Source organism: Klebsiella sp. C360 (genome assembly GCF_048822415.1).
Taxonomy (GTDB): Bacteria; Pseudomonadota; Gammaproteobacteria; order Enterobacterales; family Enterobacteriaceae; genus Klebsiella; species Klebsiella quasipneumoniae.
Genome location: NZ_JBMEZZ010000014.1, coordinates 1 through 57671, shown reverse-complemented (window position 1 = coordinate 57671; position 57671 = coordinate 1). Strand labels below are relative to the sequence as shown.

At 58.3% G+C, this 57671-nt stretch carries 52 protein-coding genes and 1 riboswitch (1 of these 53 running past the window's edge); of the genes, 24 read left to right on the top strand and 28 right to left on the bottom strand.

From position 1 onward, the window contains the following. The 3 genes from ACOI7D_RS24225 to ACOI7D_RS24215 all read left to right on the top strand — a co-directional run. On the top strand, positions 1-23 hold the end of the coding sequence (locus tag ACOI7D_RS24225; RefSeq protein WP_048296389.1) for a glycoside hydrolase family 32 protein. Its footprint begins 1666 nt before the window's first position; 23 of the gene's 1689 nt are visible here — the last part of the coding sequence; the start codon falls outside the window, past its left edge; it ends in the stop codon at positions 21-23. A gap of 59 nt (positions 24-82) precedes the next feature. Continuing rightward, a complete protein-coding gene (locus tag ACOI7D_RS24220) occupies positions 83-1444 on the top strand; it encodes a NosD domain-containing protein (protein WP_109546773.1) in 1362 nt (453 codons plus the stop codon). A 157-nt stretch (positions 1445-1601) separates the two neighbouring features. Next, positions 1602-2981: a carbohydrate porin gene (locus tag ACOI7D_RS24215; RefSeq protein WP_032429039.1), complete on the top strand. Its 1380-nt coding sequence runs from the start codon at positions 1602-1604 to the stop codon at positions 2979-2981. A 47-nt stretch (positions 2982-3028) separates the two neighbouring features. On the opposite strand, the gene rhaM is transcribed toward ACOI7D_RS24215, so the two are convergent. From rhaM to rhaB, 9 genes are all read right to left on the bottom strand, one after another. Next, complete coding sequence (gene rhaM / locus ACOI7D_RS24210; RefSeq protein WP_023291515.1) at positions 3029-3343, bottom strand: L-rhamnose mutarotase; 315 nt, start codon at positions 3341-3343, stop codon at positions 3029-3031. Next, positions 3340-4488, bottom strand: coding sequence for a lactaldehyde reductase (fucO, locus tag ACOI7D_RS24205; RefSeq protein ID WP_050534182.1), 1149 nt, complete (start codon positions 4486-4488; stop codon positions 3340-3342). Before fucO ends, rhaM begins: the two co-directional genes overlap by 4 nt. Before the next feature lie 160 nt (positions 4489-4648). After that, positions 4649-5653 carry an ABC transporter permease gene (locus ACOI7D_RS24200; RefSeq protein ID WP_048296390.1) on the bottom strand — a complete coding sequence of 335 codons (1005 nt, stop codon included), beginning with the start codon at positions 5651-5653 and terminating at the stop codon, positions 4649-4651. After that, positions 5650-6657 carry an ABC transporter permease gene (locus tag ACOI7D_RS24195; protein WP_162543103.1) on the bottom strand — a complete coding sequence of 336 codons (1008 nt, stop codon included), beginning with the start codon at positions 6655-6657 and terminating at the stop codon, positions 5650-5652. The genes ACOI7D_RS24200 and ACOI7D_RS24195 overlap by 4 nt, the downstream gene beginning before the upstream one ends. Then, entirely contained in the window at positions 6654-8165 is a 1512-nt protein-coding gene (locus ACOI7D_RS24190; protein WP_109546772.1) for a sugar ABC transporter ATP-binding protein, read from the bottom strand. The genes ACOI7D_RS24195 and ACOI7D_RS24190 overlap by 4 nt, the downstream gene beginning before the upstream one ends. A 113-nt stretch (positions 8166-8278) precedes the next feature. Further along, positions 8279-9265, bottom strand: coding sequence for a rhamnose ABC transporter substrate-binding protein (gene rhaS, locus ACOI7D_RS24185; RefSeq protein WP_087824561.1), 987 nt, complete (start codon positions 9263-9265; stop codon positions 8279-8281). Positions 9266-9346: 81 nt separating this feature from the next. Then, positions 9347-10177, bottom strand: a complete 831-nt coding sequence (gene rhaD, locus ACOI7D_RS24180) for a rhamnulose-1-phosphate aldolase (protein WP_050534179.1) — start codon at positions 10175-10177, stop codon at positions 9347-9349. 149 nt (positions 10178-10326) lie between these two features. Beyond that, a complete protein-coding gene (locus ACOI7D_RS24175) occupies positions 10327-11586 on the bottom strand; it encodes an L-rhamnose isomerase (RefSeq protein ID WP_087849055.1) in 1260 nt (419 codons plus the stop codon). Beyond that, on the bottom strand, positions 11583-13049 hold the full coding sequence (rhaB, locus tag ACOI7D_RS24170; protein ID WP_109546771.1) for a rhamnulokinase: 1467 nt from the start codon (positions 13047-13049) through the stop codon (positions 11583-11585). The genes ACOI7D_RS24175 and rhaB overlap by 4 nt, the downstream gene beginning before the upstream one ends. A gap of 310 nt (positions 13050-13359) precedes the next feature. On the opposite strand from rhaB, the gene rhaS (ACOI7D_RS24165) reads away from it, so the two are divergent. Beyond that, complete coding sequence (gene rhaS, locus ACOI7D_RS24165; protein ID WP_004203665.1) at positions 13360-14196, top strand: HTH-type transcriptional activator RhaS; 837 nt, start codon at positions 13360-13362, stop codon at positions 14194-14196. A gap of 73 nt (positions 14197-14269) precedes the next feature. Continuing rightward, positions 14270-15115 carry an HTH-type transcriptional activator RhaR gene (rhaR, locus tag ACOI7D_RS24160; RefSeq protein ID WP_004203666.1) on the top strand — a complete coding sequence of 282 codons (846 nt, stop codon included), beginning with the start codon at positions 14270-14272 and terminating at the stop codon, positions 15113-15115. Between the two features lie 32 nt (positions 15116-15147). Here the strand turns inward: rhaR and rhaT are convergent, their stop codons facing one another. After that, the gene (gene rhaT, locus ACOI7D_RS24155; RefSeq protein WP_023291524.1) at positions 15148-16182 is read right to left on the bottom strand and encodes an L-rhamnose/proton symporter RhaT; all 1035 of its coding nucleotides are present in this window, start codon (positions 16180-16182) and stop codon (positions 15148-15150) included. A gap of 289 nt (positions 16183-16471) precedes the next feature. Between rhaT and sodA the strand changes: the two genes are divergently transcribed. Beyond that, the gene (gene sodA, locus ACOI7D_RS24150) at positions 16472-17092 is read left to right on the top strand and encodes a superoxide dismutase [Mn] (RefSeq protein WP_004203668.1); all 621 of its coding nucleotides are present in this window, start codon (positions 16472-16474) and stop codon (positions 17090-17092) included. A gap of 72 nt (positions 17093-17164) precedes the next feature. Continuing rightward, positions 17165-17839 carry a 6-hydroxyaminopurine reductase gene (gene yiiM, locus ACOI7D_RS24145; protein WP_109546770.1) on the top strand — a complete coding sequence of 225 codons (675 nt, stop codon included), beginning with the start codon at positions 17165-17167 and terminating at the stop codon, positions 17837-17839. 92 nt (positions 17840-17931) lie between these two features. Here the strand turns inward: yiiM and cpxA are convergent, their stop codons facing one another. Both cpxA and cpxR read right to left on the bottom strand, forming a co-directional pair. Continuing rightward, positions 17932-19305, bottom strand: a complete 1374-nt coding sequence (gene cpxA, locus ACOI7D_RS24140; RefSeq protein WP_008807874.1) for an envelope stress sensor histidine kinase CpxA — start codon at positions 19303-19305, stop codon at positions 17932-17934. Continuing rightward, positions 19302-20000, bottom strand: a complete 699-nt coding sequence (gene cpxR, locus ACOI7D_RS24135) for an envelope stress response regulator transcription factor CpxR (protein ID WP_004203671.1) — start codon at positions 19998-20000, stop codon at positions 19302-19304. Before cpxR ends, cpxA begins: the two co-directional genes overlap by 4 nt. A 149-nt stretch (positions 20001-20149) precedes the next feature. Between cpxR and cpxP the strand changes: the two genes are divergently transcribed. From cpxP to pfkA, 3 genes are all read left to right on the top strand, one after another. After that, the gene (gene cpxP / locus ACOI7D_RS24130) at positions 20150-20653 is read left to right on the top strand and encodes a cell-envelope stress modulator CpxP (protein WP_049013705.1); all 504 of its coding nucleotides are present in this window, start codon (positions 20150-20152) and stop codon (positions 20651-20653) included. A 158-nt stretch (positions 20654-20811) separates the two neighbouring features. After that, entirely contained in the window at positions 20812-21714 is a 903-nt protein-coding gene (gene fieF / locus ACOI7D_RS24125; protein ID WP_008807873.1) for a CDF family cation-efflux transporter FieF, read from the top strand. Between the two features lie 196 nt (positions 21715-21910). Then, positions 21911-22873 (top strand): 6-phosphofructokinase, encoded by a 963-nt coding sequence (gene pfkA, locus ACOI7D_RS24120; protein ID WP_002882911.1) that lies wholly within the window; start codon positions 21911-21913, stop codon positions 22871-22873. Between the two features lie 61 nt (positions 22874-22934). On the opposite strand, the gene rraA is transcribed toward pfkA, so the two are convergent. The 7 genes from rraA to priA all read right to left on the bottom strand — a co-directional run bounded on the left by rraA (position 22935) and on the right by priA (position 30902). After that, entirely contained in the window at positions 22935-23420 is a 486-nt protein-coding gene (rraA, locus tag ACOI7D_RS24115) for a ribonuclease E activity regulator RraA (RefSeq protein WP_002882913.1), read from the bottom strand. A gap of 92 nt (positions 23421-23512) precedes the next feature. Next, positions 23513-24433, bottom strand: coding sequence for a 1,4-dihydroxy-2-naphthoate polyprenyltransferase (gene menA / locus ACOI7D_RS24110; protein ID WP_004203673.1), 921 nt, complete (start codon positions 24431-24433; stop codon positions 23513-23515). A 69-nt stretch (positions 24434-24502) separates the two neighbouring features. Beyond that, positions 24503-25837, bottom strand: a complete 1335-nt coding sequence (hslU, locus tag ACOI7D_RS24105; RefSeq protein ID WP_002882917.1) for an HslU--HslV peptidase ATPase subunit — start codon at positions 25835-25837, stop codon at positions 24503-24505. A 9-nt stretch (positions 25838-25846) separates the two neighbouring features. Then, positions 25847-26377: an ATP-dependent protease subunit HslV gene (gene hslV, locus ACOI7D_RS24100; RefSeq protein WP_002882918.1), complete on the bottom strand. Its 531-nt coding sequence runs from the start codon at positions 26375-26377 to the stop codon at positions 25847-25849. 91 nt (positions 26378-26468) lie between these two features. Beyond that, positions 26469-27434, bottom strand: a complete 966-nt coding sequence (gene ftsN / locus ACOI7D_RS24095) for a cell division protein FtsN (RefSeq protein WP_071997579.1) — start codon at positions 27432-27434, stop codon at positions 26469-26471. 93 nt (positions 27435-27527) lie between these two features. Continuing rightward, the gene (gene cytR, locus ACOI7D_RS24090) at positions 27528-28556 is read right to left on the bottom strand and encodes a DNA-binding transcriptional regulator CytR (protein WP_004203676.1); all 1029 of its coding nucleotides are present in this window, start codon (positions 28554-28556) and stop codon (positions 27528-27530) included. A 150-nt stretch (positions 28557-28706) separates the two neighbouring features. Continuing rightward, positions 28707-30902, bottom strand: a complete 2196-nt coding sequence (gene priA, locus ACOI7D_RS24085) for a primosomal protein N' (RefSeq protein ID WP_044520924.1) — start codon at positions 30900-30902, stop codon at positions 28707-28709. 252 nt (positions 30903-31154) lie between these two features. Between priA and rpmE the strand changes: the two genes are divergently transcribed. Beyond that, positions 31155-31367, top strand: a complete 213-nt coding sequence (rpmE, locus tag ACOI7D_RS24080; RefSeq protein ID WP_002882922.1) for a 50S ribosomal protein L31 — start codon at positions 31155-31157, stop codon at positions 31365-31367. 101 nt (positions 31368-31468) lie between these two features. On the opposite strand, the gene metJ is transcribed toward rpmE, so the two are convergent. Further along, a complete protein-coding gene (gene metJ, locus ACOI7D_RS24075; RefSeq protein ID WP_002882924.1) occupies positions 31469-31786 on the bottom strand; it encodes a met regulon transcriptional regulator MetJ in 318 nt (105 codons plus the stop codon). Positions 31787-32053: 267 nt separating this feature from the next. On the opposite strand from metJ, the gene metB reads away from it, so the two are divergent. Continuing rightward, the gene (metB, locus tag ACOI7D_RS24070) at positions 32054-33214 is read left to right on the top strand and encodes a cystathionine gamma-synthase (RefSeq protein WP_004203678.1); all 1161 of its coding nucleotides are present in this window, start codon (positions 32054-32056) and stop codon (positions 33212-33214) included. Positions 33215-33216: 2 nt separating this feature from the next. Further along, the gene (locus tag ACOI7D_RS24065) at positions 33217-35649 is read left to right on the top strand and encodes a bifunctional aspartate kinase/homoserine dehydrogenase II (protein WP_023291529.1); all 2433 of its coding nucleotides are present in this window, start codon (positions 33217-33219) and stop codon (positions 35647-35649) included. A gap of 38 nt (positions 35650-35687) precedes the next feature. On the opposite strand, the gene ACOI7D_RS24060 is transcribed toward ACOI7D_RS24065, so the two are convergent. After that, on the bottom strand, positions 35688-36059 hold the full coding sequence (locus ACOI7D_RS24060; protein ID WP_023291530.1) for a carboxymuconolactone decarboxylase family protein: 372 nt from the start codon (positions 36057-36059) through the stop codon (positions 35688-35690). Positions 36060-36150: 91 nt separating this feature from the next. Between ACOI7D_RS24060 and ACOI7D_RS24055 the strand changes: the two genes are divergently transcribed. Together ACOI7D_RS24055 and metF are read left to right on the top strand one after the other, a co-directional pair. Continuing rightward, positions 36151-37092 carry a LysR family transcriptional regulator gene (locus ACOI7D_RS24055; protein WP_109546769.1) on the top strand — a complete coding sequence of 314 codons (942 nt, stop codon included), beginning with the start codon at positions 36151-36153 and terminating at the stop codon, positions 37090-37092. A gap of 194 nt (positions 37093-37286) precedes the next feature. Continuing rightward, a complete protein-coding gene (gene metF / locus ACOI7D_RS24050; RefSeq protein ID WP_109546767.1) occupies positions 37287-38174 on the top strand; it encodes a methylenetetrahydrofolate reductase in 888 nt (295 codons plus the stop codon). 94 nt (positions 38175-38268) lie between these two features. On the opposite strand, the gene gldA is transcribed toward metF, so the two are convergent. The 3 genes from gldA to ACOI7D_RS24035 form a co-directional block, all read right to left on the bottom strand. Further along, a complete protein-coding gene (gldA, locus tag ACOI7D_RS24045) occupies positions 38269-39372 on the bottom strand; it encodes a bifunctional L-1,2-propanediol dehydrogenase/glycerol dehydrogenase (protein WP_032454483.1) in 1104 nt (367 codons plus the stop codon). A gap of 54 nt (positions 39373-39426) precedes the next feature. Next, complete coding sequence (fsa, locus tag ACOI7D_RS24040) at positions 39427-40089, bottom strand: fructose-6-phosphate aldolase (RefSeq protein ID WP_004203684.1); 663 nt, start codon at positions 40087-40089, stop codon at positions 39427-39429. Positions 40090-40294: 205 nt separating this feature from the next. After that, a complete protein-coding gene (locus ACOI7D_RS24035) occupies positions 40295-41236 on the bottom strand; it encodes an AraC family transcriptional regulator (protein WP_224256479.1) in 942 nt (313 codons plus the stop codon). Between the two features lie 69 nt (positions 41237-41305). Here ACOI7D_RS24035 and zinT point away from each other — a divergent pair, with 69 nt between their 5' ends. Then, positions 41306-41956 (top strand): metal-binding protein ZinT, encoded by a 651-nt coding sequence (zinT, locus tag ACOI7D_RS24030; RefSeq protein ID WP_023291535.1) that lies wholly within the window; start codon positions 41306-41308, stop codon positions 41954-41956. Positions 41957-42003: 47 nt separating this feature from the next. Here zinT and ppc read toward each other — a convergent pair whose 3' ends face one another. Beyond that, positions 42004-44655 carry a phosphoenolpyruvate carboxylase gene (gene ppc, locus ACOI7D_RS24025; protein ID WP_023291536.1) on the bottom strand — a complete coding sequence of 884 codons (2652 nt, stop codon included), beginning with the start codon at positions 44653-44655 and terminating at the stop codon, positions 42004-42006. A 258-nt stretch (positions 44656-44913) separates the two neighbouring features. Continuing rightward, positions 44914-46065, bottom strand: a complete 1152-nt coding sequence (gene argE / locus ACOI7D_RS24020; protein WP_023291537.1) for an acetylornithine deacetylase — start codon at positions 46063-46065, stop codon at positions 44914-44916. Between the two features lie 113 nt (positions 46066-46178). Here argE and argC point away from each other — a divergent pair, with 113 nt between their 5' ends. The 4 genes from argC (at position 46179) to oxyR (ending at position 50617) form a co-directional block, all read left to right on the top strand. Next, positions 46179-47183 (top strand): N-acetyl-gamma-glutamyl-phosphate reductase, encoded by a 1005-nt coding sequence (gene argC / locus ACOI7D_RS24015; protein WP_025710967.1) that lies wholly within the window; start codon positions 46179-46181, stop codon positions 47181-47183. 6 nt (positions 47184-47189) lie between these two features. After that, positions 47190-47966: an acetylglutamate kinase gene (argB, locus tag ACOI7D_RS24010; RefSeq protein ID WP_085955164.1), complete on the top strand. Its 777-nt coding sequence runs from the start codon at positions 47190-47192 to the stop codon at positions 47964-47966. Positions 47967-48066: 100 nt separating this feature from the next. Continuing rightward, the gene (gene argH, locus ACOI7D_RS24005; protein ID WP_044520936.1) at positions 48067-49440 is read left to right on the top strand and encodes an argininosuccinate lyase; all 1374 of its coding nucleotides are present in this window, start codon (positions 48067-48069) and stop codon (positions 49438-49440) included. A 259-nt stretch (positions 49441-49699) separates the two neighbouring features. Then, positions 49700-50617, top strand: coding sequence for a DNA-binding transcriptional regulator OxyR (oxyR, locus tag ACOI7D_RS24000; RefSeq protein ID WP_002883015.1), 918 nt, complete (start codon positions 49700-49702; stop codon positions 50615-50617). Here the strand turns inward: oxyR and sthA are convergent. Next, positions 50600-52000 carry a Si-specific NAD(P)(+) transhydrogenase gene (gene sthA / locus ACOI7D_RS23995; protein WP_002883016.1) on the bottom strand — a complete coding sequence of 467 codons (1401 nt, stop codon included), beginning with the start codon at positions 51998-52000 and terminating at the stop codon, positions 50600-50602. The two genes, oxyR and sthA, sit on opposite strands and share 18 nt — an antisense overlap. 196 nt (positions 52001-52196) lie before the next feature. On the opposite strand from sthA, the gene fabR reads away from it, so the two are divergent. Together fabR and ACOI7D_RS23985 are read left to right on the top strand one after the other, a co-directional pair. Then, positions 52197-52832: an HTH-type transcriptional repressor FabR gene (gene fabR, locus ACOI7D_RS23990; protein WP_004151856.1), complete on the top strand. Its 636-nt coding sequence runs from the start codon at positions 52197-52199 to the stop codon at positions 52830-52832. A 15-nt stretch (positions 52833-52847) separates the two neighbouring features. After that, positions 52848-53207, top strand: a complete 360-nt coding sequence (locus ACOI7D_RS23985; protein ID WP_004203691.1) for a YijD family membrane protein — start codon at positions 52848-52850, stop codon at positions 53205-53207. A 50-nt stretch (positions 53208-53257) separates the two neighbouring features. On the opposite strand, the gene trmA is transcribed toward ACOI7D_RS23985, so the two are convergent. Beyond that, a complete protein-coding gene (trmA, locus tag ACOI7D_RS23980) occupies positions 53258-54358 on the bottom strand; it encodes a tRNA (uridine(54)-C5)-methyltransferase TrmA (protein ID WP_004203692.1) in 1101 nt (366 codons plus the stop codon). A gap of 114 nt (positions 54359-54472) precedes the next feature. Further along, positions 54473-54660, top strand: a riboswitch (cobalamin riboswitch). 64 nt (positions 54661-54724) lie between these two features. Between trmA and btuB the strand changes: the two genes are divergently transcribed. Both btuB and murI read left to right on the top strand, forming a co-directional pair. After that, complete coding sequence (gene btuB, locus ACOI7D_RS23975) at positions 54725-56563, top strand: TonB-dependent vitamin B12 receptor BtuB (RefSeq protein ID WP_109546766.1); 1839 nt, start codon at positions 54725-54727, stop codon at positions 56561-56563. Continuing rightward, positions 56508-57359 (top strand): glutamate racemase, encoded by an 852-nt coding sequence (gene murI, locus ACOI7D_RS23970; RefSeq protein ID WP_044520945.1) that lies wholly within the window; start codon positions 56508-56510, stop codon positions 57357-57359. The genes btuB and murI overlap by 56 nt, the downstream gene beginning before the upstream one ends. Positions 57360-57671 lie beyond the last annotated feature (312 nt).

Here is a 57671-nt window from a genome sequence, read left to right as displayed (position 1 = left end):
GCTCGACGTATTCGCAGGAATAAGCAAAGTCAAATTTAAGCGTTGATGTTCGATTTCTTATTATCATTAGAGGCGGTTTTTCATGGTACGTAAAAATTATTATGATGTTACGCAGTGGCACGTCGGCAACCCGTATGAGGATATTGGCGAAGTCATTAACAGTATTCTCGCCGATATTAAATCGCGACAAACTGAAACCGATATTAACGACGGGGGTAAACCGGGCGCCGCGATTTATATTCCGCCCGGTGATTATCATCTGAAGACGCAGGTCTTAATTGATATCAGTTATTTAAAAATTATGGGCTCCGGGCATGGTTTTGTCTCCTCGAGCATTCGCTTTAATACGCCGGCGGACGAGTGGGCGAATTTGCACGATATATGGCCGGGCGGGAGCCGTATCCTGGTCGATCTCTGCCCGCAGCCCGGCGATGAAGAACATGCTGGCGCTGCATTTTACGTGAAACGCAGCGGGGCGCCGCGTATCAGTTCGGTGGCGTTCGAAAACTTCTGTATTGATGGTTTGCACTTTGTTGATGATGGGCTGGGAAACAACGACCCGGAAAATACCTATACGAACGGCAAAACCGGCATTTATATCGCCAGCGCGCAGGACGCTTTCCGCATTACCGGGATGGGATTTATCTATCTGGAGCATGGCCTCACCACGTACAATAGCGATGCAATGGCGATCCATAATAACTTTATCGCCGAATGCGGTAACTGTATCGAGCTGCGTGGCGCCGGGCAGGCTTCAAAAATAACCGATAACCTGATTGGCGCGGGCTATAAAGGCTATTCTATTTACGCGCAAAACTTCGGGGGGTTATTGATTTCTACCAACAATATTTTTCCCCGTGGCGCGAGCAGCGTGCACTTATCGGGCGTGGTCCGCTCTAGCATCACCAGCAATCGATTCCATTCATTTTATCCGGGAATGCTCGTTCTCGAGCACAACTGCGCGGAGAATCTGATCTCGGCAAACCATTTCTTGCGCGATCGTGAACCCTGGCCGCCGATGCAGGCCTATGACAACGGCCTGGATGACGCCTATGGCTTGCTGCATATAAACGGCAGTAATAATTCGGTTATTGCCAATCATATTTCCGAAACGATTGATGTCCAGTATCTCAAGCCGCTGGGAATAAAACCGGTCATCATCCGCCTTGTTTCCGGCAAAGGGAATTATATTGTGAATAACCATATCGTGGCGACCACGGAGACGTCAGCGGCGCAGGCGCAGCCCTCTGAAGAGGATGCCTGCTTTGCGGCGCAGGTCAGCGCTTTGCTGACGACGGCCAGGTTAAAAGAACTCGATGCGGTCGCCGTACAGGTAGAAAAAGAATCCGCGCAAAACACGATACTTGATAGCGGCAGTGACGCACAGGTGGTCATAGACAGAGCGCGTAATGCCTTCAGGGCGACACCGGTTGCTGGAAATTAATATTCACTCTGTTTGTTAATCCGTATAGCGAATGACGTTATTTAAGGAGGCAGATTACACGTTATTTCATTCATTCTTCTGCTAAATAAAAATCAAAATATAAAAGGTGAATATTTTTATTCACCTTATCCCACCTTTTACCTCTGGGAAAATAAAAATGAATAAAACAACATTATCAATAGCGCTAGGCTTGTGTTTAATGACGGGATCGGCGGTCGGAAAAAATAATCAACTGACGCTGGAACAACGAATGGAACAGCTTGAAGCGCGGCTAGCCGCCGCGGAAAGCCGGGCGACGGTAGCGGAAGGCCAGGTGCGGGATTTGCAGGCGAAGCAGAATGCCGCGATTCAGGCGGCGCAAACTCGTGTGCCGGTAAACAGCGCGGCAGCAACCGCGGAGAGTAAAAAGAATCTTAGCGTCCCGGAGCTGAAATTATCCGGCTATGGCGATCTGAAAATCTACGGCGACGTGGAATTCAACATGGACGCGGAAAGCAAACACGGTCTGCTGGCGATGACCAACGCCGATGTCGGCAGCGATCCCACCTACGATAAGTGGGATTTAAACGGCCGTATCCTGCTCGGCTTCGACGGTATCCGCAAAACGGATAACGGCTATTTTGCCGGTTTCTCTGTCCAGCCGCTGGCGGATATGACCGGCTCAATGAACCTCGACGACGCGGTTTTCTTCTTTGGTCAGGAGAACGACTGGAAGGTGAAAGTGGGGCGCTTTGAAGCGTACGATATGTTCCCGCTGAACCAGGACACCTTCGTCGAGCACTCCGGTAATACCGCCAACGACCTCTACAGCGACGGCCATGGCTATATCTATATGATGAAAGAGGGGCGCGGCCGCTCTGACGCAGGCGGCAACTTTCTGCTGAGCAAGCAGCTTGATAACTGGTATTTTGAGCTCAACACCCTGCTGGAAGACGGTACGTCGCTGTACGACAACGATGGCTACCATGGTCGAGATATGGAGCAGAAAAAGAACGTCGCCTATTTGCGTCCGGTGGTGTCATGGGCGAAAGACGAATTTTCCGTTGCCGCGGCCATGGAAGCGAACGTGGTGCAGAACGCCTACGGCTATAAAGATGCCCAGGGCAACTTTATCGATCAGTCGGGGCGCACCGGCTATGGCCTGACCATGACCTGGAACGGCCTGAAGCGCGACCCGGAGGACGGGGTGGTGGTGAATCTGAACACCGCTTATATGGACGCCAGCAACGAACAGGATTTGACCGCCGGGGTGAACGCGTTGTGGCGGCGCTTCGAGCTGGGATATATCTACGCGCATAACAAAATCAGCGATTATGCCGGGGTGATTTGCGATAACGATTGCTGGATTAAGGATGAAGGCACCTACAATATTCATACCTTCCACGCGTCGTATCAAATTCCGAACGTGATGAATATGCAGAACTTTAATATCTATCTCGGCGCCTATTACTCCATTCTGGATAGCGACAATAAGCTGAGCCAGAGCGATGACGACGATCGCTACGGCGCGCGCGTGCGCTTTAAGTACTTCTTCTAAGAGCTTGAAACGGCTGCCCCGCTCAGCACTACGGGGCAGCCGTAGTTTTACTCCAGATAAAACACCTCTTTAAGCTCCGCGCTCACCGGACTGTTGTCCGGATTGGCAGGCATCACATCACGCATATGCTGCCACCAGCGCTGGCATACCTCGGTCCCGGCGACGGCGTTCCAGCGCGCTTCAGACTCAATCTCCACCGTGGCGAACAGCAGGTGGCGTTCTTTATCGAGATAGATGGCGTAGTGGTGCGCGCCGTGGGCTTTCAGCGTAGCCTCCAGCTCCGGCCAGATGGGGTTATGACGGCGCTGGTACTCCTCGTGCGCGTCGGGGTTCACCTGCATGACAAAGGCTTTACGGATCATAATGCCTCCAGATAGAGCTCGCGGACCTCATCGCGGCTGGCGGGGCGCGGGTTACATGGCGCGCACGGGTCGGCCAGCGCTTTGTCCAGCCAGCCTTCGATATCGGCTTTGCTGACGCCAAGCTGGCTGAAGCCCTGGGGGATCCCCACGCGTTTGCTCAGCGCGCGAATGGCGTTGATGGCCTCCATGCTGGCGGCTTCATCGCTCATGCCGCGGGTATCGACACCCATCGCCTGCGCCACGCGGGCGAAGCGCGCCACGGCGTTCGGGCGGTTAAAGTTTTCGATGATCGGCAGCAGGATGGCGTTGCACACCCCGTGCGGCAGGTTGTGGGTGGCGCCAGGCTGATGGGCCAGGGCGTGTACCAGCCCGAGGCCGGCGCTGTTGAACGCCATGCCCGCCAGGTACTGGCCAAACGCCATCTGCTCGCGGGCCTGCAGATCGTGTCCATCGTCTACCGCTTTCGGCAGCCACAGGTTGATCAGGCGGATGGCCTCGAGGGCGTTGGCGTCGGTCAGGGGATGGGCGCCAACGGAGACAAAGGCCTCAATGGCGTGGGTCAGGGCGTCCATGCCGGTGGCGGCGGTAACGGCTGGCGGGATGTCGAGCATCACGCTGGCGTCGTCGACGGCGATATCCGGGATCAGGTTCGGGTCGATAATCACCTCTTTTACCTGACGCTCGCTATCGATAATCACTGCGTTGCTGGTCATCTCCGCCGCCGTGCCGGCAGTGGTGTTGATGGCCACCAGCGGCACGCCAGCGTTTTTCACTTTGCCGACGCCGGAATAGGCTGTGGAGGGGCCAGGGTTGGCGGTGAGGATTTTTATCGCCTTGGCGGTATCAATCGGGCTGCCGCCGCCGAAGGCGATCAGGTAATCGCAGCGGGCCGCCTGGTATGCCGCATAGCCTTGCTGCACCAGCGCTTCGGTAGGGTTGGGGAACACGTCGTCAAACAGCTGATATGCCATCTGCTGTTCATCCAGCGCGGAAAACAGACTGTCCAGCAGGCCCAGCTTCACCAGCTGCCCGTCGGTGACGATCAGCGCCTTGCCCCACTGTTTACCCGCTACCAGCTTGACCATATCGCCGATAGCGCCTGCGCCGTGGAGGCTGATTTTAGGTAGTGCCAACATAAAACTCATGATAATTCTCCTTAATGTTGATTTGGGTAATCCGTTTCCCTTCACCCGCTCCCGGGTCGCGGCTGGCGCCTTACCCGGGCTACAGGTTCACTGGCGTCTGCAGGCCGGTAGCCAGGACAGGTGCGTAGCACCGCCTCCGGGATTTAGGGTGAAGGGGAAATTAACATCGTCTTCGCTGCAGCATCCGCCGGGTCATAATCGGCAGGGAGATAACCACGATCAGCATCGCGCCGATAATCACCGACATCACGATGCCGGGGACGTTGAGCAGGCTCAGGCCGAAGGTCACTAGCCCCATCAGAAAGGCGGCGATGATCACCCCGGGCATGCTGCCGGAGCCGCCGAGAATATTGACGCCGCCGAGCACCGCCATGGTGACAACCGCCAGCTCCCAGCCCATCGCCAGGGTAGGGCGGGTACTGCCGAGCCGTGAGGTCAGCAGGACCGCCGCCAGTCCGGCCATCAGCCCGACTAGCGCGAACAGCGCCAGGTTATGGCGCTTCACGTTGATCCCGGAGTACCAGGCGCCGGTCGGATTATTGCCGATGGCGTAGGTCCGGCGACCAAAGTTGGTTTTATGCAGCAGGAAGGTGAAGGCGGCCGCGAGGAGGATAAACAGCGCAAACTCAAAAGAGAGCGCGCCCCACACGTACCCCTGGCCGAACCAGGCAAAGCTCTCCGGGTAGTGGTTGAGCGCCTGATCGCCCAGCAGGATATAGGTGATGCCGCGATACAGGCTCATGGTGCCGATGGTGATCACGATCGACGACAGGTTAAAACGCGTCACCAGGATACCGTTGAACAGGCCGCACAGCAGACCCACGCCCAACCCGACCAATACCAGCAGCGGCGTATCCATCCCCGCCGCCGCGCAGAAGCCCATCGCCGTTGAGCTGAGCGCCATCGTCGAGGCTACCGACAGATCGATTTCCCGGGCGATAATCAGCATCGCCATCGGCAGGACGACGATCGCCTTCTCGGTAAAGGTGAAGGTGGCGTCCGACAGGTTCCAGATATTAAGGAAATAAGGGGAAGCCAGGGCGTTGCCGATAAATACCGCCAGGGTGACCGCCAGTAAAAACCCTTCCCAGCACAGCAGGCGGCGCAGCGGCGACGGCGCGGCCGGGGCGTTTTTCATCTCTTCAGATACCATCATCTTGCTCATGATTTCACCCCCTGTTTCTGCCGGGCTAGCGCCGCGTTACGCAGGATTAACCGCCCGTGACCGCGATTGCCGCGCTCGTTAAGCAGCACCGCCATGACGATCACCGCCCCGGAAATCGCCATTTGCCAGAACGGCGAGATGCCGATCACCGGCAGGGCATTATTGATGACGCCGAGGAACAGCGCGCCGCACAGGCAGCCCAGCACCCGTCCGCATCCGCCCATGGTGCTGATACCGCCGATCACGCAGGCGGCGACCACCTGCAGTTCAAAGCCGTTCGCTACGTCGACATAGGCGACGGCGAAGCGCGAGATCCACAGATAGCCGCAGAAGCCGGCCAGCGCGCCGGAGAGACAGAAGCTGACGAACTGCATTTTCCCGGCGTTAATACCGGTGTAGTACGCCGCCGTCGCGTTGCCGCCTGCGGTGTATAAGGCCCGGCCGGTGCGGCTGTAGCGCAGGAAATAACCCACCAGCAGCAGCGCGGCGATGGCGCACCAGCTCAGCAGCGGCAATCCCAGGAGGGCGCTGCGCGGCAGACTGAGGAAATCAGCGCTCATCTGATGTGAGTTAACCCAGCCGCCGTCGGTCAGCAGAAAGATAATGCCGCGATAAATGCTCATGGTGCCCAGGGTCACCACGATGGCGGGAATGCCGAGGCGCCAGACCAGCAGGCCGTTAATCACCCCCATCAGCAGGCCCAGCAGGGTTGCCAGCGCCAGCAGCGCCACCACCGGAATACCCGGATAGTGGGCGTTAAGCAGGGCGACGATCATCCCGGTCAGCGCCAGGTTGGCGGCCATCGACAGATCGATGCCTTTGGTGAGCAGCACCATCATCTGCCCGAGGGCGAGGATGATAAGGATGGCGGTATCGTTAAACATCTCCACCAGATTGCCCGGTGAAACGAACGATGGCGCCCGGCTGCCAATGGCGCCGATCATCAAAATGATGACCACCGCCAGCAGCGCTTCGCGATGCTTCAGCCATGCGTGTCCCATCATGCTGCCTCCTGGCCAATGCCGCTGGCGGCGCTGACGATGGTTTCCGCCGTCGCTTCTCCGGCCCGGTACTCGGCGACCATCAGCCCTTCGTGCATCACGATAATCCGGTCGGCCATGCCCATCACTTCCGGCAACTCTGACGAGACCATAATCACCGCCAGCCCCTGGCTGACCAGCTCGGACATAAACTGATGCACGGCGGCTTTTGAGCCGATATCGATGCCTTTGGTCGGCTCGTCGAGGATAATCACCTCGGGATGGGTCGCCAGCCATTTGCCGATCACCACTTTCTGCTGGTTGCCGCCGGAGAGGGTCTCCACCGGCTGCCGCCAACTGAAGGCTTTAACCTGCAGGCGCGAGGCGTACTCGTCCGCCAGCCGCCATTCCCGGGCGTCGTTCAGGACGCCGTTAGGGTTGAGCTTACTGAGCTGCGGCAGACTGATGTTTTGGGCGATGGGCAGGGCGATGATCGCCCCCTGTTTCTGCCGCTCTTCCGGTACGCAGACGATGCCCGCGCGGATGGCGTCGGCGGGCTGGCGAAAGCGCATGGGGCTGCCGTTCAGCCGGATCTCGCCGGAGGAGGGATGCGTTACGCCGGAGAGCGCCTGCATCAGCTCGGTGCGTCCGGCGCCCACCAGGCCGTAAAAGCCGAGAATTTCTCCCTTGCGCAGGCTGAAGCTGATATGGGCAAACTCGGTGGGGTGACAGAGGTCTTGCACCTCCAGCACCGTTTCCCCTGGGGTACAGTCAACTTTCGGGTAGGTTTGGGTAATCGCCCGGCCCACCATCATCGCCACCATCCGCTCTTCGGTGATATCGCTCATTGCCCCGGAGCTCACGTACACGCCATCGCGCAGGATGGTGTAATAGTCGGCCAGCTCGAAAATTTCATCGAACTTATGCGAGATAAACAGGATCGCTTTGCCGTCCTGCTTCAGACGCTCAACGATCTGATAAAACTCCAGAATTTCATGTTGCGAGAGCGCGGCGGTCGGCTCATCCAGGATCACCACCTGGGCGTCGAAAGCCAGCGCCCGGGCAATCGCCACCATGTGTCGTTGGGCGATGCTGAGCGTTTTCAGCGTGGCGCGCGGGTCGATCAGAACTTCAAGCCGGGTGAGGATCTCGCCAGCCCGGCGATGCATCGCGGGCCAGTCGAGCGTTTTGAGCAGCCCCTTATACAGATACTGGCCGACGAAAATGTTTTCGCTGACCGAGAGTTCGTCAAACAGCACGGTTTCCTGGTGAATGGCGGTGATCCCCACCTTGTGCGCCGATTCCGGCGTCGGCAGATGAATGGGGATCGCTTTATAGAGGATCTCCCCCTCTTCGGGCTGATAAATACCGGTCATGACTTTGACCAGCGTGGATTTCCCCGCGCCGTTTTCGCCGATGAGGGCGGTCACTTTGCCGGGCCAGAGATCAAGCTGTACGTTCTCAAGGGCACGCACACCGGGAAAAATCTTGGTGATGCCCTTCAGCGACAGCAGTGGCGTTGATGCTGACATGATAGTTCTCCGTAAAATCGCCCCTCACCCTAACTCTCTCCCCAAAGGGGAGAGGGAACGGTCCGGCGCCCGCTGGCCGCATCGCGCAGAGGGCCGGGGTGAGGGAACAAGGGTTAGAAAATCTTCGAGAACTTATCGATGTTGCTCGCATCGTAGACAAACGGCTCGGCCATCGCGCCGTTCCCCTCGGCATCCAGCTTCACTTTGCCCAGCTTGCCCATACTGGCTTCGGTTTTGGTCGCGGTGCCTTTGACTAAATCGTCGGCCAGATAGGTGGCGGCGTAGCCCAGGTCAATCGGGTTCCAGATGGCGAAACTTTTGCTGGCGCCAGACTTGATCGCGCCGGCCATTTCCGACGGCAGCCCCAGCCCGGTGACATACACTTTGCCGATTTTGCCCTGGTCCTTCACCGCCTGCGCGGCGGCAACGATCCCCACCGATGACGGCGAAACAATGACTTTCAGGTCCGGATATGATTTCAGCAGGCCCACCGCTTCGCGGTAGCTTTTATCCGACAGATCGTCACCGTAGGCGACCGTGACAAGGTGTACGGACGGATACTGCGGCAGCACCTTTTTCATCTCCTCAATCCAGATATTCTGGTTAGTGGAGGTCGGAGTGGCGCTTAACACTGCCACATCCCCCTTCGCCACGTTCAGCGCCTTCAGCGCATCGGCGGCGAGCTTGACGTTGGTCTCGCCAATTAAGGCGTTATTGGAGGGATTAAGATGGATCTGGCGGCCTGCCGGCGCCACGCCGGAGTCCCACGAGACCACCTTGATGCCGCGCTGCATCGCTTTTTTCAGCACCGGCACCACCGCGTCCGGATCGTTAGCGGAAATGGCGATCGCATCCACCCCCTGGGCGATCAACCCGTTCAGCACGTCGATCTGCGCTTCGGCGGTAGTGGTGGTCGGGCCGGTGTAGATCACTTTGACATCACCTAACTCTTTGGCTGCCTGTTGGGCGCCAACGTTGGCGGCTTCGAAGAAGCCATTTCCCAGCGATTTCGCCACGAGGGCGATTTTGACTTCTGCTAAGGCGGAACCGGACAACGCCAGGGCGGCAACGGTGAGGATCAAGCTTGTCTTTGTTTTCATTGCTTTTACTCCACATGAGTCAGTTTTGTAGGGTTTGCAGGTGAGGCTTCGCCCCGTCTCGGTGAGCGGGGCGCGATGTTGTTATGGATAAAGATCTAACGCGGACTGCAGCGGCTGCACGTTGAAGCGTTTGCCAAGGGCGATAAGCTCTTCGCGAGTGATGGTCTGCTTCATACCGCCCATGGACAAGACTTTCACCAGCACTTCGGCGGACTTCTCGGCGGTGTCGATCAGGCCGAAGGTCTCATCCAGGGTTGGGCCGCTGCCGAAGACGCCGTGGAACGGCCACAGCACCAGCGAGTGTTTTTGCATGGTTTCCGCAGTGGCCTGGCCGATTTCATCGGTGCCTGGCACCATCCACGGCAGAATGCCGACGCCGTCCGGGAACACCACCAGACATTCGGTGCTGCCTTCCCACAGCTTGCGGGTGAACAGATCGCTGTGGTTCTCCAGGACGTAGGTCAGGGCGATCAGGTTGGTGGCATGACAGTGCATGATCACCCGGTCCTTGCCGTCGGTCAGTTTGATGCGCTCGCTGTGCGACAGGAAGTGTGCCGGCAGCTCGGAGGTCGGCACCGCATCCTCCGTCAGACCCCACAGGATATGGTATCCCGCGCCGTCGCTGTCGACTTTCACCACGCCAAGGTTAGCGGCCGGGTCCAGCTGGACATTACGGAAGAATTTGCCGGAGCCGGTGACGATAAACGGCTGGTTAGCCAGGGTTGGCATCGGCTGGCTGAGGGCGATATAGCGCGGTTTAGCGTGGAAATCCGCCACGTAAGGTTCGATATCCGCCTCATCCAGACGCAGCGTCAGGTTGCCGCCGTTGCGCTCGTCCCAGCCCTTCAGCCAGGCGTCGGAGGTGGCTTTGATCATGCCCTGGACGAACCAGGCGTCGATAATGGTCTGCATAGTCTTGTCTTTCCTGTTGATTCGGTGAGGGGTTGACCCCCTCACCCTAAATATGTGCGTGCCCCCGGATTGCGCCGTAAACGGCTTATCCAGGCTACCGGTTCGTAGCCCGGGTAAGGCGTCAGCCGCGACCCGGGGAAGCCCGTGCATTACCCGCGCTGGCTCAGAACCGCATTCTCATAAGCCCGCACGTTGTCCAGCCACTGGCTGCCCGCCGGCGTGTCGTGACGCTGGCAGTACATCTCCCAGATGGCCTGCCACGGCAGGGATTTTTGCTCTTCGAGCAGCGCCAGGCGGGCGGTGTAATCGCCGTCGTTCTCCAGCTGGCGCAGCTGATCGGTCGGTTCCAGCAGGGCGCGCAGCAGCGCTTTTTTCATATTGCGGGTACCAATCACCCAGGCCGCGATGCGGTTGATGGAGGCATCGAAGAAGTCGAGGCCGATGTGCACGCGGTCAAACAGGTTATGGCGAATGATTTCGCTGGCGATGGCCTGGGTCTCATCATCCAGCAGCACCACGTGGTCGCTGTCCCAGCGCACCGGGCGGCTGACGTGCAGTAGCAGACGCGGGATGTAGAGCATGGCGGCGGAGATCTTGTCGGAGATGACCTCCGTCGGGTGGAAGTGGCCGGCATCCAGGCACAGCGCCGTCTGGCGGCTGGTGGCGTAGCCCATATAGAACTCGTTGGAGCCGACGGTGTAGCTTTCGGCGCCGATACCGAACAGCTTGCTCTCCACAGCGTCAATGTGATGCGCCGGGTCGAATTTTTCGCTGATGACTTCATCGAGCGCGTTCAGCAGCCGCTGGCGCGGCGCGAAGCGGTCAACGGTAATATCCTTCATGCCGTCCGGCACCCAGATATTCATCACCGACGGGGTGCCCAGCTGTTCGCCAAAATAAGCGGATACGCGGCGGCTGGCTTTGCAGTGGTCGATCCAGAACTGGCGGATCTCATCATTGGCATGCGACAGGGTAAAGCCGTCGGCGCTCAGCGGATGCGAGAAGCAGGAGGGGTTGAAATCCAGCCCCAGTTTGTTGGTTTTCGCCCACTCAACCCAGTTTTTAAAGTGCTCCGGCTTAATCTCATTGCGCGCCACCGGCGCGTCGGATTCCAGATAAATAGCGTGCAGGTTGAGACGCTTTGGCCCCGGGATCAGGCTCAGCGCCTGCTCAAGGTCGGCGCGTAGCTCCTGAGCATTGCGCGCTTTGCCCGGGTAGTTGCCGGTGGCCTGGATGCCGCCGGTCAGGCTTCCCGCCGGATTTTCGAACCCGGCGACGTCGTCACCCTGCCAGCAGTGCATGGATACGGGCAGACGGTCCAGCTGGCGCAGGGCCTCCTCGACATCCACGCCGACGGCGGCGTAGCGCTGCTTAGCAATTTCCCAGGCTTGTTCAAGTTGAGTGGTCATGCGCAAAGCTCCTTGGTCTGTTGTGGCTGAAACTGCGCCACGAAACGGGCAATTTCACTATCAGGATTGGGGGTAAAGGTGGTGAGGGACGCGTTGCCGCGCACCACCTGACGAAACTCATCGACGCTGGCCAGCTCGTCGAGGGTCATTAGCTGGATGCCGATATTGCCGAGGGTGGAGGCCTCTGTCGGGCCGGCCACGACGACGATCCCGCAGGCGTCGGCGCACAGCTGGTTGAGCAGTTCGTTCTGGCAGCCGCCGCCGACGATATGCAGCTGGCTGAAGGGCTGGCCGCGCAGCGCCGCCAGCTCGTTAAGCACCCGGGCGTAGAGCAGCGCCAGGCTGTCGAAAATGCAGCGCGCCAGTTCGGCGTCGCTGTCAGGCACCGGCTGACCGGATCCGCGGCAGGCGGCCTGGATCTCGGCGCTCATACTGGCCGGGTTGATAAAGCGGTCGTCATTGCAGTCAATGATGAAGCGGCACGCCGGCAGCGCGGCGGTGCGGGCGATTAGCCCCTGCAGGTCGCTGACGTTTTGCTCTTTCAGCACCCGCTGCAGCAGCCACAGCCCCATAATATTTTTCAGCACCCGATAGCGGCCTTCGGCCCCGCCTTCGTTGGTGATATTGGCCTGCAGCGCCGCGTCGCAGGTGTACGGGGTCAGGCTTTCAAACCCCATCAGCGACCAGGTCCCGGAGGAGAGATAGGCGGCGTGGCGGTCGGCCAGCGGGGAGGCGATCACCGCGCTGGCGGTGTCGTGGCTGGCGACGGCGACCACCGGGATGCTATTGCCCTGCGGACAAATCCAGTGGCCGATAACGTTGCCGGGATGCGTCGGCGCACCGAACCATTCGCGCGGCGCGCCGGTCCAGTTCAGCAGCGTCTCATCCCAGCTATCGCTGTGGATGTTGACCAGCTGGGTGGTGGTGGCGTTGGTATATTCCCAGTTCAGATTGCCGGTCAGGCGGAAGCTGAAATAGTCGGGGATCAGCAGGGCATGGGCGGCCTGACTGACCAGCTCCGGCTGCTGCTCCACCAGGGCGCGCAGCTGATAAAGGGTGTTAAACGGCAGAAACTGAATGCCGCTGCGGCGATAGATCTCCGCCCGGCCCAGCTGTTCTTCAGCGTGACGTAGCAGGCCCTGGGTGCGATCGTCACGATAGGAGACCGGCAGCCCGACGCGCTGACCCTGCTTATCCAGCAGGACATAATCCACGCCCCAGGTATCGATGCCGATGCTGTCGATCAGGATGCCCTGCTCACACACTTTCTCCAGCCCGCGGCGGATCTCGCCTTCGAGGCTATCGAGATCCCAGCAGTCGAAGCCATCCACCTTCTGCAGGCTGTTGGTGAAGCGATGAATTTCACGCAGCGTCAGGGCGCGCGGCCCGGACTGATAGCTGGCGAGCATGACCCGCCCGCTGGAGGCGCCTAAATCGACGGCGACACAATGACGAATACTCATGGAACGACCCTTCTTAAAATCATTGTCCGCAGTCTAAAAAAGGGCGCTGATTAACACCTTCTCGCTACGGACAGCCGAAACTGGCCGCTGGCAAGAAAGCAAAGGTGACCGTGAGGAAAATCACAAATTGCGGTTTTGGGCGGTGGTGAGGAGGATGTGATGGGGTCCGCAGTTCCGCATCTTTCCGGCTGATTCTTGAAAAAGCGGCAGGATTTACGAATTTCGCGGTCAAAAATTGAAGGCCGGATAGCCAACCCTTCATTACTATCAGCCGGTGACTGATAATTTTTCTCATTACGAGGGTGGCATCATGACCATATTGCACAGTACGGATTTCTTTAAGGCCGGGATCTCGACGGTGGCTATTGAACCCCGCCTCCCTCAGTCGGCCTTTCCGGAGCATCACCATGATTTCCATGAAATTGTCATCGTGGAGCAGGGCACGGGCATTCACGTCTTCAATGGCCAGCCTTATACCATCGGCGGCGGCTCGGTCTGCTTTATTCGCGATCACGACCGGCATCTTTACGAGCACACGGACAATCTGTGTCTGACCAACGTGCTCTATCGCGCGCCGGATGCGTTTCGTTTTCTCGCCGGGGTCAGCCAGCTGCTGCCCCAGGAGCAAGAGGGCAACTACCCGTCGCACTGGCGGGTAAACCAGACGGTCCTGCAGCAGGTGCGGCATATCGTGGCGCAGATGGAGGCCATGGGGAGCGAAACGGATACCCATGCCGTCGCCAGCCGTGAGATCCTGTTTATGCAGCTGCTGGTGCTGCTGCGGAAAAGCAGCCTTGCGGAAGAGGCCACCAACAACGATGCGCGGCTGAATCAGCTGCTGGCCTGGCTGGAAGACCATTTTGCGCAGGAGATCTGCTGGGAGGAGGTGGCGGCGCAGTTTTCGCTGTCGCTGCGTACTCTACACCGCCAGCTGAAGCAGCAGACCGGCCTGACGCCGCAGCGCTATCTCAACCGGGTGCGCCTGATGAAAGCCCGCCACCTGCTGCGCCACAGCGATGAAAGCGTGACTGATATCGCCTATCGCTGCGGATTCGGCGACAGTAACCACTTTTCGACGCTTTTTCGCCGCGAGTTTTCCTGGTCGCCGCGCGATATCCGCCAGGGGCGCGACGCTATTCTTCAGTAACGCGAGAGGAGTCAACGTATTGCGGACCAAAAACGCGAATAATGCGCCGTTATCCGCGTTGGGAGTGTGAGCCGTGGCCGGTCTGATTCTACGTAAAGAGGAGTTTTTCCCTTCCGCCACGCAGGCGGTGGCGGTGGCCGACCGCTACCCGCAAAACGTCTTCGCTGAACACACTCATGAGTTCTGCGAGCTGGTGCTGGTGTGGCGGGGCAACGGGCTGCACGTTCTCAACGACCGTCCCTGGCGCATTACCCGCGGCGATCTGTTCTATATTCGCGCCGAAGATAAACACTCCTATGCTTCCGTTAACGATCTGGTTCTGCAGAACATCATCTATTGCCCGGAGCGGCTGCAGCTCAATTTCGACTGGGCGGGGGCGATCCCTGGCCTCTTCGGCACGCCGTGGAAGCCCCACTGGCGCATGGGCAGCACCGGTATGGCGCAGGCGCGCCAGGTAATTAGCCAGCTTGAGCATGAGTGTTCCCGGCACGATGCGCAGGGGAATGCGATGGCCGAGCTGCTGTTTGCTCAGCTGGCGCTGACCCTCCAGCGCCATCGCTACGCAACGGATAATCTGGCGGCAACGCAGCGCGAAGCGCTGTTGGACAAACTGCTGGCCGCGCTGGCGGCCAGCCTGAGCCGACCCTTTGTCCTGGAGCGTTTCTGCGAGCAGGAGGGCGGCAGCGAGCGGGCGCTACGGCAGCAATTTCGCCAGCAAACCGGCATGACCATCAATCACTATTTACGCCAGCTACGGATCTGCCATGCGCAGTATCTGTTGCAGCATACCGAGCGCTTAATCGGCGATATCGCCATGCAGTGCGGCTTTGAGGACAGTAACTACTTTTCGGTGGTGTTCAGCCGGGAAATCGGCATGTCGCCGGGTCAGTGGCGGCAGCGCAGTCGCGCCGCCGCCTGAAGATCGTCTTTGTCAGGCAGATGATCCGGTGCTTAACTGGCCATGCCCAGACCGACGATGTTGGCGGCGATGATGATCACCACGCAGCCGAGGCTCAGGACGCTCACCGGACGACGACCGGCGTTGTTCCACTCTTTCAGCACCAGACCCACCAGACCGCCGCACAGTACGTAGAAACTCATGTGCAGCATCCAGCTCATATAGTCATACTGCGCCGGAATGCTGGCGTGGCCCCAGGCATAGAAGAAGAACTGGAGATACCACATCAGGCCGCCGAGGGCGGAAAGCAGCAGGTTGCTGATGATGAGCGGTTTGGCCAGTGAGAAATCGGCTTTGACTGACAGGGTCTTCACTTTCGCCAGACGAATAAAGCAGAAGCCAAGGTTGACCAGCGCCCCGCCGCCCATAATCACCACGTAGCTTGGCAGCGCCGCATATAACGGGTCGACGCCGAGCGCCGCGGCGGCATCATGCATCGGTTTGGCGGCGTTCATCGCGAACGACATCCCTGCCGAGAAGATACCGCACATCACCGCCAGCAGAAGCCCTTTCTTCAGATTGAACTCTTCGGCTTTGATGCCCATTTTGCGCTCTTTCAGCTGGCCCGCGCGGGTGACGATGCCAACGCCAACCACCGCCACCAGCACGCCGAGCAGCGTCATTTGACCGCCCTGGGTGTGCATCAGCACCGAAAACTGACCGTTAATAATCGGCGTCATCAGCGTACCGACAATCAGCGTGATGCCAATGGCGATGCCAATCCCCATCGACATGCCGAGATAGCGCATGGTCAGGCCATAGTTGATATTACCGATGCCCCACATGGCGCCGAACAGAAAGACCGGCAGCAGCGTGGAGGCGTTAAAGGAGCGGTAGTAGGCCCAGAAATCGGGTAACAGGGTGGCGCTGATGGCCCAGGGCAGGATCAGCCAGGAGACGATCCCCCCGACCGACCACATGGTTTCCCACGACCAGTGTTTTACTTTCTTGAACGGGGCATAGAAACAGGCGGCACTGGCGGCCCCTATCAAATGCCAAAAAATACCCATCGTAATCGCGTGGTTCATTGATTTTATCCTCATCTTTTTTTATCGGAGACGGCGGCTTCCGATGCGATGAGTGTAAAAATTAGCCGCTTTGGCCGCCTTCAGGACGTTGCCACAGGATGGCGAACTCTGGCAACCATGGGCTTAATTAGTTGTTCTACATCACAAAACGACGGGTATTTCTTCTGGTTATATCCATATGAAAAATACGGCATTGATAAGCATTTTCAATACCATTTAATTAACTATAATGGACAAACTGCTTACGCGGCGTTAACACTTGAGCCGCTCGACAATAATGGAGATGATTATGAGCTATACCCTGCCATCCCTGCCGTACGCTTACGATGCTCTGGAACCGCACTTCGACAAGCAGACGATGGAGATCCATCACACCAAACACCACCAGACCTACGTGAACAATGCCAACGCCGCGCTGGAAAGCCTGCCGGAGTTCGCTAACCTGTCCGCTGAAGAGCTGATCACCAAGCTGGATCAGCTGCCGGCTGACAAAAAAACCGTACTGCGTAACAACGCCGGCGGCCACGCGAACCACAGCCTGTTCTGGAAAGGCCTGAAAACCGGTACCACCCTGCAGGGCGACCTGAAAGCGGCTATCGAGCGCGATTTCGGCTCTGTGGACAACTTCAAAGCGGAATTCGAAAAAGCCGCTGCGACCCGTTTCGGTTCCGGCTGGGCGTGGCTGGTCCTGAAAGGTGACAAACTGGCCGTTGTCTCCACCGCAAACCAGGATTCCCCGCTGATGGGCGAAGCCATTTCCGGCGCTTCCGGCTTCCCGATCCTGGGTCTGGACGTGTGGGAACACGCTTACTACCTGAAATTCCAGAACCGTCGCCCGGACTACATCAAAGCCTTCTGGGACGTGGTGAACTGGGACGAAGCTGCAGCGCGTTTTGCCGCCAAAAAATAAGGTTGCAATGTGCTAAGAGAGAAGCGAGTCTGATGGCTCGCTTTTTTTATATCGGTAGCAAGGAGAGCAGACATGCATTATCCGGTGAATGTCTTTGTCGGCAAAATCAGGGACTACACGGGCAGTCGTCCCAGCGCGATCGGCAAAATCCAGGTTGACGGCGAGTTGCAGCTCGGCGATCTCGGTCTCGAAGGGGATGAGCAGGCGGAGAAGAAAATACACGGCGGGCCGGACCGCGCGCTGTGTCACTATCCGCGCGAACACTATGCCGACTGGATCCGTGAATTCCCCCAGCAGGCCGATCGGTTCTGCGCCCCGGCGTTCGGCGAAAACCTCTCCACTACCGGCCTCACCGAACAAAACGTCTACATTGGCGATATCTTTCGCTGGGGCGAGGCGCTGATCCAGGTCACCCAGCCGCGCTCTCCGTGCTTCAAGCTCAACTTTCATTTTGCGATCGGTGATATGGCGCAGCTGATGCAAAACAGCGGGAAGACCGGCTGGTTGTACCGGGTGATCGCCGGGGGGCAAGTCTCCAGCGATGCGCCGCTCGAACTGGTCTCTCGCCTGAGTGATGTCAGCGTCCGTGAGGCCGGGGCGATTGCCTGGCATATGCCGTTTGATGACGATCAGTACCACCGCTTATTGTCGGCAGCGGGCCTGTCGGTGAGCTGGAGCCGAACCATGCAGAAGCGGCGTTTAAGCGGCAAGATCGAGGATAATTCACGGCGATTGTGGGGGAAATAGCGCTCCCGTGCGCTTTCCCGGATGGCGGCGCGTTGCGCCTTATCCGGGCTACCCGTTTCGAACCCGGCCTGGCGAAGCGCAGGCCGGGAGAATCAGGTCCGCTTATACAGCGGCAGCCAGAGGGTTAAGCGCAGACCGCCCAGCGGGCTGTCGTCGGCCTTCACCCAGCCACGGTGCTGCTGAATAGCGGTTTCGACAATCGCCAGCCCCAGGCCGGTGCCGCCGGACTCGCGGTCGCGCGCCTCGTCGGTCCGGTAGAATGGCCGGAAAATCTGCTCGCGATCCTCCGGGCTGACTCCCGGGCCGTCGTCATCGACGTTAACCGTAATCCCGTCTTTATCCACTGAGAAGCTGACGGAAATCTTGGTGTGCGAGTAGCGCAGGGCGTTGCGGACGATATTCTCCAGCGCGCTTTCCAGCGCATTGGGGTTACCGTACAGCGGCCACGGACCCGGCGGATACTCAACGGTGAACGATTTACCCATCTGCTCGGCTTCAAACGCCGCGTTGTCCAGCACTTCGCCCCACAGCTGATTGGCTTTAACCGTCTCGCTCACCAGGGCGTTTTTCGCCTGATTGCGCGACATCACCAGCAGGTCGTTGATCATGCTGTCCAGCCGGTGCGCTTCAGTTTCGATACGCTCCAGCTCTTTGCTCTCACCGCTGCGGCGGCGCAGCAGGGCGGTGCCCAGCTGCAGGCGCGTGAGCGGCGTGCGCAGCTCGTGCGAGATATCGGACAGCAGCCGTTGCTGGCTGGTCATCATCCGCTCCAGGGCCGTCACCATCTGGTTAAAGCTGGCGCCGGCGGCTAAAAACTCCTGCGGTCCGGCTTCCAGCTCCGGATGCTGCCGCAGGTTGCCCTGGGCGACCTCGTCAGCGGCATTTTTCAGCTTACGCGCCGGTTTCGCCAGGCTCCACGCCAGCCACAGCAGCAGCGGGGCGCTAACCAGCATTGTGACGATCAGCAGCAGCAGCGGCCGGTCAAACAGCAGGTTGATAAAGTCGGATTGTGAGGTGCTGGCGGGACGGATCAGATACAGCTGATAGTTATCCTCCCCATCCCTGACGGAGAACGGGCCCACCATTTCCAGGCGGCCATAGCGTTTTTTCTGCGGATGATCGGCGTTATCGGCCTGGCCGATAAAGTTGCGAATGATCTGCATCTCGTTGCGTTCTGCGCCGATCACGCGGCCTTCGCTGGTGACCAGCAGCAGGCGCTGACCCGGAGGCGCCCATTTATCGATGGCGCGAAACAGACGACGCCACCACATCAGGTCGTTTGGCGGATCGTTGGCCAGCTCGGCCTCGACGTGCTGCTCGATCATGATGCCTTGACGCTGCTCGCTTTCCAGCAGCTCGGTCATCTGCCGGGAGTCCAGTTTGGGCAGCATCAGCACCAGCATCAACACCAGCGCCAGCGTGAGCCAGAAGATGGCGAAGATGCGTGCAGTCAAACTTCCAATCATGAAGCGGAAACCATCAGATACCCGCGGCCACGCAGCGTTTTAAACCACGGATGGCCATCTTTGCGCTCCGGCAGCTTACGCCGCAGGTTGGAAATATGCATATCGATGGCGCGGTCGAACGGCGTCAGGCGCTTGCCTAACACTTCCTGGCTTAAATGTTCGCGTGACACCACCTGGCCGAGATGCTGCGCTAACAGATAGAGCAGGGTGAACTCGGTGCCGGTGAGCTCCAGCGTCTGGCCATCGAAATTGGCTTCCTGACGGCCCGGATTGAGGCTTAAGGCATCCACTTCCAGGGTCGGCGAGCCGGCTTCGGTCGTCTGCTGCTGTTCGCTCCAGTGGGAACGGCGCAGAATCGCGCGTATACGCGCCACCAGTTCGCGATCGTTGAACGGCTTAGGCAAATAGTCATCTGCGCCCAGCTCGAGGCCGAGAACGCGATCCAGCTCGCTCCCGCGCGCTGTTAGCATGATAACCGGAGTCTGGTGTGTCTGACGCAGCTCTTTAAGCGTATCGATACCGTTTTTCTTCGGCATCATTACGTCGAGCAGCAATAAATCAATGCTGTCGTCCAGAAGGGCCAGCGCCTGTTCCCCATCATGGGCCACCAGCACGTTAAAACCTTCCATATCGAGCAGCTCTTTTAACAGGGAGGTGAGCTCCCGGTCATCATCAACTAACAGGATTTTATTCATTGTTTAAATACCTCCGAGGCAGAAATTACGTCATCAAGGCCCGCTAATCCATGACTTTACGTTGTTTTACACCCCCTGACGCATGTTTGCAGCCTGAATCGTAGACTGTCTCTCGTTGAATCGCGACACAAACGTTTTGGGAGTATGTGATGCGCAATGTTATCGCTGCCGTCATGGCCTCAACGCTGGCGCTAAGTGCATATAGCCAGGCCGCTGAAGTCGTTACCAGCGTTAACTGGCTCCCCGGAGACGAAGGGGGACAGCGCGGTAGCCAGAGCCATATGTTTGACGGCATAAGTTTAACCGAGCAGCAACGTCAGCAGTTACGGGATCTTATGCAACGGGCACGCCACGACAGGCTCCCCGTTAATGTTAGCGAAATGGAGACAATGCATCGCCTTGTCACCGCAGAAAATTTTGATGAAAACGCTGTGCGCGCTCAGGCAGAAAAGATGGCGCAGGAACAGGTTGCTCGCCAGGTCGAGATGGCTAAGGTCCGCAACCAGATGTTCCACCTGCTTACGCCAGAGCAGCAAGCGGTTTTAAATGCTAAGCACCAGCAACGTATGGATCAGTTGCGTGAGGTTGCAAGGACGCAGAAAGGCTCAGCGATGATGCTTTCGAGTAGTAGCAACACCCTGCAACCCCAGTAACAAACCCTGTTTTCCTTGCCATAGACACCATCCCTGTCTTCCCCCACATGATGTGGGGGTTTTTTTTGCCCTTTTTTCGGCAAATCAACTTCTTCGCCTGTCCCGTGAGCGTCACCAGTTCAGGTTATACTAAGCGCAGTGCAGGAGAAGGAGCCTATATGAATCAATCTTATGGCCGGTTGGTCAGTCGCGCCGCTATCGCTGCGACGGCGATGGCCTCCGCGTTACTTTTGATCAAAATTTTTGCGTGGTGGTATACCGGTTCAGTCAGTATTCTGGCCGCGCTGGTGGATTCGCTGGTGGATATTGCCGCCTCGCTGACCAACCTGCTGGTGGTGCGCTATTCGCTGCAGCCTGCTGATGAAGAACATACCTTTGGCCACGGCAAAGCGGAGTCGCTGGCGGCGCTGGCGCAAAGCATGTTTATCTCCGGTTCGGCGCTGTTTCTGTTTCTTACCGGTATTCAGCACCTGGTGCGTCCGGAGCCACTACAGGCTGCCGGCGTCGGGGTTGTCGTCACGTTGATTGCCCTGTTCAGCACGCTGGCGCTGGTGACCTTCCAGCGCTGGGTGGTGCGAAAAACCCAAAGCCAGGCGGTGCGGGCGGATATGCTTCATTATCAGTCTGATGTTATGATGAACGGCGCCATTCTGGTGGCGCTGGGCCTCTCCTGGTACGGCTGGCATCGCGCCGATGCGTTGTTTGCCTTAGGAATTGGCATCTATATTTTATATAGCGCGCTGCGGATGGGCTATGAGGCGGTTCAGTCGTTACTCGACCGCGCTTTGCCTGACGAGGAGCGTCAGGACATTATCACCATCGTGACCGCATGGCCCGGCATCCGCGGGGCGCACGATCTACGAACGCGGCAGTCAGGGCCGACCCGCTTTATTCAGATTCATTTGGAAATGGAAGATAACCTCCCGCTGGTGCAAGCCCACGTGATTGCAGACCAGGTGGAGCAGGCGATTCTGCGCCGTTTCCCGGGTTCCGATGTCATTATCCATCAGGATCCCAGTTCTGTGGTGCCGGCGGCGCAGCAGGGCTTTTTTGAGCGTTAGGTTATAGTCTGTAAACTCGATGTAAAAATGTGGGTCAGCTCGGCATTTTTTGTATAAATTACCGCCGTTTGGTCTGACCTGAATCAATTCAGCTTGAGGCGTTTGATATACTATTGTCATTAGCGTCGTGCACTCCTGGTGAGGGAGCGCTTCAGGCAACAGAATTATTTTTTGCTTCCTAAGTTCAGAGGTAGTCATGATTAAGAAAATCGGTGTGTTGACAAGTGGCGGTGATGCGCCGGGCATGAACGCAGCAATTCGTGGCGTTGTGCGCGCGGCATTAACGGAAGGTCTGGAAGTTTTTGGAATCTATGACGGTTACCTCGGCTTGTACGAAGACCGTATGGTTCAGCTCGACCGTTACAGCGTTTCCGACATGATCAACCGCGGCGGCACCTTCCTGGGCTCCGCTCGCTTCCCGGAATTCCGCGAAGAACACATCCGCGCAGTGGCTATCGAAAACATGAAGAAGCGTGGCCTGGACGCGCTGGTGGTTATCGGTGGTGACGGGTCCTATATGGGGGCGATGCGCCTGACCGAGATGGGCTTCCCGTGCATCGGCCTGCCGGGCACCATCGACAACGATATCAAAGGCACTGACTACACCATCGGCTTCTTCACCGCTCTGAGCACCGTGGTGGAAGCGATTGACCGTCTGCGCGACACCTCCTCTTCGCACCAACGTATCTCCGTGGTGGAAGTGATGGGCCGTTACTGTGGCGACCTGACTCTGGCGGCGGCGATTGCCGGCGGCTGTGAGTTCATCATGGTGCCGGAAGTGGAATATACCCGTGACGATCTGGTAGCGGAAATCAAAGCCGGCATCGCGAAAGGGAAGAAACACGCTATCGTGGCGATCACCGAGCACATGTGCGACGTTGACGAGCTGGCAAGCTACATCGAGAAAGAGACCGGCCGTGAAACCCGCGCTACCGTCCTCGGCCACATTCAGCGCGGCGGTTCCCCGGTTCCTTACGACCGTATCCTGGCTTCCCGCATGGGCGCCTATGCGATTGAGCTGCTGCTGCAGGGCCATGGCGGCCGTTGCGTCGGCATCCAGAACGAGAAGCTGGTGCACCACGACATCATCGATGCCATCGAGAACATGAAGCGTCCGTTCAAGAACGACTGGCTGGATTGCGCGAAGAAACTGTACTAAGTTACGCGCCGGATAAACAAAAGGCCTTCTCATGGAGAAGGCCTTTTTTATGGCGCAAGGTTTATTCGATATCCAGCGGGTCTTCCGACAGAATCATCCCGGTGTTATCGGCATACAGATGGTCGCCGCTGAAGAAGGTCACGCCGCCGAAATTGACGCGCACGTCGCTTTCGCCGATGCCTTCGCCAGCCGCGCCGACCGGAATGGCCGCCAGCGCCTGGATGCCGATATCCAGTTCCTCAAGGTCGTCAACCTGGCGCACCGCGCCATAGACCACCAACCCTTCCCATTCATTCTGTACGGCCAGACGCGCCAGGTCAGCGTCAATTAACGCGCGTCGTACTGAGCCGCCGCCGTCGATCAGGAGAATATGACCACGGCCATTCTGCTCGAGCAGATCGTAGAGCAACCCGTTATCCTCGAAACATTTTACCGTAATGATCTGTCCACCAAACGACGACCGTCCTCCAAAGTTAGAGAACAGCGGTTCCACGACGTTGACATCTTCCTGGTAGATGTCACAAAGCTCGGAAGTATCGTATTTCATAGGCTTAACGTTCAGTTGCTGCGAGAGTTTTTAGTATATCCCGCGAATCGCATTGTTGGCAAAATCATCAATTGTTAATTGATATTTGTCAGTTAAGCCGCCAGCTTACTGGCAATAATCCCGATAACAAACAGCAGGTTGGTCAGTAAAGCCCCTTTGACCGTCTTTTCGAGCATCGGCCGCATCGCCAGCGGATCGGATTCGCGCAGGACGTAACGCGCCTGTTTGACCAGCAGCGGCGTGGCGAGAATAAACAGCCAGCCCCAGGCAGAATGCAGCGCCAGCAGGTTAAACAGCGCCAGACACAGCAGGGCGCCGAGCAGCAGGCAGGCATGATAGCGGCGGGCATTGACCGGCCCCAGGCGCACGGCGAGGGTGTTCTTCCCGTTCTGCCGGTCGCTGTCGATATCACGCAGGTTATTGATGTTCAGTACGGCGGTCGCCAGCAGACCGCAGGCCGTTGCCGGCAGAAAAATGGCCGCTTCCACATTGTGGGCTTGCAGATACCAGCTGCCGAGGACGCTCAGCCAGCCGAAGAAAACGAGTACCGAAATATCACCGAGGCCAATATAACCATACGGGCGGGTGCCCACTGTGTAGGTGATGGCGGCCACGATCGACAGGCCACCCAGCGCGAGGAAACCGATGAAATCGCCGACGCTCTGCCAGGCGACGCACAGTAGCGCCAGACCAAACAGACAGATCAGCGCGACGGTGACAATCAAGGCGCGCTTCATCTGCTGGGGGGTAATCACCCCTTTCTGCATCCCGCGCAGCGGCCCGATGCGGTCCGGTTTATCGCTCCCCTTGACCGCGTCGCCGTAGTCATTGGCGAGGTTGGAAAGAATTTGCAGCAAGCCGGCGGTGATCAGCGCCAGCAGGGCGACCCAGGGATCAAAATGCCCCTGCTCCCAGGCAAGGACGGTGCCAACAATAATCGCGGCAAACGCCAGCGGTAACGTTTTAGGACGCAGGCTTTCCAGCCACGCCTGAGAACGGCTGATATCAGTCATAGTTATTTTAGCCAATAAAAATGGGGGCGATAGCCCCCATCAACAGTGATGAAAATGCATTGCACCGGATTATAGGATAAAACGGCTCAGATCTTCATCTGCCACCAGAACATCCAGGTGCTTACTCACATATTCGGCATCGATAGTGACGGTCTGGCCGTTCATCTCGCTGGCATCATAGGAGATATCTTCCACCAGGCGCTCCAGCACGGTGTGCAGACGGCGCGCGCCGATGTTCTCGGTGGTTTCGTTTACCTGCCATGCGGCCTGAGCGATACGCTTGATACCGTCTTCGGTGAATTCGATATTCACCCCTTCGGTCGCCATCAGCGCCTTGTACTGCACGGTGATGGAGGCGTTCGGTTCGGTCAGGATGCGCTCGAAGTCATGGGTGGTCAGCGCCTTCAGCTCAACGCGGATCGGCAGACGCCCCTGCAGTTCCGGGATCAGATCGGACGGGCTGGCCACCTGGAACGCGCCGGAGGCGATAAACAGGATGTGGTCGGTCTTGACCATCCCGTGCTTGGTGGAGACGGTGCAGCCTTCCACCAGCGGCAGCAGGTCGCGCTGTACGCCTTCACGGGAGACGTCCGGGCCGGAGGTGTTGCCGCCGCGCTTACAGATTTTGTCGATTTCGTCGATAAAGACGATACCGTGCTGCTCAACAGCGTCGATGGCTTCCTGCTTCAGCTCTTCCGGATTGACCAGTTTGGCCGCTTCTTCTTCAATCAGCAGCTTCATCGCGTCTTTGATTTTCAGCTTACGCGGTTTCTGCTTCTGGCCGCCGAGGTTCTGGAACATGGACTGCAGCTGGCTGGTCATCTCTTCCATGCCCGGAGGGGACATGATTTCAACGCCCATCGGCGCCGCAGCGAGATCGATTTCAATCTCTTTATCGTCCAGCTGGCCTTCACGCAGTTTCTTACGGAACGCCTGGCGCGCCGCAGACGGTTCCTGCGACGGCTCAGTCTGGCCCCAGTTGTTCTTCGCCGGTGGGATCAGCACGTCAAGCACGCGCTCTTCCGCCAGCTCTTCCGCGCGGTAACGGTTCTTATCGATGGACTGCATACGAACCATTTTGATCGCCGCATCGGTCAGATCGCGGATGATAGAGTCCACTTCTTTACCGACATAGCCCACTTCGGTGAACTTCGTCGCTTCAACTTTAATAAACGGCGCGTTGGCCAGTTTCGCCAGACGACGAGCGATTTCGGTTTTACCGACGCCGGTTGGGCCGATCATCAGAATGTTTTTCGGCGTGACTTCATGACGCAGCTCTTCGTTAAGCTGCATCCGGCGCCAGCGGTTACGCAGGGCGATAGCAACAGAACGCTTGGCGGCGTCCTGGCCGATAATGTGTTTGTCCAGTTCGCTGACAATTTCGCGTGGGGTCATTTCAGACATGGGAGATCCTTACGCTTTAGAAGGTAATTCTTCGATGGTGTGGAAATGGTTGGTATAGATGCAGATATCGCCTGCAATATCCAACGCTTTCTCGGCGATATCGCGCGCGCCCATATCGGTGTTTTCCAGCAGCGCGCGGGCCGCGGCCTGGGCGTAAGGACCGCCGGAGCCGATAGCAATCAAATCGTTTTCCGGCTGTACCACGTCACCGTTACCGGTGATGATAAGCGACGCGTTTTCGTCCGCGACGGCCAGCAGCGCTTCCAGCTTGCGCAACATCCGATCGGTTCGCCAGTCTTTAGCCAGCTCAACGGCGGCCTTCACCAGATGGCCCTGGTGCATTTCCAGTTTGCGTTCAAACAGTTCGAACAGCGTGAAGGCGTCGGCGGTGCCGCCAGCGAAACCGGCAATCACTTTATCGTTGTACAGACGACGCACTTTTTTCACGTTGCCCTTCATTACGGTGTTGCCCAGCGTGGCCTGGCCATCACCGGCAATAACAACATGGCCGTTACGGCGAACACTTACAATTGTAGTCACGAGCAGACCCCTTGGTTGCAAAAGCGGAACAGGGGCCCCGCGCTGTCCGCGGGGCCGAATGCAATTATAGATGGGGGGGATTTTGAGGGTTTCAACCCCTGGCGGCGAGACGAATGCAGTTCGCGTGTCCAGCCATCTTCAGGCGGGTGATCATCTCGTTGGCGCTTTCTTTGCCTTTCAGCGGGCCAATGACCACGCGGTTCCAGCCGTTGTTGGTGGTGATGTGCGAGGCAAACCCTTCGAAAGCCAGCTGAGCGCGGACGGTTTCGGCCTGCTCGGCGCCTTTAAAGGAGCCGCACTGGATCATCCAGCTACGATCGTCTTTTTTCTCGGCGGTCGTTTTCGGCGCTTCCTCCACTCGAGTCACCGGCGCGGCGGCCTGCGCGCGCGGCTGCGTAGTCGTAGTGTGCGCCGGCGTCTGCAGCAGATCCTGGTACGGCTGCTGGTTTGACGCGGTCTGCTTCGGCTGTTGCTGCTGGACCGGCTTCGGCTGCTGAACGCGCGGCGGCTGCTGCACGGTCTGCTGCTGAGTTTGCGCCCACTGTTGCTGTTGCGCCTGCTGCTGTTGCTGCGCTAAACGCTGGCGCTGCAGCGTCTGCTGGCGCTGGGCCGGCGTTTGTTCGTTCCACGGCACTTCGGTCAGCTGAGTCGGCTGTTGACGCATATCGGCCTGCATCTGGGCCAGCAGCTGACGCTGTTCGTCGGTCAGTTGCTCCGGTTTCATCACTTCGCCGCCGGCGGTCGGTTCGGTCGGCGCGCGAACGCCCGGCTGGCGGCTTTCCAGCTCTTTAATATAGCGCCAGCGCTCTTCCGGTTTTGGCGGCAAGCCGTTGCCGGCGGCCTGGCGATTTTGCATCGCTTCCGCTTCTTCTTTCTTATGGTGCGTAATGAAATAGAGTCCACCGATAAAGGCCACCAGCACAGCCGCCGCGATCGCCACCATAGCCGGTGAAATTGCCGGGAGGCTGCTTTGCTTATTCCTTGAGCTTCGGGTAGTGCTCTTTTTGCGCCGCGAAGAAGCCGGTTGGCTGCGGCGTACATAATCTCGTTGTGCCACTATCGTTTCGCTGTCTTATATTCGTTCGTCAGCCCGCCATGTTACTTAAGCGGCGGGCCTTTGACCAGAAGAGCAGGCCCGAAAGCCTGATGGTTATCGTCTGATTTTTTGCGTACTGCCGCGAACAATCAGTTCGCAATCGAGCAGGCGCGAGCCGCTGTTCACGTTATGACCCTGCATTTGCTCAAGTAATAGCAGCATTCCTTCACGGCCGATATCAAAACGCGGCTGTGACACGGTGGTCAATGGCGGATCGCAAAATTCAGACAACGCGATGTTATCGAAGCCGACAATCGACAGGTCGTCCGGCACTTTCAGACCGCGGCGTTTCGCCAGCGATAAGGCGCCCAGCGCCATCACATCGCTATGGCAAAAGACCGCGGTGGGCGGTACCGGCTGCGACAGCAGCTGCTCCAGCGCATTGGCGCCAGCTTCGAAGGTAAAGTTGCCGCGAGCGATATAGTGCGGATCAACGGTGATACCGCTGCGGCGCAGCGCCTGCACGTAACCCTGCAGGCGATAATGGCACAGCGGCATATCTTCCGGGCCGGCGATGCAGCCGATACGCTGGTGTCCCAGCTCGTGAAGATAGTTTACCGCGTTAAAAGCCGCCGTCAGGTTATCGATGTGGACGGTGGGCAGCTCCAGCTCCGGCGCGAACTCGTTCGACATGACCATCGGCGGCAAATTACGCTGCTCTTCCACGCTGGCGTCAAACGGCAGGCGCGAGCTGAGCAGCACCATGCCGTCAATCTGCTTGGTGATGATAAGGTCGATAAAGGTTTTTTCTTTCTGATTCTGGTGGGCGCAATCGCCGATTAACACCAGATATCCGTGCTCGGCGGCAGTGACTTCAATACCGCGGATCACTTCGCTAAAAAAGGGATCGCAGATATCCGGGACGATCACGAGGATCGTCCGCGATTCGTTGCGCTTCATATTGCGTCCGAGCGACTGCGGTAAATAGCCGACTTCCAGCGCCGCCTGCTCGACCCGGTTACGGGTGGCTTGCGACACCTTATCAGGGTTCATCAACGCTCGGGACACGGTTGCCGTGGAAACGTTTGCCTTTAAGGCGACGTCTTTCATGGTGGCGGCAACCACTTGTTTTTTGGGCTTCACCTGGTTTCTCCTCGCTGAATGGCGCTGGCATTTCCCTTGCGCGCTAACTGCTGCATCATTTTTATCAGATAGTCGCGGCAGTGAGTTACAGAATTTTCATGAAAAACGTGATGCTTGTTAAATTTTTCGATCCGGCTCGCAAGAGAAGGCTTACCCTTCAATAGGATCGACATCCAGCACCCACTTCACTTTTTTCGCCTCCGGCAGCGTATTGATCAGCGCCAGCGTACCGCTGACGATATGCTGCAGGCGTACCCGCGAAGGATGCTGCAGCAATATCTGCCACCGCCAGCGGCCGCCGCGCTTCGGCGCCAGCGCCGGAACCGGACCGAGCACCCATAGCTTGTCGTCGGCCAGCGGACTGGCCTGCAGCAGATTGCGCAGCTGTTGTAAAAACAGCGGCGCCTGCTGGTTGTTATGGTCTTCCGCACGAATCAGCACATGGCTGGTCCACGGCGGTAGCTGCATTGTCTGCCGCTCTGCCAGCGCCTGTTCGGCGAAGGCGTCGTAGCCTTTATACAGCAGGGTCTGCAGCAGAGGGTGTTCAGGATGGTGGGTTTGCAGGATCACTTCGCCCTGTTTTCCTGCCCGTCCCGCTCGCCCGGAGACCTGGGTATAGAGCTGAGCGAAACGCTCGGCGGAGCGGAAATCCGCGGAAAACAGCGCCCCGTCGACGTCCAGCAGGGAGACGAGGGTGACGTCCGGGAAGTGGTGGCCTTTGGCCAGCATCTGGGTGCCAATTAAAATACGCGCCCCGCCGCGATGGACGGCGGCGAGATGCTCCTCCAGCGCCCCTTTGCGGCTGGTGGTATCGCGGTCGATACGCGAGATAGGCACGTCAGGGAACAGCGGCGCCAGGGCCTGCTCCAGCTGTTCGGTGCCGATACCCACCGGCACCAGGTGCGTGGAGCCGCAGGAGGGACATTGGCGCGGGATAGGGCGCTGACTGTCGCAATGGTGGCAGCGCAGATGGTGCTGCGCCTGGTGCAACGTGTAGTAGCTGTCGCAGCGCGGACATTCCGCTATCCAGCCGCAGTCGTGGCACAGCAGCGCTGGCGCAAAGCCGCGGCGGTTAAGAAACAGGATCACCTGGTTATCCGCCTGCAGATGCTGGCGCATACGGTTAATCAGCGCGGGAGACAGACCCGCCTGCAGCGGTTGCCCTTTGAGATCGAGCACGTGCTGCTGGGCAGGGCGCGCATTGCCCGCGCGTTTGCTTAAGGTTAACTGGCGGTATTTGCCCTGGCGGACGTTATGCAGGGTCTCCAGCGCCGGCGTCGCCGAGCCGAGAATAATCGGGATCTGTTCGCTGTGGGCGCGCCATACCGCCAGGTCGCGGGCATGGTAGCGCCAGCCCTCCTGCTGCTTGTAGGAGCTGTCATGCTCTTCGTCGATAACGATGACGCCGAGGTCTTTAAACGGGGTAAACAGCGAGGAGCGGGTGCCGATCACAATGGCCGCTTCGCCGTTTTTCGCCTTCAGCCAGGCCGAAAGACGTTCGCTGTCATTGAGTCCGGAGTGCAGCACTTCCACCGGCGCGTTAAAGCGCTGGCGGAAGCGGGCGATGGTCTGCGGCGTCAGACCGATCTCCGGCACCATCACCAGCGCCTGGCGCCCCTGCGCCAGCACATTCTCCAGCACGCTCAAATAGACTTCCGTTTTCCCTGAGCCGGTAATACCCGCCAGCAGCCAAGCGGAGAAGCGATCGGCGGCGCTGTGGATCGCCCCGACGGCGGTGGCTTGCTCGGTATTAAGACGCAGGCGTTCGCCGGCAACCGAATACGCGCTGCGCCAGTCGATGAGGGCGGGCGCTTCGCAGGCCAGCTCCGCCAGCCCTTTGCCGCGCAGCGCCTGCAGCGCCGCTTCATTAAATTCCAGTTCGCCAACCTGATGACGCCAGATTTTTCCCTGGCGCAGCGCCGCCAGCGCCTGCTGCTGCTTCGGCGAGCGTTTCAGACCGTTAAGGTCGACGGCCTGCCCCTGCTCGGTGGCGAACCAGTACCACAGCGGCGTCGCGCTGGCGGGTTTGCCCTGGCGCAGCAGAATGGGCAGCGCATGGAACAGCACATCGCCAATCGGATGATGGTAATACTCAGCCGCCCACATCAGCAGCCGCCAGACGGTACCGGAGAAGACCGGTTCGTCGTCCAGCGCTTCCGCGACCGGTTTTAGCTCGTCCAGCGGCAGCTCGCTGCGTTCGCTGACCGCCGCGACAATACCGATCCGCTCCTGTTTGCCGAACGGCACCCGCACCCGACAGCCCGCTTTGACCGCCATGCCTTCAGGCAGCAGATAGTCAAAAGTGCGCGGTAGCGGAACGGGTAGGGCAACGTGGGCGACGGGCATGTCATCTTCCTGACTTGAAATCTGGCGGGATAGTATACACATTACGATAAGGCGGCGCGGATCAGTTTGCATATGCTGGTCAAATTCTGTATGATTCGCCGCCTTTGATGCGCTTTATATCGCATTGAAGATTGACCATTACCGCGTGCTTCACGCTGTCAGCAGCGTAGAGGGCGACGGGAAATTACTAATATCGCGTGGTGTCTGGCGTTAGGGCTGGAAGAGCGACGCGGCCTTAACTGAGGTTCTCCCATGAAAAAAGGTATTCACCCAAATTACGACGAAATTACTGCTACCTGTTCTTGCGGTAATGTCATGAAAATCCGCTCCACCGTAGGTCACGACCTGAACCTCGACGTGTGCGGCAAATGCCACCCGTTCTTCACCGGCAAACAGCGTGATGTTGCTACCGGTGGCCGTGTTGACCGCTTCAACAAGCGCTTCAGCATCCCGGGCAGCAAGTAAGTTGCCAGAAGAAGCCGCCTCAGGGCGGCTTTTTTGTGTCTCTCGCCTGCCTGGGCGGGAAAGAAAAAGGGCGGAAGCACGCTTCCGCCCTTTTTATCGTCTCAGTATTCCCACGTATCCGGGTCGATACCTAGTTCACGCATAATCGCTTTCGCCGCTTCCGGGATCTCATCGCTGCGCTCTTTACGCAGGTCTTCATCGTTAGGCAACGGTTGTCCGGTAAAGGCATGCAGGAACGCTTCGCACAGCAGTTCGCTGTTGGTCGCGTGACGCAGGTTATTCACCTGACGACGCGTGCGTTCATCGGTGAGGATTTTTAACACCTTCAGAGGAATGGAAACCGTAATTTTCTTTACTTGCTCACTCTTCTTACCGTGCTCAGCGTATGGGCTGATATATTCGCCGCTCCATTCAGCCATGAGATACCTTAATCCTCTGTTTATTAGTGAAGGGCCAGAATATTCCGCCCGGGCTATAATCGCGCGTAGTTTACCGTATGCGCAGGCTTTCTGACATGAGATAAGCCGCCGCCGACGTGCGCTAATGCATATAATTTTAACGGCTATTTGCACTTTGCTCAATCTATACGCAAAGAAGTTTAGATGTCCAGATGTATTGACGTCTATTGTGACAATGTTTACTCTGGAGCCTGACTTTTCACCGATTCAGCCCAGGAACTTCCCAACATGACGCGTAAACAGGCCACCATCGCAGTGCGTAGCGGTTTAAATGACGACGAGCAGTACGGTTGCGTTGTCCCGCCGATCCACCTCTCCAGTACCTATAACTTCACCGACTTTAATGAACCTCGCGCTCACGACTATTCCCGCCGCGGCAACCCGACGCGTGATGTGGTGCAGCGCGCTTTAGCGGAGCTGGAGGGCGGCGCTGGCGCGGTGCTGACCAATACCGGTATGTCGGCGATCCTGCTGGTGACGACGGTGTTCCTTAAGCCTGGCGATCTGCTGGTGGCGCCGCACGACTGCTACGGCGGCAGCTACCGTCTGTTCGATAGCCTGGCGAAGCGCGGCTGCTATCGCGTTCAGTTCGTCGATCAAAACGATGAGCAAGCGCTGCGGGCGGCGCTGGCGGAAAAACCGAAGCTGGTGCTGGTCGAAAGCCCAAGTAATCCATTGCTGCGGGTGGTGGATATTGCGAAAATCTGTGGTCTGGCGCGCGAAGCCGGGGCGATCAGCGTGGTCGATAACACCTTCCTGAGTCCGGCGCTGCAAAACCCGCTGGCGCTGGGCGCCGATCTGGTGTTGCACTCCTGTACTAAATACCTTAATGGTCACTCTGATGTGGTGGCCGGGGTGGTGATTGCCAACGATCCGGCGACTGTCACCGAACTGGCATGGTGGGCGAATAACATTGGCGTCACCGGCAGCGCCTTCGACAGCTATCTGCTGTTGCGCGGGCTGCGGACGCTTTCTCCACGCATGGAAGTGGCGCAACGTAATGCCCTGGCGATCGTCGAGTATCTGAAAACCCAGCCGCTCGTGAAAAAGCTGTATCATCCGTCGCTGCCGGAAAACCAGGGGCATGAAATTGCGGCGCGTCAGCAAAAAGGTTTTGGCGCAATGTTAAGCTTCGAGCTGGACGGTGACGAGCAGACGCTGCGCCGCTTCCTGAGCGGGCTGTCGCTGTTTACACTGGCGGAATCGCTGGGGGGCGTTGAAAGCCTGATTTCCCATGCGGCAACGATGACGCATGCCGGCATGGCGCCTGAAGCGCGTGCCGCCGCCGGAATTTCAGAAACGCTCCTGCGTATTTCGACCGGTATCGAAGATGGTGAAGATTTAATTGCCGACCTGGAAAATGGCTTCCGGGCAGCAAACGAGGAATAAAGATGAGTGTGATTGCGCAGGCAGGGGCGAAGGGTCGTCAGCTGCACAAATTTGGTGGGAGTAGTTTAGCGGATGCGAAATGTTACCTGCGCGTCGCGGGGATCATGAAGGAGTATTCGCAGGCGGGGGACATGATGGTCGTCTCCGCCGCTGGCAGCACCACCAACCAGCTGATCAGCTGGCTTAAGCTTAGCCAGAGCGATCGCCTTGCTGCGCATCAGGTTCAGCAGTCGCTTCGCCGCTATCACACCGAGCTGATTGGCGGTCTGGTGGAGCCTGCGGCGGCGGATACGTTGATCGCCGCCTTTATCCACGACCTTGAGCGTCTGGCTGGTCTGCTGGACGGCGGGGTTTCCGAAGCGGTCTATGCGGAAGTGGTCGGCCATGGGGAAGTATGGTCCGCGCGCCTGATGGCGGCGGTTCTCAACCAGCTGGGAATGGAAGCCGCCTGGCTGGACGCGCGCGCGTTCCTGCGCGCGGAACGCGCCGCGCAGCCGCAGGTGGATGAAGGATTATCCTATCCACTGCTGCAGCAGCTGATGGCGCAGCATCCTAACAAGCGTCTGGTGGTGACCGGCTTTATCTCCCGCAACCAGGCCGGTGAAACCGTCCTGCTGGGCCGTAACGGGTCTGACTACTCTGCCACCCAGATCGGCGCGCTGGCGGGCGCTTCCCGCGTCACTATCTGGAGCGACGTCGCCGGGGTATACAGCGCGGATCCGCGCAAGGTGAAAGACGCCTGTCTGCTGCCGCTGCTGCGTCTGGACGAAGCCAGCGAGCTGGCGCGTCTGGCCGCGCCGGTGCTCCATGCCCGCACGCTACAGCCGGTTTCCGCCAGCGATATCGATCTGCAGTTACGCTGCAGCTATACGCCGGAACAGGGTTCCACGCGCATTGAGCGCGTGCTGGCCTCCGGTACTGGCGCCCGGATTGTCACCAGCCATGACGATGTCTGCCTGGTGGAGTTCCAGGTGCCGGCCGGTCACGATTTCAAACTGGCGCATAAAGAGCTGGACGCCCTGCTCAAACGCGCCCAGCTGCGCCCGTTAGCCGTTGGCGTCCATGCCGACCGCAAACTGCTGCAGTTCTGCTATACCTCCGAGGTGGCCGACAGCGCGCTGAAGCTGCTCGATGAGGCAGGTCTGCCGGGCGAGCTGCGTCTGCGTCAGAAGCTGGCGCTGGTGGCGATGGTGGGCGCGGGCGTCACCCGTAACCCACTGCACTGCCACCGTTTCTGGCAGCAGCTGAAAGGGCAGCCGGTGGAGTTCACCTGGCAGTCGGAAGAGGGGATCAGCCTGGTGGCCGTCCTGCGCGCCGGGCCGACGGAAAGCCTGATCCAGGGGCTGCACCAGTCCTTATTTCGTGCCGAAAAGCGTATCGGCCTGATGCTGTTCGGCAAAGGGAACATCGGTTCCCGCTGGCTGGAGCTGTTCGCCCGTGAACAAACCACGCTCTCGGCGCGCACCGGCTTTGAGTTTGTGCTCGCCGGCGTGGTCGACAGTAAACGCAGTCTGCTGAACTACGACGGGCTGGACGCCAGCCGGGCGCTGGCTTTCTTCAACGATGAAGCGGTGGAGCAGGATGAAGAGTCGCTGTTCCTGTGGATGCGCGCGCACCCGTATGATGATTTAGTGGTGCTGGACGTCACCGCCAGCGAGCAGCTGGCCGACCAGTATCTTGATTTCGCCAGCCATGGCTTCCACGTGATCAGCGCCAACAAGCTGGCGGGGGCCAGCAGTAGCGATAAGTATCGCCAGATCCACGACGCGTTTGAGAAGACAGGGCGCCACTGGCTGTATAACGCCACCGTGGGCGCCGGCTTGCCGGTGAACCATACGGTGCGCGACCTGATCGACAGCGGCGATACCATCCTCGGCCTGAGCGGTATCTTCTCGGGAACGCTCTCCTGGCTGTTCCTGCAGTTTGATGGCACCGTGCCGTTCACCGACCTGGTGGATCAGGCGTGGCAGCAGGGTCTGACCGAGCCGGATCCCCGCGTCGATCTGTCCGGTAAAGATGTGATGCGCAAGCTGGTGATCCTCGCGCGGGAAGCGGGTTACGACATCGAGCCGGATCAGGTGCGCGTGGAATCACTGGTCCCGGCGCACTGTGAAGAGGGTTCGGTCGATCACTTCTTTGAGAATGGCGAAGAGTTGAACGAGCAGATGCTGCAGCGCCTGGAGGCGGCCCGCGAGATGGGGCTGGTGCTCCGCTACGTGGCGCGTTTTGATGCCAACGGCAAAGCACGCGTCGGCGTGGAGGCGGTACGCGAAGAGCACCCGCTGGCGGCGCTGCTGCCGTGCGATAACGTGTTCGCTATCGAAAGCCGCTGGTATCGCGATAATCCGCTGGTGATCCGCGGGCCCGGCGCCGGGCGCGATGTGACCGCCGGGGCGATCCAGTCGGATATTAACCGTCTGGCGCAGCTGCTGTAGTCCTGGGAAAAAGACCAGGCGCGGCCTGGTCTTTTTTGTTAGTGCGCCGCAAAAACTGCTTTAGCGGCAAACAGGCCGTTTAGCGCCGCCGGGAAGCCGGCGTAGACCGCCATCTGCATGATCACTTCCGTAATTTCCTCTTGCGTCAGACCGACATTTAATCCCGCGGCAATATGCACTTTCAGCTGCGGCTCGGCGTTACCCAGCGCGGTGAGCGCGGCGATGGTGGCGATTTCCCGGCTACGCAAATCAAGCCCTGGCCGGGCGTAAATATCGCCGAAGGGGAACTCAATCAGATAGCGGGCGAAGTCGGGGGCAATATCCCGCAGGCTGTTAACGACGGCCTCCCCGCCGCTACCGTCCACGCGCTGAAGCATTTCCTGACCGGTGGTATAACGTTCGCTGGACATCGTTTTTTCCTCTCTGTGATGATGCGTTGAGAGGAAGGGTAGGGAAGTTTACCGGACTTGAGTAATACCCTTTTCGTGATACCTTTTCAGTATGACAACTTCGCGATTACATTCTCTCGATATCCGCCTGCTGCGTGCCTTTGCCGTGGTGGCGGAGGAAAATAACATCAGCCGGGCGGCGCAGCGGTTATTTATCTCGCAGCCGCCGCTGAGTCGCCATATGCGCTATCTGGAAGCGCAGCTGGGGGTGACGCTGTTTCAGCGCCATAGCAAAGGCCTGATCCTTACCGACGCGGGCAGAGAGGTGCTGGCGATCATTCGGCCCATGCTGGCGCTCCAGGAACGCACGCTGGCGGCATTGAGTGAGCTCTCCGTTCACTCGCCGCCGTCTCTGCGTCTGGGCGTGACCACCGCCTTCGAACAAGGCATTTTCGCTGCTGTTGAATCTGCGCTGAGCGAACATACCCGCGGGTTGCATATCACCCGCCACGCCTCACCGGCGCTGGCGCAGCAGGTGCGCAAAGGCAAACTCGATGCGGCGCTGGTCGCGCTGCCGCTCAATACTGAAGGGCTGCACCTGCATCCATTGCCGTATCAGGAGCCGCTCATCGCGGCAGTGCCAGCCTCCTGGCCGGAAGCCGTCATACCAGCGTTAACGCTAAGCGAGCTCAATCATCGGCCGCTGTTCTGGTTTAAACGCGAGCGTAACCCCGATTTCTTTGACTACACGCGGCGCATTTTCGACCGGGCTGGCTATACCCCCGCTTATGTGGAAGAGCCTGCCGAACATGATGTGCTGCTGGCGCGAATCGCGCGTGGGGAAGGCATGATCCTCCTGCCGGCGTCCTTTTCCGCCATCCAGCGTCAGGGGGTAGTGTTCTGTCCTGTCGCTGAAGGCGACAGCATGCCGTTAAGCCTTGGGGTGATCTATGCGCCTCACCAGGCAGGAGCCGTGCGGCAATGGCTCTCACTGCTGGATGATCACCTGACGGCTCGCTCGTCCCATGCTGAACATCGTCCTACCCCATGTTGACCGCAGAGCGGGCTCTATCGGCTGGCAAAGCGCCGGTAGATGAAGTTTTTTCATGTAGGCAGCCTTTTCCTCACTCTTTACGCAGATTTTTCTATTGACGCCCGGGCGCTTTTCCGTCATTTTTACATCTGGACGTCTAAACGTATAGAAGTTCGCAATACAACAGCCATTACATGCGATTGATGAGGTAAGGTATGAGCTTTTTTCACGCCAATCAGCGGGAAGCCCTGAATCAGAGCCTGGCGGAAGTCCAGGGCCAGATTAATGTGTCCTTTGAATTCTTTCCGCCGCGCACCAGTGAAATGGAGCAAACCCTGTGGAAATCCATCGATCGCCTGAGCAGTCTGAAACCGAAGTTTGTCTCGGTGACCTATGGCGCGAACTCCGGCGAGCGCGATCGCACCCATAGCATCATCAAAGGTATTAAAGAGCGAACCGGTCTGGAAGCGGCGCCGCACCTGACCTGTATCGATGCTACTCGCGATGAGCTGCGCACTATCGCCCAGGATTACTGGAACAACGGCATCCGCCATATCGTCGCTCTGCGCGGCGACCTGCCGCCGGGCAGCGGTAAACCGGAGATGTACGCCGCCGATCTGGTCACTCTGCTGAAAGAGGTGGGAGATTTTGATATCTCCGTCGCCGCGTATCCGGAAGTGCATCCGGAAGCGAAAAGCGCGCAGGCGGATTTGCTCAATCTGAAACGCAAAGTCGAGGCAGGCGCCAACCGCGCGATCACCCAGTTCTTCTTCGATGTGGAAAGCTACCTGCGTTTTCGCGATCGCTGTGTCTCGGCGGGCATCGACGTGGAAATTATTCCGGGTATCCTGCCGGTTTCCAACTTTAAACAGGCGAAAAAGTTTGCGGATATGACCAACGTTCGTATCCCGGTGTGGATGTCGAAAATGTTCGAAGGGCTGGATAATGACACCGAAACCCGTCAGCTGGTGGGGGCGAATATCGCCATGGACATGGTGAAGATCTTAAGTCGGGAAGGGGTAAAAGATTTCCACTTCTACACCCTTAACCGCGCCGAAATGAGCTACGCCATCTGTCATACGCTGGGCGTGCGTCCTGCCTGAGTGCTTGTCGTTTCCGCCGTCAGTGGGCGACGCGTCCGGCTGATAAACATAAAAAAACACCCGGCTGACGCCGGGTGTTTTGTTTTGCTCTGGATTATTCCCATTCCTGCAGGAAGCGCTGGCCATATTGGTCGGCGACCAGCAGCGCGGCGTAGACCTGGTCGGCGTCGACGCCGCCCGGCATATTGTGGATGGTTTCGCCTTCAGCGCAGGCGGCTTCCGCTACCAGGCGCATTTTGGTCGGGATGTCGCCTTTGATATCCAGCTGCGCCAGCGTGATCGGCAGCCCAACGCTGTGACACAGTGCGGCGACAGTCTCGATCTCTTCCACCGGCGCGTTTTCCAGCACCAACTGCGTCAGGGTGCCGAACGCCACTTTTTCACCGTGATAATAGTGGTGTGCGTCAGGGATGGCCGTCATGCCGTTATGAATCGCGTGGGCTGCCGCCAGGCCACCGCTTTCAAAACCGACGCCGCTCAGATAGGTGTTGGCTTCCACCACCCGCTCCAGCGCCGGAGTGACCACGTGCTGTTCGGCGGCCAGCATCGCTTTTTCACCCTCTTCGAGTAAGGTGTTGTAGCACAGCTCGGCCAGCGCCAGCGCCGCCTGGGTGCATTTCCCGCCCGCCATGGTGGTGGCGCCGCTGCGTGAGCAGGCGCGGGCTTCGAACCAGGTGGCCAGCGCATCGCCAATCCCGGCGGCCAGCAGGCGAGCCGGCGCGCCGGCAACGATCTGCGTATCGACAATGACCATGTTAGGGTTGTGCGGCAGCATCAGATAGCTGTCGAACTCGCCTTCGTCGGTGTAAATCACCGACAGCGCGCTGCACGGCGCATCGGTGGAGGCGATGGTGGGGGCGATCGCCACCGGCACCTTCATAAAATGGGCCAGCGCTTTCGCGGTATCCAGGGTTTTACCACCGCCGATCCCCAGCACGGCGGTGCATTTCGCACTGCCGGCGATATCGCGCAGGCGATTGATTTCATTATGCGAACATTCACCGCCGAACGGCGCGATTTCCGCCGCCAGGCCGGCGTCAGCCAGGCTTTTGCGTAGCATCTCTTCCGCGAATCCCAGCACGAATTTATCGCCAACGACCAGCCAGCGTTCGGCCAGCGGTTTCAGGTAGTCGCCAAGGCGCTTGATGGCGCCTGCGCCCTGGATGTATTTGCCTGGTGATTGAATAATGCGATCCATTTCGATTCCTCCTCGATGACCGTGATGCCGCCCGCAGGCGGCGCGCGGGTCCGGTTACAGGTTCAGCGTGCCAAAGGCGTTATTCCAGTCCTGTTCAAACTTCTCTATGGCTGACTCTACCGCAGGGGTGCCGAGCATTTGTTGCGCTACATCTAGTGGAAGGGTGATTGCTTCGCAGCCAGCCAGCAGGCAATCCAGCGCCTGACGGGGCGTTTTGAAGCTTGCCGCCAGCACTTTGCTTTCGGGCGCATGCATTTCCAGCAGGGATTGCAGTTCCTGCACCATGCGGATGCCGTCCCCGCCCTGAGCGTCGACGCGGTTAACGTAAGGCGCGACGTACTTTGCGCCGGCCAGCGCGGCCAGCAGACCCTGTGAAGCGCTGTAGACGGCGGTGCCAAGGGTCGGGATGCCTTCTTTCTTCAGCAGCTTGATAGCGGCGAGGCCTTCGGCGGTGACCGGGATTTTGACCACGATGCCCGGCACGGCGTTGCTAAGGCGTTTGGCTTCTGCCACCATGCCCTGCGCATCGCGGCTCATGGTCTGCGCGAACAGAATTCCTTCCGGGCCAACGGCTTTTTGCAGGCGCGGCAGTACATCCCAGACCGGGGTTTTACCGGCGGCGATAATGCTCGGGTTGGTGGTCACCCCGGCCAGCGGGTAGATGCGGGCCAGGCGTTCCACTTCGGCGACGTTGGCGGTATCCAGATAGAGTTCCATAGCGTTTTCCTCAATGCTTAATTCGGTGCTGTCGTTGAGGTAAGCATACGGCTTTCGTTCGAAGGATCGCCAGATGACAAATTTGCCAAAAACTGGATAAATGTACGCATCGCGATTAAGGATGATTTAGATCACATTTATCGACGCTGGCTGGGATGGCAGGAAACTATAGCGCGCACAAAAGTCAGGTTTAACACACAAAAATCTAGTTCTTTGCCGCGGACGATTTTTCCGTCAGCTGGCTATGGTACTGGCGGCGGTATTCAGACGGCGAGCGTTCTGTGGTTTTGCGGAACAGGCGGCAGAAGTAGTTGCTGTCGGCGAAGCCGCAGGCGTGGGCGATGTCTTTCACTTTCATATCGTGGCCCTTCAGCAGCATACGGGCCTGTTCGAGACGAATGTGGTTTAGATATTCATTGAAGCCCATTGGCCCACATTTCTGGAACAGATGGGAAAGATAGTTGGGAGAGAGATAGAACGCCTGGGCGACCGATTCCCGGCTCAGCGGCTCCGCGTAATGGACCTCGATGTACTGACGGATTGCCTCGAACAGCGCCTGGCTGCGCGAGGAAGTTTGCGCCTGGCTGCCGAGAAGATCATGGCAGTGGCTGAGCAGGCTGATGACGATGCTGCGGGCGGTTTGCTGCTCCTGCGGCTGCATCCGGATCTCGTTGAGCGCCTGCAGCAGGAAGGAACCGACGCGCGGCCCGCGACGCAGCGCCTGTAGCTTTTCAACAACGGCGATCGTCTTGCCATTCCAGCGCTGCAGCGAGCACTCCAGCTGCTGCTTAGCGAACAGGATGCTTAACAGCAGGCAGGGCGCCTGCCACTGTGGGCAGTTCCAGCTATCGCCAGGAATATAGAGTACGTCATGGGCCTCCAGGAGCGGGGCGTTATCGCCGAGCGCCTGGTCGCGCAGCTGCCCATCGAGGAGGATATTCAGACGGGGAAAATCAACCTGCACCACCGGTTCAGCAGGCGAGCGCGTCTCGCCGGCGAAATAAACCCGTCCGAGGCTGGTCTGCTTTTTTAGCAATGCATCAATAAGTTGATTGATATCGTTGTCCATCATTGTTCCGCCCCGCGCATCACCCTTTTCATCATACCGGACATTATTCCAGCGGTAAAAGCGCCAGCCTGTCGCTATTGCTTCTCAGTCACGATATGTTATATCGTAACAATTTGTCGCCATTGATAGCAAACTCAGGAGAGAGTAATGACCAGAAAGATCCCCCTGCTGGCCTTGGGACTCGGCATGGCGCTAGCCAGCGCCCAGGCGTTCGCCCACGGCAACCATAGCCATGGGCCGGCGCTAACCGAAGTGGAGCGTCAGGCCAGCGAAGGCATTTTTGCGGATAAAGATGTGCAGGACCGCGCGCTGAGCGACTGGGAGGGCGTCTGGCAGTCGGTGAACCCGTATCTGCTCAACGGCGATCTCGATCCGGTGCTGGAGCAGAAGGCGAAAAAGCCCGGCGGCAAGAGCGTGGAGGAGTATCGCGCCTATTATAAGAAGGGCTACGCCACCGATGTGGAACAGATTGGCATTGAAGATGACGTGATTGAGTTCCACATTGGCGAGACCGTCAACAGCTGCAAATACCGCTATTCAGGCTACAAAATCCTGCATTACGCCTCCGGTAAGAAGGGCGTACGTTATCTGTTCGAGTGCCAGCAGGGCGATGCCAGCGCGCCAAAATATGTCCAGTTCAGCGACCACATCATTGGCCCGCGTAAATCGCAGCATTTCCATATTTTCATGGGCAATGAATCACAGGAAGCGTTGCTGAAAGAGATGGATAACTGGCCGACCTATTATCCATATGCGCTGCATAAAGAGCAGATCGTTGATGAGATGCTGCACCACTAGAACGGGTGAAAAATCCCCCGGCCGGGCGGCCGGGGGAAAGACAGCGATTAGCCGGTGTTACGCATACCGGCGGCGACGCCGGCGATGGTGACCATCAGCGCTTGTTCAACGCGCGGATCCGGGTCTTTGCCCTCTTCTTCAGCCTGGCGCGAACGGTGCAGCAGTTCCGCCTGCAAGACGTTCAGCGGGTCGGTATAAATATTACGCAGCTGGATAGACTCGGCGATCCACGGCAGGTCAGCCATCAGATGAGAGTCGTTGGCGATGGCCAGCACGACGTTGATATCGGCAGCCAGCAGCTTGCGCAGCTCGGTACCCAGCGCCCACAGCTCCGGTTTCACCAGGCGCTGATCGTAGTACTCCGCCAGCCACAGGTCGGCCTTCGAGTAAACCATCTCCAGCATGCCGAGGCGGGTGGAGAAGAACGGCCAGTCGCGACACATCGCTTCCAGTTCACTCTGTTTTCCGCCTTCAACCACCTTCTGCAGCGCAGCGCCAGCGCCCAGCCAGGCTGGAAGCATCAGGCGGTTCTGGGTCCAGGCGAAGATCCACGGAATGGCGCGTAGCGACTCGACGCCGCCGGTCGGACGACGTTTTGCCGGACGCGAACCCAGCGGCAGTTTGCCCAGCTCCTGCTCCGGAGTGGCGGAGCGGAAATAAGGCACGAAATCTTTGTTTTCACGCACGTAGCCGCGATACATCTTGCACGACACGTCGGACAGCTCGGCCATGATGTCGCGCCACTGCGGTTTTGGTTCCGGCGGCGGCAGCAGGTTGGCTTCGAGGATCGCGCTGGTATAGAGCGACAGGCTGCTGATGGTGACTTCCGGCAGGCCGTACTTAAAGCGGATCATCTCACCCTGCTCGGTAACGCGCAGGCCGCCCTTCAGGCTTCCCGGCGGCTGTGAGAGGAGCGCGGCGTGGGCCGGCGCGCCGCCGCGGCCAATGGAGCCGCCGCGACCGTGGAACAGCGTCAGTTCGATCCCGGCTTTCTCACAGGTTTTGATCAACGCGTCCTGCGCCTGGTACTGCGCCCAGGAGGCGGCCATCACGCCTGCGTCTTTCGCGGAATCAGAGTAGCCGATCATGACCATCTGTTTGCCCTGGATAAAGCCGCGGTACCAGTCGATATTCAGCAGCTGGGTCATGACGTCGTTGGCGTTGTTCAGGTCATCCAGCGTTTCGAACAGCGGGGCCACCGGCAGGGCAAAGCCAATCCCGGCCTCCTTCAGCAGCAGATGAACCGCCAGCACGTCGGACGGCGTTTTGGCCATCGAGATCACGTAGGCGGCGATCGATCCGCGCGGCGCCTCGGCGATCACTCTACAGGTATCGAGAACTTCGCGGGTCTCTTCGCTTGGCTCCCACTGGCGCGGCAGCAGCGGACGTTTGGAATTCAGTTCGCGGATCAGGAAAGCCTGTTTGTCGGCTTCTGACCAGCTTTCGTAATCGCCGATCCCGAGGTAACGGGTCATTTCGCCCAGCGCTTCGGTGTGGCGGGTGCTTTCCTGACGGATATCAATACGCACCAGCGGTACGCCGAAAGACTTCACGCGGCGCAGGGTGTCGAGCAGCTCGCCGTTGGCGATAATGCCCATGCCGCAGGCCTGCAGCGATTTATAACAGGCGTATAGCGGCTCCCACAGCTGCTCGTTCTGAGTGATCAGTCCCGCCGGTTTCGGCAGCTTCTGACCTTTCAGACGCGCTTCCAGCCAGGCCTGGGTTTCCATCAGCTGAGTGCGCAGTTTTTTCATCAGGTAACGGTACGGTTCCTGAGCGCCCTCAGCGCCGGCCAGGGCGCGCAATTCGTCAGTACACTCCACCATCGACAGCTCGGAGATCAGCACCTGCACATCTTTGAGGAACAGATCGGTCGCTTTCCAGCGGCTGAGCAGCAGCACGTGGCGGGTGATATCGGCAGTCACGTTCGGGTTGCCGTCGCGGTCGCCGCCCATCCACGAAGTGAAACGCACCGGGACAAAGTCCACCGGCAGCTGATAGCCGAGGTTGGCTTCCAGCTGTTCGTTCAGCTCGCGCAGGTAGTTAGGGACCCCTTCCCACAGGCTGTTTTCCACCACCGCGAAGCCCCATTTGGCTTCATCGACCGGGGAAGGGCGGTGCTTACGAATTTCATCGGTATGCCAGGACTGGGCGATCAGCTGGCGCAGGCGGCGCATCAGCTGGTGGTGCTCGTAGTCCGCGATATCTTTGTTATCCAGCTGCTTGAGGCAGTTGTTCACTTCCACCATTTTATGGATCAGCGTCCGGCGGGTGATCTCGGTCGGGTGGGCGGTTAACACCAGCTCCAGGGACAGAGATTCCACCGCTTTTTTGATGGTGTCTTCGTTGAGATTGGGTTGGTCTTTGAGCTTTCTCAGGGTGCGCGCAATGACTTCCGGATTGCTGGCCGCTTCGCCATTCGGCGAAATGCTGTGGTACTGCTCAGCGGTGTTGGCCAGATTCAGGAACTGGCTGAAGGCACGGGCCACCGGCAGCAGTTCGTCGTTAGACAAATTCTGCAGCGTGGTCAGCAGCTCCTGGCGGTTAGCTTCGTTGCCGGCGCGTGAAGATTTGGACAACTTACGGATAGTTTCGACACGATCAAGAATATTTTCTCCCAATGCATCCTTGATGGTATCGCCCAGCACCTTGCCGAGCATACTGACATTACTACGCAATGCGGAATATTGTTCGTTCATGTTACCCCAGACACCCCATCTCATTTTATTTTGTTATATCCGCTGCGCTGGAACGTGAGCAACGGATAAGCAACCCGTCTTTTATAAAGCCACGTAAATACCCCCACGTCAATTACTGCGAAATCGCTTCAGCAAACGAGTAAATACCCGTAATTTGCGAAATTTAACTCAGGGGGCGCTGGATAAGCATCGCTTATGGAAATGTGACGATCGTCACCGTTCCGCCCCGGGAGAGCGGGGCGGAAAAAGAGGGCGATTTTAGTGCCAGCAGAAGTGGTGAACCACCTGGCTAATCAGCTCCCGCGTCGGCTTGATAAAGCGCGTCTCCAGAAACTCGTCAGGCTGATGGGCCTGATTGATTGAGCCCGGGCCGAGAACCAGCGTTGGGCACAGCGTCTGGATAAACGGCGCTTCGGTACAGTAGTTCACCACGTCGGTCTGGGCGCCAAGCAGTTTCTCAACCACCTGCACCAGCTTATGGTCCGGCGGGCACTCGTAGCCGGGGATCGGCGGATGCAGCTCCGAGACCGTCAGGCGGCCCGGCCAGCGTTCGCTGACCGGGGCCAGCGCCTCGTCCAGCAGACCATTGAGGTCGTTGAGGGTCATCCCCGGCAACGGGCGGATGTCCATATGCAGTTCACAGCAAGCGCAGATACGGTTTGAGGCATCGCCGCCATGGATGGCGCCGAGGTTGAGGGTCGGGTAAGGGACCGTGAACGCCTCGAAGTGGTAGCGCTCTTTTAGCAAATCGCGCAGCTGCATAATCCGACCGATGGCGTCGTGCATCAGCTCGATCGCGTTGACCCCGCGCGCCGGATCGCTGGAGTGGCCGGACTGGCCCTGAATACGGATCGCGTTGGACATATGTCCTTTATGGGCGCGGATCGGCTGCAGGGAGGTGGGCTCGCCGATGATGGCGCAGTCGGGGCGCAGCCGGGTGGTTTCGGCAAAATAGCGCGCGCCGGCCATGCTGGTCTCTTCGTCGGCGGTGGCCAGAATATACAGCGGTTTTTTCAGCGTGGTGACGTCGACATCGCGCAGGGCGTCGAGAATAAAGGCGAAGAAGCCTTTCATATCGGCCGTGCCGAGGCCGTAGAGCTTGTTATCGTGTTCGGTAAGGGTGAACGGATCGCGCGTCCAGCGGCCGTCATCGAACGGCACGGTATCGGTATGCCCGGCGAGCAGCAGGCCGCCGGCGCCGTGTCCGGTGCTGGCCAGCAGGTTGAATTTATGGCGCGTATCCGGCACCGGCTGTACCTCGACATTAAAGCCGAGATCGCGGAACCAGCCGGCCAGCAAATTGATTAAAGACTCATTGCTCTGATCGAGAGCCTCTTCGGTCGCGCTGATGGACGGTGTGGCGATCAACGCGCGGTAAATCTCGATAAAGGGCGGTAAATTGTTTTTCATTGTTGACACACCTTGGGTCGTGATAGTATCAATATTCATGCATTTATTGTGAATAAAAATACAATATCGTTGAGCGTAAGAAAACCCATCGAATGTAAGGAGATGCGCTTCCAATGTTAAATACGCTGATTGTGGGTGCCAGTGGTTATGCCGGCGCAGAGCTGGTGACCTATATCAATCGTCATCCGCATATGAACATAACCGCTTTGACGGTCTCCGCGCAAAGCAATGATGCGGGAAAATTAATTTCCGACCTGCATCCGCAGCTCAAAGGCATTGTCGATATGCCGCTGCAGCCGATGTCCGATATCAGCGAATTCAGCGCTGGCGTGGACGTGGTGTTTCTCGCCACCGCGCACGAAGTGAGTCACGATCTGGCGCCGCAGTTCCTTGCCGCCGGCTGCGTGGTGTTCGATCTCTCCGGTGCCTTCCGCGTTAACGATGGGGCGTTCTACGAAAAATATTATGGTTTCACTCATCAGCATCCCGACCTGCTCAAACAGGCGGTGTATGGTCTGGCGGAGTGGAGCGCGGATGCGCTTAAAGAAGCGCAGTTAATCGCGGTGCCTGGCTGCTACCCGACGGCGGCGCAGCTGTCGCTGAAGCCGCTGATTGATGCCAGTCTGCTGGATCTCAACCAGTGGCCAGTGATCAACGCCACCAGCGGGGTGAGCGGCGCGGGACGCAAAGCCGCGATCGGCAACAGCTTCTGTGAAGTCAGCCTGCAGCCATACGGCATCTTTAACCATCGTCATCAGCCGGAGATTGCCAGCCACCTCGGAGCGAAGGTGATTTTTACCCCGCATCTGGGTAATTTTAAGCGCGGCATTCTGGAAACCATTACCTGCCGCCTGAAGCCGGGCGTTGGCCATGCGCAGATCGCGGCGGTTTACCAGCAGGCTTACGCCGATAAACCGCTGGTACGTTTATATGATAAAGGCGTGCCCGCATTGAAAAGCGTCGAAGGTCTGCCATTCTGTGATATCGGTTTTGCCGTGCAGGACGACCATCTTATCGTCGTCGCGGCAGAAGATAACCTGCTGAAAGGCGCCGCAGCGCAGGCGGTGCAGTGCGCGAATATTCGTTTCGGCTTCGCTGAGACGCAGTCTCTTATTTAAGGTGTGATGATGAACCCATTAATTATCAAACTCGGCGGCGTATTACTCGATAGCGAAGAAGCGCTGGAGCGTCTGTTTACCGCGCTGGTCAATTACCGTGAAGCGCACCAGCGTCCGCTGATTATCGTCCATGGCGGCGGCTGCGTGGTGGATGAGCTGATGAAGCAGCTCAACCTGCCGGTGCAGAAGAAAAATGGTCTGCGGGTGACGCCGGCTGAGCAAATCGACATCATCACCGGCGCGCTGGCGGGTACCGCCAACAAGACGCTGCTGGCGTGGGCGAAAAAGCACGGTCTGGCCTCTGTCGGCCTGTTCCTCGGCGATGGCGATAGCGTGAAGGTGACACAGCTGGATGCTGAGCTGGGCCATGTCGGGCTGGCGCAGCCGGGCTCTCCGACGCTGATCAACACCCTGCTGGCGGGCGGTTACCTGCCGGTGGTGAGCTCTATCGGCGTGACCGACGAGGGCCAGCTGATGAACGTCAATGCTGACCAGGCGGCGACGGCGCTGGCGGCTACCCTGGGGGCGGATCTGATCCTGCTGTCTGACGTCAGCGGTATCCTCGACGGTAAAGGGCAGCGTATTGCCGAGATGACCGCCGAGAAAGCGGAGCAGCTGATCGAGCAGGGGATTATCACTGACGGCATGATTGTCAAAGTGAATGCGGCCCTCGACGCGGCGCGTGCTCTGGGCCGTCCGGTGGATATCGCCTCCTGGCGTCACGCCGAGCAGCTGCCGGCGTTGTTTAACGGCACGCCTATCGGCACACGTATTCTGGCTTAAGATTTCATGCCCGGCGGCGCGTTGTCTGCCGGGCTTACAAGACCGTAGGCCGGGGAGGCACAACGCCACCGGCGGAACTAACGAATAAAGGAAGCATGTTATGGCACTTTGGGGCGGGCGTTTTACACAGGCAGCAGATCAACGGTTCAAACAGTTCAACGACTCGTTGCGCTTCGACTATCGTCTGGCGGAGCAGGATATCGTTGGCTCTGTCGCCTGGTCGAAAGCGCTGGTAACGGTTGGCGTACTGAGTGCCGATGAACAACAGCAGCTGGAAGAAGCGCTGAACGTGCTACTGGAAGAGGTGCGGGCCAATCCGCAGCAAATCCTCGCCAGCGATGCTGAAGATATTCACAGCTGGGTGGAAGGCAAACTGATCGACAAAGTGGGCCAGTTGGGCAAGAAACTGCATACCGGCCGCAGCCGTAACGACCAGGTCGCTACCGATCTTAAACTGTGGTGCAAAGATACCGTTGTCGAACTGCTGTCGGCGAACCGCCAGCTGCAGAGCGCGCTGGTGGAGACGGCCCAGCAGAACCAGGACGCGGTGATGCCGGGGTACACCCACCTGCAGCGCGCCCAACCGGTGACGTTCGCGCACTGGTGTCTGGCCTATGTCGAAATGCTTGCGCGCGATGAAAGCCGCCTGCAGGACGCGCTGAAGCGCCTCGACGTTAGCCCGCTGGGCTGCGGCGCGCTGGCGGGAACGGCGTATGAAATCGACCGCGAGCAGCTGGCCGGCTGGCTGGGCTTTGCCTCCGCCACCCGCAACAGCCTCGACAGCGTGTCCGACCGCGACCATGTTCTGGAGCTGCTTTCCGATGCCTCTATCGGCATGGTCCATCTGTCGCGCTTTGCGGAAGATCTGATTTTCTTTAACTCTGGCGAAGCGAATTTCGTCGAGCTTTCCGACCGCGTAACCTCAGGCTCCTCGCTGATGCCGCAGAAGAAAAACCCGGACGCCCTGGAGCTTATCCGTGGCAAATGCGGCCGCGTGCAGGGCGCGCTGACCGGCATGATGATGACCCTGAAAGGGCTGCCGCTGGCCTACAACAAAGATATGCAGGAAGATAAAGAGGGACTTTTCGACGCTCTGGATACCTGGCTCGACTGCCTGCATATGGCGACCCTGGTGCTGGATGGCATCCAGGTGAAACGTCCGCGCTGTGCGGAAGCGGCGCAGCAGGGCTATGCCAACGCCACTGAGCTGGCGGATTATCTGGTGGCGAAAGGCGTACCGTTCCGCGAGGCGCACCATATTGTCGGTGAAGCGGTGGTGGAAGCCATTGCGCAAGGGAAACCGCTGGAAGCGCTGGCCCTGGCCGACCTGCAGAAATTCAGCCCGGTGATTGCGGACGATGTTTATCCGATTCTGTCGCTGCAGTCCTGCCTTGATAAACGCGCGGCAAAAGGCGGCGTCTCGCCGCAGCAGGTGGCGCAGGCTATCGACGAGGCGAAGGCCCGTCTGAGCTAATCCACAGATATCTGCCTTCCCTGACCCGGCCGAGCCCAGCGACGCCGGGTTTTTTATGCAAAAAAAAAGCGGACGCAAGGTCCGCAAAAGTTCACGTTGGCTTTAGTTGTTCGGGTAGAGAAACAGTGTGACGGGTCAGTGGTTTTCACAGGTTCACCGTCTTTATGGGCGTATTATTGAACAGAAAACTTGATAGGGATAATCGTTCGTTGCTATGCTATCTATCGCCATGGACTATCGTGGCGATGGAGGATGAATAATGAATATTCGCGATCTTGAATACCTGGTAGCGCTCGCCGAACACCGCCACTTCCGGCGGGCGGCTGACTCATGCCATGTGAGCCAACCGACGCTCAGCGGACAGATCCGCAAGCTGGAGGATGAGCTTGGCGTCATGCTGCTGGAGCGCACCAGCCGTAAGGTTCTGTTTACCCAGGCGGGGCTGTTGCTGGTGGATCAGGCGCGTACCGTGTTACGCGAAGTAAAAGTGCTCAAGGAGATGGCAAGCCAACAAGGGGAAACCATGTCCGGGCCGCTGCATATCGGCTTGATCCCGACAATTGGCCCGTACCTGCTACCGCACATCATTCCGATGCTGCATCAGACCTTCCCGAAGCTGGAAATGTATCTGCACGAAGCGCAGACCCATCAGCTGCTGGCTCAGCTCGACAGCGGTAAGCTCGACTGCGCCATCCTGGCGCTGGTCAAAGAGAGCGAGGCCTTTATCGAGGTGCCGCTGTTCGATGAGCCGATGATGCTGGCTATCTATGAAGATCATCCGTGGGCAAACCGCGACCGGGTGCCGATGTCGGATCTGGCCGGTGAAAAGCTGCTGATGCTGGAGGATGGCCACTGCCTGCGCGATCAGGCGATGGGCTTCTGCTTTGAAGCGGGGGCGGATGAGGATACCCACTTCCGCGCGACCAGCCTGGAAACGCTGCGCAATATGGTGGCGGCAGGCAGCGGTATTACCCTGCTGCCTGCGCTGGCAGTGCCGCAGGAAAGAAAACGCGATGGCGTGGTCTACCTGCCGTGCATTAAGCCAGAGCCAAGACGCACCATCGGTCTGGTTTACCGTCCGGGCTCACCGCTGCGCAGCCGCTATGAACATCTGGCGGAGGCCATCCGCGGCACGATGGATGGCCATTTCGACAAGGCGTTAAAACAGGCGGTTTAAGCCGTTCAGCGCGGCAACCCGGTACGCTTCCGCCATGGTCGGGTAGTTAAAGGTGGTGTTGACGAAGTACTCAATGGTGTTACCACCACCTTTCTGCTCCATGATCGCCTGGCCGATGTGAATGATTTCGGCTGCGCGTTCGCCAAAGCAGTGAATGCCGAGGATCTCCTTGGTCTCCCGGTGGAACAGGATCTTCAGGGTTCCCACGCTCATGCCAACGATTTGCGCCCGTGCCAGGTGTTTAAACTGAGCGCGACCCACCTCATACGGCACTTTCATCGCCGTCAGCTGCTGCTCGGTTTTCCCGACGGAGCTGATTTCCGGAATGGTGTAGATCCCGGTCGGGATATCTTCAATCAGATGCGCTGAGGCTTCGCCTTTCACCAGCGCCTGGGCGGCAATGCGTCCTTGATCGTACGCCGCGGAGGCGAGGCTCGGATAGCCGATGACATCCCCAACCGCATAGATGTGCGGAAGGGCGGTCTGGTACATGCTGTTGACCTTCAGCTGGCCGCGACTGTCGGTCTGCAGACCGATGTTTTCCAGCGCCAGAGTGTCGGTATTGCCGGTGCGGCCGTTGGCGTACAGCAGGCAGTCCGCTTTGAGCTTTTTGCCGGATTTCAGATGCATGATGACGCCGTCATCAACGCCTTCAATCTTTTCGTACTCTTCGTTGTGACGAATCACCACGCCGCTGTTCCAGAAGTGATAGGAGAGCGAATCAGACATCTCCTGATCGAGAAACGCCAGCAGACGATCGCGGGTGTTGATCAGATCGACCTTCACCTCCATGCCGCGGAAGATCGACGCATATTCACAACCGATTACCCCGGCGCCGTAAATGATCACATGGCGCGGCTCATGCTGCAGGCTGAGAATCGAATCGCTGTCATAGATGCGCGGGTGGTGGAAATCGACATCCGCCGGATGATAGGGGCGAGATCCGCAGGCGATAACGAATTTCTCCGCGGTCACCGTCTCGACCGTGCCGTCATGGCACTCCAGCGCCAGAGTATGCTCATCAACGAAGTGGGCATTGCCCTGCAGAATTTCACAGTGGTTGCGCTCATAGAATCCCTGGCGCATATGAGTCTGCTGGTTGATGACGCTGTCGGCATGGTTAAGGATGTCGGCGAAAGAAGAGCGAAGAAGGCGGGAGTGGTCGCTGTAGAGGGGGTTTTGGTTAAACTCGATAATACGGCTGACGGCATGGCGGAGGGCTTTCGACGGGATGGTGCCCCAGTGGGTGCAACCGCCGCCGACATTATGGTAGCGCTCGATGACGGCAACGCGTGCTCCCTGTTTCACCAGTCCCATGGCGGCGCCTTCGCCGCCAGGACCGGAACCAATCACTATTGCATCATAATCCCAAGAGTGTGACATGGCATTACTCACCTGTTTTATACATAAAATAAACACGATGATAACATTCGCTGCGCTTTAACCCAATTATCGTTGTGCTTTTTTGCGGCATAAAAGCAGAAACGGCTCGTAAACAATCATTCACAATCCAGGGCAAACCGATTAGTTTTAATCTCTGGTATAGTGCCAGCAGGGCTATTGGAAGGATTCATACATCGTGATGGGCGTAAGAGCACAACAAAAAGAAAAAACCCGCCGTTCGCTGGTGGAAGCGGCATTCAGCCAACTTAGCGCTGAGCGGAGTTTCGCCAGCCTGAGCTTGCGTGAAGTGGCGCGGGAAGCAGGGATCGCGCCGACGTCCTTCTATCGTCATTTTCGCGATGTCGATGAGTTAGGCCTGACGATGGTCGATGAGAGCGGACTGATGCTGCGCCAGCTGATGCGCCAGGCGCGCCAGCGGATTGCCAAAGGCGGCAGCGTGATCCGCACCTCGGTCTCGACCTTTATGGAGTTTATCGGTAACAACCCGAACGCTTTCCGCCTGCTGCTGCGCGAGCGCTCGGGAACGTCTGCGGCGTTTCGCGCCGCCGTCGCACGCGAAATCCAGCATTTTATTGCGGAACTCGCCGACTATTTAGAACTCGAAAACCATATGCCGCGCGCCTTTACCGAAGCGCAGGCTGAAGCTATGGTCACCATCGTTTTTAGCGCTGGCGCGGAAGCGCTGGATGTCGGCCCTGAACAGCGCCGACAGCTGGAAGAACGGTTGGTACTGCAGCTCAGAATGATCTCTAAAGGCGCGTATTACTGGTATCGCCGTGAACAAGAAAAAATGTCACATCATTCCGAATAACGTGAAGGACGAGCAATGAAACACTCAGTTCAAGATAAAGGTACGCTGCTGCTGGCGCTGATTGCCGGGTTATCTATTAATGGCGCCTTTGCGGCGCTGTTCAGTTCGATAGTTCCGTTTTCCGTCTTCCCCATCTTATCACTGCTGCTGACGGTCTACTGTCTGCATCAGCGCTATCAGAATCGCAGTATGCCTGTCGGGCTACCGGGCCTGGCCGCCGCCTTTTTTATTCTCGGGGTGCTGTTGTACAGCACCGTCGTGCGTGCGGAGTACCCGGATATCGGCTCTAACTTCTTCCCGGCCGTTCTGTCCGTCGCGATGGTCTTCTGGATTGGCTACAAGATGCGTAACCGCAAAAATACCGCAGCCGAATAAGCCGCCAGTGATAAAAAACCGGCAATATGACGTTGCCGGTTTTTTTTGGCCTATTTCCGGGTCAGCAGAACGCCGCACTCCATGTGATGGGTATACGGGAACTGGTCGAACAGCGCCAGCCGGGTAACGTTGTGCGTCTGGCTTAGCGTTTCCAGATTACGGCACAGCGTTTCCGGGTTGCACGAAATGTACAGTATGCGCGGATAGGCCTGCACCATTTTCTCCGTTTCACTGTCCAGCCCGCTACGCGGCGGATCGACGAAAATAGTCTCGCACTGATAGCTTTGCAGATCGATACCCTGCAGCCGGTTGAACTCACGCACGCCGTTCATCGCCTGAGTAAACTCTTCAGCCGCCATGCGGATAATCTGCACGTTGTCGATATGGTTGGCGGCGATGTTGTACTGCGCCGCCGCCACCGACGGTTTGGCGATTTCAGTGGCCAGTACGCGATCGAAATTACGCGCCAGCGCCAGCGAGAAGTTACCGTTGCCGCAGTACAATTCCAGCAGGTCGCCGGTCGCCCCTTTGGTGACATCCAGCGCCCACTCCAGCATCTGAATGTTCATTGCCGCGTTCGGTTGGGTAAAGCTGTTTTCCACCTGACGGTAGATCATCTCCCGACCGCCAACCGGCAGGCGTTCATCTATATAATCCTGATCGAGCTCGATTTTAGTTTTAGTCGCCCGACCAATCAGATGCACATTGAGCCCCTGGGCTCGCAGGGCGTCACGCAGCGCCTCCGCTTGCTCACGCCAGGCATCATCGAGCTTTTTATGATACAGCAGCGAGACGACCGCCTGGTTGCTGAGGGTGGTCAGATAGTCAATCTGAAACAGCTTATGGCGCAGCACGGGATTGTTGCGCACGCCCTCCAGCATGGCGGTCATCAGCTGATTGATGAGCGCGCTGGCGGCCGGGAAGCTGTCAACGCGAATCCGCGACCGGGTCTGCTGATCGAAAATAATATGGTACAGGTCGTCGCCATCGTGCCACAGACGGAACTCGGCGCGCATACGGTAGTGGCTGACCGGCGAACGAAACACTTCCGGAACCGGCGCGGCAAAAGGCGCCATCATGGTTTGCAAACGGACGACTTTTTCTGCCAGCTGCGCTTCGTATTGTTCGGTAGGAAGGTGTTCGGGGGTCATGATGTATCCTGAATAAAATAAGTACGCGGGGATTGTAGGGAAAGCGCCGGGGATGTCCAGCCTCGAATGCCGCGGGAAATATAATTAGCAGTCTGGACATCTATATGTTTCTGATTGTAGCATTCGCCTACCGGTCCTGTGAGTTAAAAGGGAACCCAGTGGAAATCTGGGGCTGACGCGCAGCGGTAAGGAAGGTGAGAAATGAGCGCACTCGGTGCAGACACTGCGGTTAGCCGTGGGAAGTCATTATTTCTTGAAACAGCCTCCAAGCCCGAAGACCTGCCGGAATACGTCGCACTGGGTTTTATCGTCGCGAGCAACTGATAAAACCTGCGGCATCCTTTTTCTGTTTCGGATGCTTTTACAATGATTAAAAAAGCTTCGCTGATGACGGCCTTATCCGTCACGGCATTTTCCGGCTGGGCGCAGGACAGCAATTCAGACACGTTGGTGGTGACAGCAAACCGTTTTCAACAGCCGGTCAATACCGTGCTGGCGCCGACCGATATAGTGACGCGCGATGACATCGACCGCTGGCAGTCCAAAGATTTAAACGATGTCATGCGTCGTCTTCCCGGCGTCGATATTGCCCGCAACGGCGGCATGGGGCAGAGCGCTTCGCTGTATGTTCGGGGGACGGAGGCTCGCCACGTGCTGGTGCTGATCGACGGTGTGCCGATGGCGCGTCCGGGGATCTCCAACGGCGTGGATATCAGTCAGATCCCTATCTCTCTGGTCCAGCGGGTGGAATACATCCGCGGCCCGCGCTCCGCGGTGTACGGCTCCGGGGCGATCGGCGGGGTGGTGAACATCATCACCATGACCGATGCTGAGCGTTCGCAGATCAACGCCGGCGCGGGAACGAACGGCTATCAGTCCTACGATGGCGCCTTTAACAAGCGGTTTGGCGATACGCTGGTTACCGCTGCCGGCGCCTATCAGACCACCAAAGGGTTTAACGTCCAGCCGAACTCCTCTTATAGCGGCGACAGCGATCGCGACGGCTACCGCAATAAAATGCTATGGGGCGGGGTACAGCATCAGTTCGATGACAACTTCTCGGGGTTCTTCCGCGGCTATGGTTATTCCGCCAATGCTGACTATGACCAGGGTAACTGGGGCTACGCAGGTGGAAACGATGAAGATCAGTCCTATACCCAATCCTGGGACACCGGTCTGCACTACCATTCCGGAATTTACTCCTCCCAGCTGATTGCGAACTATCAGCGTATTAAAGATTACAACTACAGCAGCGACGCTGGCCGCTATGCCGCGGGCACCACCCTGGATGATATGGAACAACGCTATATCCAATGGGGAAATAATGTTGTGGTGGGCCATGGCGCAGTGAGCGGTGGCGTAGACTGGAAACAGGAGAAGCTGAAATCCAGCGGAACGACCAGCACCGACGTGTATAAGCGCGATACCACCGGTCTTTATCTGACGGGCCAGCAGCAGATTGACAGCGTGACGCTGGAAGCTTCCGGCCGTGAGGATCATGACGAGCAGTTTGGCTGGCACGGTACCTGGCAGACGGCGGCAGGCTGGGAATTTATCGAGGGTTATCGGACAACGCTCTCGTACGGTACAGGATTCCTCGCCCCCTCCCTCGGACAGCAGTACGGCGCAGAACGTTTTGGCATCGCCTCTAACCCGAACCTGAAGCCAGAGGAGTCGAAGCAGTGGGAAGCGGGCCTCGAAGGGTTGACGGGGCCGGTCGACTGGCGTCTCTCCGCGTATCGCTATGAGATTCAAAACCTCATCGATTACGACAACAACGCCTATTACAACGTCAAGTCTGCGACGATCAAGGGGCTGGAGTGGACGGGGAATGTCACCACAGGGCCGGTGGAGCACCATCTGACGCTGCAGTATGTTGACCCTCGCGATGATGAAACTAACAAGATCCTCTATCGCCGGGCGAAGCAGCAGGTGAAATACGAGCTGAACGGCCAGGTCTACGATCTGGGGTGGGATGTGACGTATCACTACATCGGCAAACGCTACGATAATGACTACGACAATGGGCGCGATGTCAAAATGGGCGGTCTGAGCCTCTGGGATATCGGTTTATCGTATCCCGTCACCTCACACCTGACAGTTCGTGGTAAAATAGCCAACCTGTTCGATAAAGATTACGAGACAGTTTATGGCTACCAATCTGCAGGACGGGAATACACCTTGTCTGGCAGCTACACCTTCTGATCCACGTCCCACCGTGCTGGTGTTTGATTCCGGCGTCGGTGGGTTGTCGGTTTATAATGAGATTCGGCAGCTGCTGCCGAATCTGCATTACATCTATGCTTTCGATAACGTTGCCTTCCCCTATGGCGAGAAGAGCGAGGCGTTTATCGTTGAGCGCGTTGTGGAAATCGTCACCGCTGTCCAGCAGCGTTATCCCCTGGCGCTGGCGGTGATCGCCTGCAATACCGCCAGTACCGTCTCTCTGCCTGCTCTGCGTGAAAAGTTCGCCTTCCCCGTTGTCGGCGTGGTGCCGGCGATCAAGCCCGCCGCCCGCTTAACGGCGAACGGCATTGTCGGCCTGCTGGCGACGCGCGGCACCGTAAAGCGTCCTTATACCCGTGAGCTGATCGACCGCTTTGCCAATGAATGTCGGATTGAAATGCTGGGGTCGGCGGAGCTGGTGGAGCTGGCGGAAGCGAAGCTGCACGGCGAGCCTGTGCCGTTAGAAGAACTGCGCCGTATCCTGCGCCCGTGGCTGCGGATGCAGGAGCCGCCGGATACGGTGGTGCTGGGCTGCACCCACTTTCCTCTTTTACAGGAGGAGCTGCAGCGCGTTCTGCCCGAGGGCACGCGGCTGATCGATTCCGGCGCGGCGATTGCCCGTCGCACCGCCTGGCTGTTAGAGCATGAAGCGCCGGATGCGAAGTCCAGCGACGAGAATAAAGCATTCTGCATGGCGTTGACGGCAGAAACGGAACAACTTTTACCCGTTTTGCATCGCTATGGCTTCTCGACGCTGGAAAAATTACCGCTTTAACGGCGTTTTGCACAAAAAAGAGACGGTTGAATAATTTTTTGAAAACAGGGCTTGTCAACGTCTCAGAACTCCCTATAATGCGCCTCCACTGACACGGAACAACGGCAAGCAAGCCGCCGGGTCAGCAGGGTTTCGGCGATGAAGTTCAGCGCTGAAAACCGACAGAGAAAAGCAAAATAAGGGCTTGACTCTGAATGAGGAAAACGTATTATACGGGACCTCGCGACAGAGCGCTAAGGCGCGTCGCAAATGCTCTTTAACAATTTATCAGACAATCTGTGTGGGCACTCAAAGTGACATGGATTCTTAACG

Excerpts from the sequence above, each read along its gene's own strand:
- ACOI7D_RS24220 (WP_109546773.1), top strand. The coding sequence starts at position 83 with ATGGTACGTAAAAATTATTATGATGTTACGCAGTGGCACGTCGGCAAC.
- ACOI7D_RS24215 (WP_032429039.1), top strand. The coding sequence starts at position 1,602 with ATGAATAAAACAACATTATCAATAGCGCTAGGCTTGTGTTTAATGACG.
- rhaM (WP_023291515.1), bottom strand. The coding sequence starts at position 3,343 with ATGATCCGTAAAGCCTTTGTCATGCAGGTGAACCCCGACGCGCACGAG.
- fucO (WP_050534182.1), bottom strand. The coding sequence starts at position 4,488 with ATGAGTTTTATGTTGGCACTACCTAAAATCAGCCTCCACGGCGCAGGC.
- ACOI7D_RS24200 (WP_048296390.1), bottom strand. The coding sequence starts at position 5,653 with ATGAGCAAGATGATGGTATCTGAAGAGATGAAAAACGCCCCGGCCGCG.
- ACOI7D_RS24195 (WP_162543103.1), bottom strand. The coding sequence starts at position 6,657 with ATGATGGGACACGCATGGCTGAAGCATCGCGAAGCGCTGCTGGCGGTG.
- ACOI7D_RS24190 (WP_109546772.1), bottom strand. The coding sequence starts at position 8,165 with ATGTCAGCATCAACGCCACTGCTGTCGCTGAAGGGCATCACCAAGATT.
- rhaS (WP_087824561.1), bottom strand. The coding sequence starts at position 9,265 with ATGAAAACAAAGACAAGCTTGATCCTCACCGTTGCCGCCCTGGCGTTG.
- rhaD (WP_050534179.1), bottom strand. The coding sequence starts at position 10,177 with ATGCAGACCATTATCGACGCCTGGTTCGTCCAGGGCATGATCAAAGCC.
- ACOI7D_RS24175 (WP_087849055.1), bottom strand. The coding sequence starts at position 11,586 with ATGACCACTCAACTTGAACAAGCCTGGGAAATTGCTAAGCAGCGCTAC.
- rhaB (WP_109546771.1), bottom strand. The coding sequence starts at position 13,049 with ATGAGTATTCGTCATTGTGTCGCCGTCGATTTAGGCGCCTCCAGCGGG.
- rhaS (WP_004203665.1), top strand. The coding sequence starts at position 13,360 with ATGACCATATTGCACAGTACGGATTTCTTTAAGGCCGGGATCTCGACG.
- rhaT (WP_023291524.1), bottom strand. The coding sequence starts at position 16,182 with ATGAACCACGCGATTACGATGGGTATTTTTTGGCATTTGATAGGGGCC.
- sodA (WP_004203668.1), top strand. The coding sequence starts at position 16,472 with ATGAGCTATACCCTGCCATCCCTGCCGTACGCTTACGATGCTCTGGAA.
- yiiM (WP_109546770.1), top strand. The coding sequence starts at position 17,165 with ATGCATTATCCGGTGAATGTCTTTGTCGGCAAAATCAGGGACTACACG.
- cpxA (WP_008807874.1), bottom strand. The coding sequence starts at position 19,305 with ATGATTGGAAGTTTGACTGCACGCATCTTCGCCATCTTCTGGCTCACG.
- cpxR (WP_004203671.1), bottom strand. The coding sequence starts at position 20,000 with ATGAATAAAATCCTGTTAGTTGATGATGACCGGGAGCTCACCTCCCTG.
- cpxP (WP_049013705.1), top strand. The coding sequence starts at position 20,150 with ATGCGCAATGTTATCGCTGCCGTCATGGCCTCAACGCTGGCGCTAAGT.
- fieF (WP_008807873.1), top strand. The coding sequence starts at position 20,812 with ATGAATCAATCTTATGGCCGGTTGGTCAGTCGCGCCGCTATCGCTGCG.
- pfkA (WP_002882911.1), top strand. The coding sequence starts at position 21,911 with ATGATTAAGAAAATCGGTGTGTTGACAAGTGGCGGTGATGCGCCGGGC.
- rraA (WP_002882913.1), bottom strand. The coding sequence starts at position 23,420 with ATGAAATACGATACTTCCGAGCTTTGTGACATCTACCAGGAAGATGTC.
- menA (WP_004203673.1), bottom strand. The coding sequence starts at position 24,433 with ATGACTGATATCAGCCGTTCTCAGGCGTGGCTGGAAAGCCTGCGTCCT.
- hslU (WP_002882917.1), bottom strand. The coding sequence starts at position 25,837 with ATGTCTGAAATGACCCCACGCGAAATTGTCAGCGAACTGGACAAACAC.
- priA (WP_044520924.1), bottom strand. The coding sequence starts at position 30,902 with ATGCCCGTCGCCCACGTTGCCCTACCCGTTCCGCTACCGCGCACTTTT.
- rpmE (WP_002882922.1), top strand. The coding sequence starts at position 31,155 with ATGAAAAAAGGTATTCACCCAAATTACGACGAAATTACTGCTACCTGT.
- metJ (WP_002882924.1), bottom strand. The coding sequence starts at position 31,786 with ATGGCTGAATGGAGCGGCGAATATATCAGCCCATACGCTGAGCACGGT.
- metB (WP_004203678.1), top strand. The coding sequence starts at position 32,054 with ATGACGCGTAAACAGGCCACCATCGCAGTGCGTAGCGGTTTAAATGAC.
- ACOI7D_RS24065 (WP_023291529.1), top strand. The coding sequence starts at position 33,217 with ATGAGTGTGATTGCGCAGGCAGGGGCGAAGGGTCGTCAGCTGCACAAA.
- ACOI7D_RS24060 (WP_023291530.1), bottom strand. The coding sequence starts at position 36,059 with ATGTCCAGCGAACGTTATACCACCGGTCAGGAAATGCTTCAGCGCGTG.
- ACOI7D_RS24055 (WP_109546769.1), top strand. The coding sequence starts at position 36,151 with ATGACAACTTCGCGATTACATTCTCTCGATATCCGCCTGCTGCGTGCC.
- metF (WP_109546767.1), top strand. The coding sequence starts at position 37,287 with ATGAGCTTTTTTCACGCCAATCAGCGGGAAGCCCTGAATCAGAGCCTG.
- gldA (WP_032454483.1), bottom strand. The coding sequence starts at position 39,372 with ATGGATCGCATTATTCAATCACCAGGCAAATACATCCAGGGCGCAGGC.
- fsa (WP_004203684.1), bottom strand. The coding sequence starts at position 40,089 with ATGGAACTCTATCTGGATACCGCCAACGTCGCCGAAGTGGAACGCCTG.
- zinT (WP_023291535.1), top strand. The coding sequence starts at position 41,306 with ATGACCAGAAAGATCCCCCTGCTGGCCTTGGGACTCGGCATGGCGCTA.
- ppc (WP_023291536.1), bottom strand. The coding sequence starts at position 44,655 with ATGAACGAACAATATTCCGCATTGCGTAGTAATGTCAGTATGCTCGGC.
- argE (WP_023291537.1), bottom strand. The coding sequence starts at position 46,065 with ATGAAAAACAATTTACCGCCCTTTATCGAGATTTACCGCGCGTTGATC.
- argC (WP_025710967.1), top strand. The coding sequence starts at position 46,179 with ATGTTAAATACGCTGATTGTGGGTGCCAGTGGTTATGCCGGCGCAGAG.
- argB (WP_085955164.1), top strand. The coding sequence starts at position 47,190 with ATGATGAACCCATTAATTATCAAACTCGGCGGCGTATTACTCGATAGC.
- argH (WP_044520936.1), top strand. The coding sequence starts at position 48,067 with ATGGCACTTTGGGGCGGGCGTTTTACACAGGCAGCAGATCAACGGTTC.
- oxyR (WP_002883015.1), top strand. The coding sequence starts at position 49,700 with ATGAATATTCGCGATCTTGAATACCTGGTAGCGCTCGCCGAACACCGC.
- sthA (WP_002883016.1), bottom strand. The coding sequence starts at position 52,000 with ATGTCACACTCTTGGGATTATGATGCAATAGTGATTGGTTCCGGTCCT.
- ACOI7D_RS23985 (WP_004203691.1), top strand. The coding sequence starts at position 52,848 with ATGAAACACTCAGTTCAAGATAAAGGTACGCTGCTGCTGGCGCTGATT.
- trmA (WP_004203692.1), bottom strand. The coding sequence starts at position 54,358 with ATGACCCCCGAACACCTTCCTACCGAACAATACGAAGCGCAGCTGGCA.
- btuB (WP_109546766.1), top strand. The coding sequence starts at position 54,725 with ATGATTAAAAAAGCTTCGCTGATGACGGCCTTATCCGTCACGGCATTT.
- murI (WP_044520945.1), top strand. The coding sequence starts at position 56,508 with ATGGCTACCAATCTGCAGGACGGGAATACACCTTGTCTGGCAGCTACA.